Origin of the sequence: Actinomadura sp. DC4, from assembly GCF_030406325.1 — a bacterium.
Classification (GTDB): Bacteria; Actinomycetota; Actinomycetes; order Streptosporangiales; family Streptosporangiaceae; genus Actinoallomurus.
Window position 1 is genome coordinate 115,344 of the sequence record NZ_JAUEQY010000011.1, and the last position, 57,671, is coordinate 173,014.

18 protein-coding genes (2 of these 18 cut by a window edge) are annotated in these 57,671 nt (G+C 72.1%); 16 read left to right on the forward strand and 2 right to left on the reverse strand.

Annotated features, from left to right (window positions below; translation table 11 throughout):
- The 6 genes from QWU11_RS19690 to QWU11_RS19715 all read left to right on the forward strand — a co-directional run.
- A protein-coding gene (locus QWU11_RS19690) for a phospholipase D-like domain-containing protein (protein ID WP_290115243.1) crosses the window boundary here: on the forward strand, positions 1 to 33,957 show its 3' portion. 22,326 nt of this gene lie to the left of the window's left edge; only the last 33,957 of its 56,283 coding nucleotides appear in the window; the start codon falls outside the window, past its left edge; it ends in the stop codon at positions 33,955 to 33,957.
- Between the two features lie 219 nt (positions 33,958 to 34,176).
- Positions 34,177 to 34,965 (forward strand): type VII secretion system-associated protein, encoded by a 789-nt coding sequence (locus QWU11_RS19695; RefSeq protein ID WP_290115245.1) that lies wholly within the window; start codon positions 34,177 to 34,179, stop codon positions 34,963 to 34,965.
- A 278-nt stretch (positions 34,966 to 35,243) separates the two neighbouring features.
- Entirely contained in the window at positions 35,244 to 38,360 is a 3,117-nt protein-coding gene (locus tag QWU11_RS19700) for a hypothetical protein (protein ID WP_290115250.1), read from the forward strand.
- Between the two features lie 83 nt (positions 38,361 to 38,443).
- Complete coding sequence (locus QWU11_RS19705; protein ID WP_290115251.1) at positions 38,444 to 39,439, forward strand: hypothetical protein; 996 nt, start codon at positions 38,444 to 38,446, stop codon at positions 39,437 to 39,439.
- A 42-nt stretch (positions 39,440 to 39,481) separates the two neighbouring features.
- Positions 39,482 to 40,582, forward strand: coding sequence for an RICIN domain-containing protein (locus QWU11_RS19710; protein ID WP_290115254.1), 1,101 nt, complete (start codon positions 39,482 to 39,484; stop codon positions 40,580 to 40,582).
- Positions 40,583 to 40,631: 49 nt separating this feature from the next.
- A complete protein-coding gene (locus tag QWU11_RS19715) occupies positions 40,632 to 41,693 on the forward strand; it encodes an RICIN domain-containing protein (RefSeq protein ID WP_290115256.1) in 1,062 nt (353 codons plus the stop codon).
- A gap of 19 nt (positions 41,694 to 41,712) precedes the next feature.
- On the opposite strand, the gene QWU11_RS19720 is transcribed toward QWU11_RS19715, so the two are convergent.
- Positions 41,713 to 43,926 carry a BTAD domain-containing putative transcriptional regulator gene (locus tag QWU11_RS19720; protein ID WP_290115266.1) on the reverse strand — a complete coding sequence of 738 codons (2,214 nt, stop codon included), beginning with the start codon at positions 43,924 to 43,926 and terminating at the stop codon, positions 41,713 to 41,715.
- 304 nt (positions 43,927 to 44,230) lie between these two features.
- On the opposite strand from QWU11_RS19720, the gene QWU11_RS19725 reads away from it, so the two are divergent.
- The 10 genes from QWU11_RS19725 (at position 44,231) to QWU11_RS19770 (ending at position 56,917) form a co-directional block, all read left to right on the forward strand.
- Complete coding sequence (locus QWU11_RS19725) at positions 44,231 to 46,303, forward strand: ATP-binding protein (protein WP_290115268.1); 2,073 nt, start codon at positions 44,231 to 44,233, stop codon at positions 46,301 to 46,303.
- 25 nt (positions 46,304 to 46,328) lie between these two features.
- Positions 46,329 to 46,883 carry a TetR/AcrR family transcriptional regulator gene (locus tag QWU11_RS19730; protein ID WP_290115270.1) on the forward strand — a complete coding sequence of 185 codons (555 nt, stop codon included), beginning with the start codon at positions 46,329 to 46,331 and terminating at the stop codon, positions 46,881 to 46,883.
- Positions 46,884 to 46,975: 92 nt separating this feature from the next.
- A complete protein-coding gene (locus tag QWU11_RS19735; protein ID WP_290115273.1) occupies positions 46,976 to 49,132 on the forward strand; it encodes an MMPL family transporter in 2,157 nt (718 codons plus the stop codon).
- A gap of 195 nt (positions 49,133 to 49,327) precedes the next feature.
- Complete coding sequence (locus QWU11_RS19740) at positions 49,328 to 50,557, forward strand: ATP-grasp domain-containing protein (protein WP_290115275.1); 1,230 nt, start codon at positions 49,328 to 49,330, stop codon at positions 50,555 to 50,557.
- The gene (locus QWU11_RS19745; protein ID WP_290115277.1) at positions 50,557 to 50,889 is read left to right on the forward strand and encodes a hypothetical protein; all 333 of its coding nucleotides are present in this window, start codon (positions 50,557 to 50,559) and stop codon (positions 50,887 to 50,889) included. The genes QWU11_RS19740 and QWU11_RS19745 overlap by 1 nt, the downstream gene beginning before the upstream one ends.
- Complete coding sequence (locus QWU11_RS19750; protein WP_290115285.1) at positions 50,886 to 52,175, forward strand: ATP-grasp domain-containing protein; 1,290 nt, start codon at positions 50,886 to 50,888, stop codon at positions 52,173 to 52,175. The genes QWU11_RS19745 and QWU11_RS19750 overlap by 4 nt, the downstream gene beginning before the upstream one ends.
- On the forward strand, positions 52,172 to 53,098 hold the full coding sequence (nudC, locus tag QWU11_RS19755; protein ID WP_290115290.1) for an NAD(+) diphosphatase: 927 nt from the start codon (positions 52,172 to 52,174) through the stop codon (positions 53,096 to 53,098). Before QWU11_RS19750 ends, nudC begins: the two co-directional genes overlap by 4 nt.
- Positions 53,095 to 54,351, forward strand: a complete 1,257-nt coding sequence (locus tag QWU11_RS19760; RefSeq protein ID WP_290115292.1) for an ATP-grasp domain-containing protein — start codon at positions 53,095 to 53,097, stop codon at positions 54,349 to 54,351. The genes nudC and QWU11_RS19760 overlap by 4 nt, the downstream gene beginning before the upstream one ends.
- Positions 54,348 to 55,676, forward strand: coding sequence for a hypothetical protein (locus QWU11_RS19765; RefSeq protein ID WP_290115294.1), 1,329 nt, complete (start codon positions 54,348 to 54,350; stop codon positions 55,674 to 55,676). The genes QWU11_RS19760 and QWU11_RS19765 overlap by 4 nt, the downstream gene beginning before the upstream one ends.
- Positions 55,667 to 56,917, forward strand: coding sequence for an MFS transporter (locus QWU11_RS19770; RefSeq protein WP_290115296.1), 1,251 nt, complete (start codon positions 55,667 to 55,669; stop codon positions 56,915 to 56,917). Before QWU11_RS19765 ends, QWU11_RS19770 begins: the two co-directional genes overlap by 10 nt.
- A 1-nt stretch (position 56,918) precedes the next feature.
- On the opposite strand, the gene QWU11_RS19775 is transcribed toward QWU11_RS19770, so the two are convergent.
- Positions 56,919 to 57,671 carry the 3' portion of a diaminobutyrate--2-oxoglutarate transaminase gene (locus tag QWU11_RS19775; RefSeq protein ID WP_290115298.1) on the reverse strand. 540 nt of this gene lie beyond the right edge of the window, so the window shows 753 of its 1,293 coding nt (coding positions 541-1,293); its start codon lies beyond the right edge, outside the window; it ends in the stop codon at positions 56,919 to 56,921.

Consider the following 57,671-nt stretch of genomic DNA (forward strand, 5'->3'; position numbering starts at 1 on the left):
CACTCGAAGATCGTCGCCGCCGACGGGGCGGTCGGCCTGGTCGGCGGGCACAACCTCTGGGCGGAGACGTACGGCGGATATCCGCCGGTCCACGACGTCTCCGTGGAGATGATCGGCGAGGGTGTCAAGCACGCCCACGCCTTCGCGGACTACCTGTGGACGAACGGCGGCGGTGACCTCACGGTCCGGCAGATCGGCGCGGACTACGGGACGAAGACCCTGCCGCCCGGCCCGGCGCGGAACCGGCTCGCCCTGGTCCGGCTGGACGAGGACCTGCCCCGCCCCGATCCGTCGGAACTGGAGAGAGGCGAGGGGGCTCAGTGGCGTCCCGGCCGGGCCCTGTCGCTCGGCCGCGCCGGATTCCTCGGCGACGACGCCAGCGACGTCGCCAAGGAAGCGGTCATCAAGGGCGCACGCCACAGCTTGAAGATCAGCCAGCAGGACCTGGCGTTCACCGGCTTCACCGATGAGAAGGACCACCACGTCATCCGGTGGATCGCCGAGGCGCTGGTGGGGAACCCGGAGCTCGAGGTCAGCATCGTCGTGTCCTCGGCCAACGCGGGCGCGGTGAACGGGGCCTACAGCTGGGGTTTCGGGGCCCCCGGCACGTACGCCATGATCAAGCGGTTCGTCCGCACCGTCGTCGCCGAGTCCCGAGGGCAGGGAGACCACGACGACCTCGTCGACGGCGCCCTGGGGCGGCTGAAGGTCGCGCCCTTCGTCTTCACCGAACTCGACGGCAGTGCGCACGGGTACGCCTGGCCGAACCCGCCGGAGAAGACCATCGCGCGCCGGTACAAGCCCGGCTCCTGGACCGCGACCTCGAAGAAGACCGTTCCGGAGCCGGCGAACCACGCCAAGGTCTACATCGCGGACGAGACCGTCTACTACGTCGGGTCGGACAACCTGTACCCGCACAAGCTCGCGGAGTTCGGCTACCTCATCGAGGGTGAGGCCGTACGGGACCTCGTCAGCGGCTACTGGGACAAGCTGTGGCACTACGCCGAGCCGCACGCCACGGACCTGCAGCGGGACGTCATCGATGACTGGGAGGCGGAGTCGCGCCTGGGCGGGTTCCGGCCTCGCTCGGTGGCCATGGAGGCCATCGACATGGCGATCCGCCGCTGGCAGCAGGGAGGCCGCCCGAACCCGAGCAGGCTCGGCCAGAACGATCAGCAGCTCCAGAACATCCTGACGGCGATCCAGCGGTGGCGGCTGTCCAAACAGGGGCTCCCGAGCGCCAGGAGCGCCGTCGTCGACCGTCTCCAGGAGAGCGTCAAGCGCGAGATCGACCTCGTGGCCGTGCGGCGGCTGTCGGGCACGCCGAGCACGGCGACCCCGCCGGACGCCGAGATCGCCCAGGTGACGGACCTCGCGCAGGACTCCGCCGGGAGCTACGAGCTCGTCCGGAGCTCCGGCCCGGACCCTGAGAACGAGTTCCGTCTCGCCGAGGTGGACGCCTCCGGCAGGACCAACGACTTCGCGCGGTGGATCGTCCACGGCGGGCCCGAACCCACGTCGTCCGGGTCGATGGACTTCCAGCAGGCGATACTGCTCACCGCGTTCCGGGCCGGGGCGGTGAGCCGTACGTGGCTGGCCGGCCTGGACGTCGCGGCGGCCGACGCGGCCCGCGTCGCGTTCGAGGAGGCCACGGCGGCCGAGCTCGACGACGGCGCGCTCGCGGCGGCCAACGACGCCTACGACCGTACGCTCATGGATCTCACCAGCGCGGGTGAGCCGGCCGAGCACCGTCTCTCCGCGGACCTGAGGGTCGAACCGCCGGTGCCACGCGGGCACTGGGTGTCGATCGGCGATGCTCACCACGTCGCCTTCGCCCTGGGCACACGCGATGAGTCCGGCCGGCAGCAGGTGCTCAGCAACACCCCGGACCTGTCGGCGGACGGAGAGGCGTCCGGCACCCTGGGGCGGACCACGCTCGAGGAGTTGCTGGAGGAGTACGGCCCGGAGAACACGGTCCTCTCCCAGGCTCCGGTCTGGGCGACGGCCGGCGGTCAGGGCGGCATCATGTTCGCTCCCGGCTCCGGCGCCGGCACCCCGGCGGTCAAGGCGCCGCCGAGCTGGTCGGGCCCGCCGGGGTCGACGCCCGCGAACCCCGGCTACCGGTTCCCCACGGTGTCGGACTGGCCCGCCTCCCTCCCCGTCGAGGCGGACCGGCTGGCGAGCCTGTCCGCGAGCGCTCGAAGGGACGCGCTGGCCGGCCTGACGCAACCGCAGCGGGAGACGCTGGCCTCGAGCAGTGACTTCGTGGACCGGCTGGCCACCCTGATGAAGGGCAAGGACGAGGAGTTCGCGGAGACGGCGGCCCGGCTGATGCTCCAGGTGCCGCTGGAGACGCAGATGGCGGGGACGAGCCGGGAGCTGGCCGTACGGTTCATGACCCGGATGCTGCGGCACGGCCCGGAGTCGGCGCGGACGATGCTCAACCACGGTGCGCGCATGATGATCACCCCGAGGGGTGAGAGCCTGACGAACCGCGAGCCCTGGACGGCCGACGCCGGCGAGCGTGTCGGCGGCGGGGCCATGGACATCCAGCGCGGCGTGCGGTTCGGTACGGTCGCCGCGTCGCCCGAGGAGAACCTCACCGGCGAGGCGGTCCTCGTCGGGAGCGATCTGGGCCACGGCACCAACGGCGTGGTGCACGAGTTCACCCACCTGTTCCACGCGTACGGGCTGAGCGCGAAGGACCGGGACTGGCTCCAGGCCCACTTCGACGCGCGGTACGGCGAGCCGACGGGCTGGCCGGACGGAAACCTGACCAACCCGGCCCGGCCCGGGCGGCAGAACTACTCCTCCACGGACGTGTACGAGTACTTCGCCCAGGCGGTGTCCACCTTCTTCGAGGTGAACCCCGGCGTCGACCCGGACACCAGGCTGGAGCGTCTCCACGACGCGCAGACCCTGAGGGCGCACGATCCGGAGATCGTGCAGCTCATGGAGAGGTACTTCGGGAAGCCGGAGCGCCTCGCGGGCAACCCGCTGGAGCAGACCCAGGCCGAGAACACCGCGCTTCAGGGGCTCCGGTCGTTCCAGCGGTTCGCCGAAGACGGAGGACAGGTCCGGTTCTCCCACTTCTACGATGACGTGAAGTGGGACGTCGCGATCGATCGCTACCACCGGGCGCTGTCCGCCGCGCTGGCCACCGACCGACGGCTGATCGGCCCCGTCCGCCGGGCCCTCCAGGCGCTGGACCGGAAGCTCCCGAACGGCAGGGCGGGCACGTCCCCGGTCCTGAAGGAGCTCGACTCGTCCGGGACGCTTTCCCCGGACGAGGTACGGCGACGGCTCGACGATGACGCCGGCTGGACGCTCGGCGAGCTCATGTCCGCGTACCGCAGGGTCGTCTCGGCCGACCGCAACCTGCTCGGCTGGTACTCGATCGTCCGTCCGTTCCCCAAGTACGAGGAACGCTGGCTCGACGAGATGATCGAGCGTGGCTACCGGCCCGGCCGCCGCATGTCCGACCAGACGGAGTTCGTCTTCCGGGTCCTCGGCTCCCTCGGGCTCACTCCGGAGGACAACGCCTCCTTCCTGCGCGCCGAGATCGCCACCAGCTCGGTGTCGCTGTACGGGGCCCTGTCCACGTTCCGGTTCGCCGGGCTCGGCGACGAACCCGGCCACGAGGTACCCGAGGAGATCCTCGACGGCGAGGCGGCCGACCTCCACGACTGGGCCGACGAGCGGTTCGCCCCGCGCGGCCTGACGAACGACCCGGCCCTGCTCACCGACCTGATTCCGCCGCACCGTCCGCCGAGCGGTCGTCTCCTCGGCGGTTCACCGGACACCGGGATCGAGCCGCTCGCCGCACACTGGCCGATCGGCCGCGAGCTGACCGTCGGCGAGCCGCGCCAGGGCGAACCGGGCGACGGCGCGCTCATCATGCGCCCCGCCGGCGAGGTGCCCTCCTACACGGGCAAGGCGGCCGAGCGCTGGCTCACGTACACGCGCACGCTCGAGTCGACCTCCGCGCCGCTGCGCTACGAGGTCAGCGAGACCGGCCTGATCATGCTCCCGGACGGCCGGCTGCTGTCCGCGGACGGCTGGGTGCGGTTCGGCGACGACTTCGTGCACACGCCGACCGGCGCGTTCCTGCGCGGCGACAGCGGCTGGATCGGCCAGGTCCGCAACATCGAGACCCTGCGGGAGCTGCTGGATTCGCCGGAGACGGTGCCGTACACGATCACCGCGGGAGAGTCGGGCATCTACCTCCGGCCCGCCTGGGAGGAAGGCGCGGAGGCGGTCCACATCCCGCTGACCGATCCCTTCGCGCCGGACGACGCCGTCGCGGCGGCCCCTCCGGGGCGCGACAAGGGAACCTCGACCTCCTTGGTCCGGCGGACGTGGAGGCATCTGGCGGCCGGATTCCGCAGTGCGGTCTCGGAGTCGCAGCAGGCCGGTGTGACGGCGAGGGAACTGGCGGGATTGTCACCGGAGGACCGGTTCGCGGAGCTGGAGTACCTGTCTCCGGGCCAGCGGGAGACATTGGCGGGCAACCGGAAGTTCGTTCACCAGCTCCGCGGCTCGTTGCCCCCAGAGCAGTTCGCGTCCGTGGTGGCGCAGCTGATGATCCAGGTACCGCCGACGGTGCAGCGGGCCGCGATGGCGCGGTGGGCACTGCACAAGGTCCTCACGCGGATCTTCCGCTACAACCCGGCCATCGCGGAGAAGACGCTCAACGTCGGCGGCAGGGTGGTGATCATCCCGCGCGGTGATCCGCTCACCTCCCTGGACCAGTTCGGGCATCTTCCCGAGCATTCGCCATCCGGCCAGCCGTATGCGAGGAACCGCGGCATCACCGCGTACAGCGTGTCCGCGGTGCCCGAGGAGAACATCCTCGGCGAGGCGGGGCTGGTGAGCTACACCCAGGACAGTGGATACTCCGGCATCACTCACGAGGTCGCCCACCTCATCCATCTCGACGTGCTCGGCCTCGATGACCAGCAGCTCATCTCGCGTCACTTCGCGGCAAAGAAGAAGGCCGGAGCCGGCGTGCAGTGGCCGGACGGTCCGCTGAGCCGTCCGGACAAGCCCGGCCTGACGAACTACTCGTCCACGAACGAGAAGGAGTACTTCGCCCAGCTGACGAACGCCTACCTCGGGGTGAACAAGGGCGTCGACAGCAACACGCTCCTGCCGAGGAACAACACGGTGGAGTGGGTCCGTGCGCACGAGGCGCCGATGGTGCCCCTGCTGGAAAAGATCTACGGGCCGGCCGGAGGGATCGAGGAGGCCAATCCCTTCGCGCAGAACTACGCGGAGGAACTGCGCTACCGGGCCTTGCGGGAGTTCATGGGGGACCCCGGAGAAGAACCGGCCGGGCCGTCTTATCCGCTGGATCCGCCCTTCGTCATCGGGGAGTTCGATCCCGCCACCTCGACGATCTTCTTCGAAGGCCATTCCCGCGACCCGCGGCAGACGGCGCGCTGGATCGGCCGCAACACCCCCCATCGGCCGGGCGATGAGGTGATGCTCATGGTGGCCGGCGCCGGGAAGCCCGGTCCGGCGGGCGAGCGCTCCTTCGCCGACGTTCTCGCCGCGCACCTTGACAGTCCCGTCATCGTGATCGACCCGCTCACGGCGGCCAGAACCGTTCATGAGCCGGCCGGATCCACCGGTCGTCGTTCTGATGAGGCGCCCGCCACGCCGGCCCTCGGCCGCCCGGCCGAGGATCCGGCGCGCCTCCACGGTGCGCCCACCCCGCCGGCGAGGCCGGACGGGGATCCGGCCTTCGTGCCCGAGGACGCGTCGGCCGAGGACATGGTCCGCATCCGGTACCTGGAGGAGTCACTCCGGTACGAGAACCGGCTCGCCGACCACGTGGCGGAGGACGAGCGCGTCAACCGCTACCTCGGCGAGCTCGTCAAGATCCTCTGGGACCGTACGTCGGAGGGCTCGCGGCCGATGTACGGCACGGACGACGTGTGGATCGCCGGCCGGGTCGGGAGGGACCTGGACCAGCTGAGGCGGGTCGTCGAGTCGGGCAACCTGCGTGAGCGGGTGACCTTCCTGTTCAACGGGGTGAGCAGCGGCATGCTCCCCGAGCTCCTGCGGGGTACCAACGACCTCCCCCCGGAGATCCAGGCCGAACGCGATCAGCGCGTGGACACCGCCGCCCGCGCCCATTTCGTGCAACGGCTCGCGGAGATCAACGAGTCGGACCTGTCTCCGGAGGAGAAGGACGCGGCCATCGCGGAGGAGCAGAAGGCCCTCCAGACGACGCAGCCGGCCTCGCAGGTACGGCCACCGCTCAGCGACACCGAACGGGCGTTGATCGGTGACGGCGAGGGCCTGCCGTGGATCCCGGCCACGCACAACAGCGAGCTGCCCCTGGCCACGAGCGCCTTCCAGCAGCAGTCCAAGCTCACCGGCGGCCTGGTCGACACCGGCACGTCGGGCTCGGCCTACCTGTTCGCCTACAACCTCAAGCGGATCACCCGGTGGCAGGGTGTGGAGGAGCTCGACCACGGGCTCCTGCGTGCGGCCCTGTTCGCCACGATGCGGTCGCAGCGGCACCACACCTTCCACGAGGTGATGCGGGGCTACGCCGCCGCCCTGAAGGAGCTGCGGCACGAGGACCCCGCCCTGGACTACGTGGACGACTGGCGCCGGTACTGGCACTTCGCCCCGTTCGGCGAGGACGAGCTGCGCGAGCACGTCGCCTACGGGCACATGTTCCCCGACGAGCACGCGTTCAGCCTTCTCGACCAGTACACGGACGCGCCGACCGGCCTGTTCTCGGCGCCGGACCCGCTCTCCGCGGCGGCGGTGACGTCCGAGCCGGTCCGGGCGAATCTGGAGTACCGGTTCCCGAAGCTGTCGGAGTGGCCGGCGTCCTTCACCGACGAGGCCGACCGGCTGGCCGGGCTGGAGCCTCCGGAGCGGGCGCAGGAGCTGGAGGCGATGTCCCAGCTGCAGCGGGAGACCCTGGCGACGAACCGTGAGTTCGTCTCCCGGCTGCGTCGGTCGGTGCCCCCGGAGGAGTTCACCGACGCCGCGGCGCGGCTGATGCTCCACGTGCCGCCGGAGTCGGAGCAGCCGGCGACGAGCCGGTTCCGTGCGCACGCCGCCATGGCCCGGATGCTGAGGAACGCCCCGGACGCGGCCGAGATGATGCTGAACGCGGACGCGCGAGTGTTCGTCCTCCCGAGGAACGAACTGCTGACGCGCTACGGACCCTGGCAGCACCTGGCCGGCAAGTTCAACAGTGGCGTGCCCGCCGAGCTCGGCCGGGGGCTCCAGGGCGGTCCCGTCGCGGCGGTGAGCGAGGAGGGTCTCATCGGCGAGTGGGCCTACATCGGCTTCACCTCGCCCGACGGGTACGGCACCCTCCCGCACGAGTTCGCGCACCTCATCTGGGCGCACGGGCTGACGGAGCAGGTCCGGACCGACGTCCGGGACATCTTCGACCGCAAGTGGCAGGACCCCACCGCCACGTGGCCGGACGGTGCTCTGTACAACCCGAAGCGGCCGGGACGGACCAACTACTCCTCCACGATGGTGGAGGAGTACTTCCCGCAGGCGGTGGTCGCCTTCTTCAAGGCGAACGCCGGCCTGGACCTGTACACCGGGCTGACGCGCCTCAACGGCGCTGAGGAGCTCCGTACCGGAGATCCGGAGATCTTCGCGGTCATGGAGCGGGTCTTCGGGCCCGCCGGGGATCGGATCGAGTCCAACCCGCTCTATGAGACCGGCCGGGACAACGAGATCCTCAAGCGGTTCCGGGAGTTCGTGAACGCGGCGGAGAACGGGACCTCGGCACGGTACGAGGAGGCGTACGGCAAGCGGACGTGGGAGATCGTCCGGGACGGCTACGAGCGTGCCCTGTCCACGGCGCTCGCCGACGACCCGCGCCTGACCGGCGTCGTCCGCCGCGTGAACCAGAGCCTCTTCACCCGGCTCGGCGGCCGGATGGGCGCCGAGACGGTCGCCAAGAGCTTCAACGGCGGCCGTCCGGCGGACGAGCTGGAACGCCGCCTCGCCGACGACGCGGGCTGGACGCTGCACGAGCTGATGGCCGACTTCCGCTCGGTGACCCAGAAGTTCCGCGACGACCTTGGCTGGCAGCACCACAAGCGCCCGTTCCCGCGCCGTCCGGACGACTGGATCGACCACCGGCTCGACCGCGGCTACAAGGTGGGCCGCCGGCTGTCGGAGAACCACGAGTGGATGTTCCGGGTCTTCCGCCAGCTCGACTTCGGGCCCGGCGAGCGCGCGTTGTTCCTCCGGGCGGCGATCGCCAACGGCAACCGCGGCTCCCTCTATGAGATCCTCACCGCGTGGCGTCACGTCGGGCTCGGTGACGATCCCGCGCACGCGGTGCCCGAGGAGGTGCTGGAGAGCGAGGCGGCGGCCCTGTACGAATGGGCCGACGCGACCTTCGCCCCGCGCACCGGCATCACCGATCCGGACGTGCTCGCCCAGCTGACGCCGCCGCACCTGAGCGAGCGGACGCAGACCTCGCTCGGCGCCGCCTCGACGGACCGGCCGGAGGGAACGGGCGCTCTCATGCGCACACCGCCGACGAGCCCGGTGGCCTCGCCGGGTGCGCCGGCGCAGGCCGGAACCACGGGCGTGAACTCCGGCTACCGGTTCGAGACCGTCACGGGCTGGCCGGCGTCTTTCGAGGTCGAGGCGGACCGGCTGGCAACCCTGTCGCGGAGCGAACGGGCGTCGGAGCTGCAGGCGATGTCCCAGCCGCAGCGCGAGACTCTGGCCTCGAACGCGGGATTCGTGGACCGTCTGGGCACCGGACTGAGAGACAAGGACGAGGAGTTCGCGGAGGCGGCGGCCCGGCTGATGCTGCGGGTCCCCGCGGAGGCGGAGCTGCCGGGGACGAGCCGGGAACTGGCCGTACGGATCATGGCCCGGATGCTGATGTTCGCACCCGACGCGGCGCGGGCGCTGCTCCGCGCGGACGCGCGGATGATGATCATCCCCAGGAACGAGCTGCTGACGAGCTACGAGCCGTGGGGTGCTCTCCGGCACACACTTTCGGATCGCGGCCTGTGGGCGGCCGCCCGTGGGGTGAAGAGCGGCCCGTTCGCGGTGGCGAGCGAGGAGAACCTCCTCGGCGAAGTCGGCGTCGTCGGCGGCACCATGCTGCACGGCTACGGCACCCTGGTGCACGAGTTCGCGCACCTCCTGTTCGCCTACGGGCTCGGCCAGAGCGAGAGGGACGAGATCCTCGCGATCTTCAACGCGAAGAAGGCCGATCCGAACGCGATCTATCCGGACGGGCCCCTGGCGCATCCGCAGGATCCGGGGAAGCAGAACTACTCCTCGACCAACGTCGACGAGTATTTCGCCCAGGCGGTGGCCACCTTCTTCGAGGCGAATCCCGGGGCCGACCACGAGACCGGGCTGGAGCGCCTCCACAGCGCCGCGGAGCTGCGCACGCACGACCCGAGGCTCGTGGCGATCCTGGAGTCGTACTTCGGATCGGCCGAGGAAGGCGTTCTCCCGTCCAACCCGCTCGCCCTGACCGCGGCCGACCACCAGATGTACGGCGCCTTCCGGGAGTTCAACGCGCTCGTCGAAGGCATCAGGCCGGCCCGGTTCGCCGCGCTTTATGAGAAGCCGGCCTGGGAGATCGCCCGTGGCCGGTACGAACGCGCCCTGCGTACGGCGCTGGCCACCGACCAGAGACTCACCGGCTCCTTCCTCCGGGGACTCCACCGGCTGTACACGGTCCTCAAGCAGAGCATCCCGGCCGACACCATCGCCCGGGGCATCATGGTGAAGGGTGCGTTCCTCTCCGCGGCCGAGCTCGAACAACGGCTCACCGACGAGACCGCCTGGTCGCTCTCGGAGGTCGCGTCGACGTTCCACTCGATGCTGAGCACCCATCGTGACCTGCTCGGCTGGCAGGACATGAAACGCCCGTTCCCCCTTCGCGGGAACGCCTGGATCGACGAGAAGATCGAGCTCGGCTTCCAGGTCGGCCGCCGGCCGTCCGCTCAGACGGAGTTCATGCTCCGGGTCTACCGGTATCTCCAGTTCGATCCCGGCGATCGCGCCCTGTTCCTGCGCGCCGCGGTCGCCAGCTCCACCGCGCCGCTGTTCGAGATCCTCGCGGCGTGGTCGTTCGTCGGGCTCGGCGAGGATTCCGCGCACCCGGTGCCCAACGAGGTCCTCGGCGGCGAGGCGGCCGAGCTGTACGACTGGGTCGACGCGACCTTCCGGCCACGTGACCTGACGACCGACCGGGCTCTGCTCTCCGACCTGGTACCTCCCCACCGTGCGATGGCCGAGAGCGAAACCGTCTCAGGCGAGGAAGCGGGCGAGTCCTCGTCGGAGCCGGCGCCGCGTCCGGAGCCCGTCACGGAGGCTCCGCCGCAGACCGGGAGCCTGCCGGGACGCAGCGTCCTCACCTCCGACGGCCGGCCCGTCGGTGAACACTTCTTCGCCCCGCCCTCGTCGTTCGCCCTCGCGCCGTCCGACGACCCGTTCGGCGTACGGGACTGGTCGGACGAACGGCTGCAGAGCACGCCCTTCTCCCTCCCGTCCACCGACCCGAAGCTGACCGCGTACACCGAGACGAACGGGAAGGACGCGCAGAAGGGCCAGGAGAACGGGGCGGACAGGACGGATGGGGTGAAGAACGCGCCGTCGACTCCGATACCCCGGCCGGCCGCCCAGCGCACCGGCAAGGGCTTCGGCGGCGGCAACGCGATGACCATCCACGACCCGTCGACTCCTTCGCGTCCGGTCGTCCGCCCGTTCGACCTGCCGGGCCGCCGGCTCGGCGACGAGGACGGGGGAAGCTGGACCGTCCCCGGAGGAGGCGATGAGCACCGCCCGGGCCAGGAGACGAACGGCGGCCCGCGGACCATCGACGATCCGAGGACACCCGAGCGTCCGCCGGCCCCGAGGCCGTTCGACCGGCAGGGCCGGACGCTCGGCGCGGGCAACGGGAAGGGCGAGGGCATCCGGGGCCTGACCAACAAGGACCGCGACGCCGCCAGGGCGGCACGCGCCAAACTGGGGCCGCCGAAGTCCAAGCCCGTCGTGGCCCGTTCGCAGCCCAGGGTCGTCGTCCTCCGCCAGGTCACCGACGAGTCCAACGGGACCAATGGCACCAACGGGAGCACCCGCTCCTCCGGATCCGGCGGCACGCTGCAGAACCGGTCCGGCGACGGCTCCGCCACCCTCCTCGAACAGCCCGTACGGGACACCGGCGAGTCGGTGACGACCACCGAGCCCACCGGCGTCGAGCCCGAGAGGCCCGCGCCGGTCGAGACGACCACGTCCACCGAGACGCCCGCGCCCGTCGAGACCCCGCCCGAAGCGCCGGTCATCGAGCCGGCCGAGGAGAGGCCGGCGACCGAGTCGCCTCTCGTCGAGACCGAGGGCAAGGAGCCGGTCGACGAGACGGTCTCCGTCTCGCCCGCGACCGAACGGCCCGTCGAGGACGAGAGTGCCGTCACGACTCCCGTCACCAGGCCCACGCCCCCACCGGCGCCCCCGCCGCCGAAGACGATCCGCCAGGCGCGTACGGAGCTGGAGGCGCTGCCGGAGGACCGCCGGACCCAGGCCATGCGCGACGCGGACATCATGCTGGCTCACATCGTCGGCCGCGCGCCGTCCGAGGAGCCGGGCGGGCGGCTCGCCACGCCGCTCGGCCGGGCCCGGGTGCTGGTCGCGGCCGAGACCGCCGCCTCGGGCCGGGCGGCGGGGTACCGGCTGGCGGAACGGCTGGCGCGCGACCCCGCGGTACGGGACCCGGGCAGCGCGCGGTCGCTGCCGGTGCTGCGGCTCCGGCCGGAGACCGTGGCCGGCCGGGTACGGACGACGCTGGACCGGCTGCCGGAGGATCGCCGCGCGAAGGCCATGTCGGACGCGGACGTGCTCCTGGGCGATCTCATCGGGCGGCTGCCGTCCGAGGAGGCGGGCGGACGGCTCGGTTCACCGCTGGGGCGGGCGCGGATGCTGCTGGCGGCCGAACTCGCCTTGGCGGGACGGCCGGCGGGTGAGGCGCTGGCCCGGCGGCTGGCGCGGGACCCGGCCCTGCGGGAGCCGGCTCCGGCCGCGCCCGTACTCCGGCTGGGGCCGGACGCGGCGTTCGATCGGGCGCAGACCACGCTGGGCGGGTTGACGGAGAAACGCCGCGGCGAGGTCTCGGCCGAGGCGGATGGAATCATGGGTGACCTGGTCGGCATGGTGCCCTCGGCCCACGAGAGCGGCCCGCACGGCACTCCGCTGTCCGAGGCCAGGGACCTGGTGGCGGCCGAGATCTCCCGTTCCGGCCGGGCCGCGGGCGAGGCGCTCGCGCGCCGGCTGGCGCCCGACCTGAACACGTCGGCCATTCCGTTCCACCCGGACATGCGCATCCTCACCGACAACAGCCGGCTGGAGCTCGCGCGGTCCACGCTGGAGACGATGCGGAGCGGCGAAGGCGACCACTACCAGCGGATCCTCGACGAGGCCCGGCTGATCATCCACGAACTGACCGGAGCCTTTCCCTCGCCGACCGCCCAGCGGGGGCAGGCCCGGATACTGCGAGCCGCCCTGACGCTGACGGCCGCGGAGATCCCCTGGTCCGGGCACCTGGGCGCCCGGCGGCTCGCCGCCGACATCCTCGGCGTTCCGCGTGCGGTACGGCCCGGTGCCAACACCCGGATCGTGGCCGCGTTCGCGAAGCTCGCCCGGCACGACCCGGACCGGGCCCGCCTCACGCTCAGCCTGCTGTCCGACGTCCGGCGTGAGCAACTCCTCCCGGAGACGGATCGCATCGTCCGGGAGGCCATCACCCACCCGCTCACCGGGCCGCCACGCGAGAAGGCACCGCGCGAGTGGCGGTGGCTCGTCGCCGCCGAGATCGCCCGGTCCGGCACCGCGGCGGGGCAGAAGCTCGCGCGCGGCCTGGTCGCGGACACGCCACCGCCGCCCCCGGCCGACGTGGCCGCGCCGAAGCGAGTGCGCTTCGCCGACGACCTCCCCGCCGACGAGAAGCCCGAGTCCGACATCGTGTCGGAGTCGGACCTCATGTCCGAGTCGGACCTCATGTCAGAGCGCGACCTGGGGTCCGACCTCGGCTTCGAGTCCGACCTGGAGTCCGAGACCGAAACCGTGTCCGAGGCCGGGTCCGAGACCAAGCCGGAGCCCACGCTGGACCCGGCCGGTCATGACGAGACGGCGACGACGGGCCCCCTGTCCCGGATGCCGGTCGAGGAAGTGATCGAGAAGACCGGCGTGGGCGTCGTCGACGGCCGGGTGGTGGCGGTCTGGCTGCCCGGCGCGCTGGAGAGCGGGCCGAAGCTCGACCTCGAGATGCTCCTCCATCTGGACAGGCTGCGCCTCGACGGCACCGTGTTCGTCTTCGCCGCCACGCGGGACGGCCAGGTCACGTACGAGAACCGGGAGATCACGACGGCCACGATGGCCGCGGCCGTCACGAGCAAGGCCCCCGGCCTGTCGCCGTTCCTGTGGATGAAGAACGGCGCGTCGGTCGCCAAGCCGCTGACGAACGCGATGGACGAGCCCGTGGTGGCCTCCCGGCACGAGCCGGTGCTGGACGAGAAGACCGGTGACCTGCGGCCACGCCGCCCCGGCGAAACCGAGACCGGACCGCTCCCCGAGGACGAGTGGTTCCACATGTACGCCCCGGGAGAGGAGGAGGCGCGGCCGTTCACCAACGGGCTGTTCGCTCCCCGCGACACGCCACCGGCCGATGTGGTCAAGTCCGCCTCGGACGGCAAGACGCCACCGGGCGACGTGGTCAAGCCCGTCTCGGGCGACAAGACCACACCACCGGACAACAAGACCACACCACCGGGCGACCAGGCCAAGCCCGTCTCGGACCCCTCGCCGCCCGACGTCGTCTCGGACCCGGCGGCCGAGCACGAGAAACCGCCGTTCCCGCCCGTACCCCCAGAGGTCCCGGAGCCGCCCGCGCAGGCGATGACGCCGATCGCCCTCAACCCGATGATCCGTTCGATCGGGGTGCCGCGCACGGGCCTGCCCCAGATGGCGGCGCTCATGGGCCGGATCCGGCAGGAGCTGGTCCAGGCGGGCGCGCGCTTCACCGAGAGCGACTTCAACCTGCTCCCGCACCGGCTGCTGTCCAACTACCCGTACCTGATCGGCACCGACGCCGAGGACGGCACGCAAGGTCTGCAGATACCGATCGGCAACGGCGAACTGCTCGTCACCCTCGATCCCGTCGACCCGCACACCGTGAACAATCCGGCGGGTTCGACGCTCGCGCCGTCGACCCTGCCGAAGGTCGAGGGCGATCACAAGGCCACGGGCACCGTCAACTCGGTCTTCGCGACCGGCGCGCACGTGCAGGTCCACTCCGGGCAGACGGGGGCGACCCGCGGCGCGGTCGCACTGACCTTCGGCATCGGCGCGACGCCGTTCGTCCTCCAGATGGTGAAGGTCGGCGGGGCTCTGTCCGGCACCACCAACCAGTCGAACCGGTCCAGCGTCCTCATCACCGACGCGGAGGGCGGCCGCGTCGAGGACAACCGGGCCGAGTCGAAGCTGATCTCCTACACCGGGCGCTGGTCGTTCAAGGTCCGCGTCGACCCGGCGCAGGGCTGGGAGACGACGCCGGTCCACAAGATCAAGGCCTCGACCAGCGAACGGCTGCTCCTGTGGATTCCGGACCACTATCTGGAGAACGCGCCGGACCAGATCACCGCGACCGGACCCAGGGTCAAGGACACGAAGCTGCCGGCGTTCTTCTTCGCCTCCGGGATGACCAACCTGCCCCGCCTGTTCGACGAGATCGTCGCGACGCTCCGTAACAACGGGCTGAAGCTGCCGATGGGCAGCCTGACCCGCAGGGAGCTGCTCCAGAAGCTGTGGAACCTGAACATGCATCTGGACGCCGCCGTCAACCAGCGGGCCGGCTACCACTTCGAGCTGCACAACAGGTACGGGCGGCCGGTGGCCATGGTGACGGTGCGCTCCCGGCGGCTCGCCGCCGCGCCGCGGGTCGGCACCACGAGCAACCTGTCGCACATCGAGAACGTACGTACCGCCATCGACGGCATCAGCGGCAGTCACACCCTCACCAACACCAGCACCCTGACGCTCCCCAGTGTGGAGTTCGACCTGATGCCGGTGCCGGGGAACCCCGACCCCGGCCTCGGCGTCATGGGCTCCCTCTCGTACACGTCCACGAACGCCAGCACGACCTCGGCGGGCAGGACCGGCCTCAACGTCGTCGTACCGCGCGACACCTCGAACACCGCCGCGTACGAGATGACGTTCGAGCACCGGGGCACGGTCAGCGTGCGGGGCAACAAGAACTCGACGGCGAGCCGGTCGACCCCCCGGATCAGGGGCAAGGCGCTGGTCCGGACGCCGGAGGCGGCGGCGTACGAGCACGGCCTCCCCGTCGACCGCGCGGCGCTGAAGCAGCCGCCGAAGAAGGGCCGGACCCAGGAGTACGCCGACGACGCGATCCGGACCACCAGCAGGCAGGAGACCGATCCCGCCAAGAGGAAGATGCCGAAGTGGCTCATGGAGGGCAACTTCGTCGGCACGGGCCGGCCGAGCGTGTCTCTGGACACCGTCCAGAACATCGACGACGCGATCAGGCCGACGCTGCGCCAGATGGGCTTCCTGCCGGAGAACGACGACCATCCCTTCGACGGGTACACGTGGTACGGCCACGGCAACAAGACGGACAGCCAGGTCGACAACCTCCGGCTGTTCGACAAGATGGTCTCCAGCCGCGGCATGGACTCTCACTACGACCAGGTCCACCAGGACGGCATGACCTTCACGCTCCGCAAGCGCCGCGGTGGCGTGGGGGTGGACTGGGACGTCGACTCCGTCGAGGTCCGCATCGTCGGGCGGCAGACCGCCGGCCGCACACCGGAGTTCCTCCGGACCACGAAGGACTTCCACACGGTCAACCTCGCGATGGGCATGGACAGCGCCGGCATGTCGGTCAGCCACTCGCGCAAGGTCGCCATCGGCGTCAAGATGAAGGGGCTCTTCCAGGTACTCAAGGCCGCCGTCATGGGCATCGAGTATCAGCGGATCGTCGGTGCCACGGACGCGTTGAACTACCTCACCAACCTTCCCGATCTCCGCGAGACCGGAGAGCGCGTCATCGTGGCCCGGACGCACAGCGACTACACGATCCACCTCTCGTTCCAGCACTCCGGCCGCCAGGGCCGGGTGAGCAAGGGCAAGCGCGACCCGGCGCCGATCCAGGTCAAGAACGGGACCGCCGAGCTGTACGTGCTGCCGCTCGGCACCGAGCCGGGCGACACGAAGCCCGGCCGGGCGCCGGCCACCGTGCTCGACCAGGGCACCGTCTACTTCCTCGACACCACCGGCGTGCACGACGCCGTCCAGGCGCTCGGCCGCCTCGTCGACCCGGCCGGGTCGGCGGCCGCGGACCGGAACACCTTCACGAGCAACATCGAGATGCGGGCGCACGCGAAGGAGATCTTCAACCACGAGTACACGACGGACCGGCCGTTCGAGTCCGGAGTGTTCCGCGACCGGTTCGGCGCGATGGACATCCGCGGTGAGATCAACGACGTCACCTTCGGCGGGATCTCGGCCGACCCGGGCGTCCTGGGCAAGATCACTCTTGGGCTGGCCGAGAGCCGCATCACCGACAGCAGCTCGCACGGCTGGACCTGGGACCAGCTCGACCTCGCCCTGGGCGGCGACGCGGGGCCCGCCCACCTGACCGGAGAGACCGACGTCAACCGGCACTGGCAGCACAACCGGTCCCGTACGAAGGGCACTGTCGGCGGCGACGAGCGTCTGCAGCTCAGCTTCGACCGGTGGGTGATCTTCCTGGCCAAGGCGACCTTCGAGGTCACCAGCCGCATGGAGAAGCACGCCAAGCTGGTGCCCACCGGCAGCCCGGAGCACAGCACGGTGCGCGTCGGGCCCCGGACGATGGCGTTCGTCCTGCCCGAGACCGAGGCCATGGAGCAGTACGCGGACGGCGACCTGCCGCTGTCCGACCGGTACCTCAGGGACGCCATGCGCCGCTGGCAGGCCGGCAGCCTCGTGCTGGAGGGGAACCTCGTCGCGAGGATCCTGACGCGCTGGAACGGAGAGCTCGCCGGGAAGCTCCGGACCACCCGGTTCGCCGACACGCTGTCCCACACGCACCGCACCGGCATGGCCGAGATCCAGGACCAGCGGATCCGGAACGACTTCAACCGGGTCTTCGGGCAGCGGCTCGCCGCCCCGCGCGACCCGTCCGCCTGGCCCGCGGCGCCGGCCGACATCGTCGACTACAACCGGCACCGCGCGTCGCTGACGGACCGGCGGCTGGTCGAGGTGCTGAGGGAGTGGCAGGCCGGCGACCTGCGGCTGCGCGGCGACGTGGTGGCGCGGGTGCTGACGCGCTGGCACGAGGAGGCGCCCACCCTGCCGAAGAACATGCGGGTCTGGCGGGACAGGTTCGTCCGCGCGCTGGCCCGCATGCACGACACCGGTGCGGCACGGGTCCGGACCGGACGGATACGGAACGGCTTCAACGCGGCCTTCGGGGTGCGGCTCGACGCCACGGCCGGCCCGGCCCGGCCCGCGGCGCCGGCGGACATCGTCGCGTACGCCGGCGGCCGCGGCGGAGCGCTGCCGGATCGGCGGCTGGCCCAGGTGCTGGATGAGTGGCGCAAGGGCGACCAGCGGTACAGCGGTGACCTGATAGCGCAGATCCTGGTGCGCCGGCAGGAGCAGGTGCCCGACGTACGGGTACGGCCGGCCAAATTCGCCGAGACGCTCACCCGCATGCACCGCGCCGGCACGACCCAGATCCGCGACGACGGCGTACGGGATCGCTTCAACACCGCGTTCGGCAGGACTCTCGGCGCCCCGCACGACACGTACGCGACGCCCGCGATGCCGGCGGACGTCGTCGCGTACGCCGAGGGCCGTGAGCCGCTCACGGACGAGCGGCTGGGCGAGGTGTTCCGGGCTTGGCTGGACGGCGACCGGCTGCTGAGCGGCGACGTGGCGGCACGGGCCCTCATGCGCTGGCACCGGGACGTCCCCGAGCCGCCGGTGGGGCTGCGGGTGAACCGCGCACCGCTGGTGGGCGTCCTGGCCGAGCGGCACGCCGACGGCGCGGTGCCGATCACCTCCCTTCAGATCCGGGACGAGTTCAACACGGCCTTCCAGCAGAAGCTGTCCCACCCGAGGCTCTCCCCGGACCGGGTGGTGCTGCCGGAGTACCTCACCAGGACGGATCCGGAAGGCCGCCTTCTCGGGCACTCCGGAATCGAGTATCTGGACTGGGACAACGGCCTGAGCACGTACCAGAACATCCGGGCCATGGTCGAGCAGGTGGCACCGGGTCTGCTGGCGGCCGGCGCGGAGATCTGGGACGGCCGGGGCCGGCGGGTCGGCAAGATGCAGGGCAACGTGGACGCGCTGCAGGCGATCATGGCGCGCGGGCGCGACCAGGCGATCTGGAACGACGTGCTCGGCGGGAAGTCCCTGTACCTGGTCGCCCCCGTCGGCTGGCTCCTGACGGGTTACGTCGAGATCAACCTGAAGGCACTGCTGACCTCGCAGCCGAAGGTGCTCTTCCGCCGGCGGAAACGGGGTCTGCTGGTCTACTCACACGGCTACATCGGCACGGCCGAGTCCAGTTCGAAGGACGGGTCGCAGGCGTGGATGTACGCCAAGTTCTCCCCGGGCGGCGACCGGGCCGGCGGTCCGCTCGATCTCAAGGCCGCCGACGGACACCACCGTGGCACGACGCACGCGGAGAACGCGGTCAAAGAGCAGACCGTCTTCCACTTCAAAGAGGTCGACGTCGTGCGGTACCGGCAGAGCCTGGCGGCGAGCGTCCGGTGGGTCAAGACGTCCGGCCGTCCGCTGAACAACCTGCTGCTGTCCGCGACCAAGAGCGTGACGAACCACGGTAAGACCGCCCAGACCACCTTCCACGGCAAGCTGGACGTCCAGATACCGGCCCCGTTGAGCGAGGCGGGCGTGATCCACGGTCCGGAGCAGCTGCCGGACGTCCTCCCGATGCCGAAGCTCCCCTCCAACGTCTACGTCACCGGTGTGCTCGCGGACGACGTGCCGATCGCCGCCAAGGCGGCGATCGCCAAGAAGTTCGGCCCGAAGTGGTACGAGAAGGTGCTAGGTGCCAAGTCCGGCGATCCCGACAGGCTGAGGAGCCTCGCGCTGTCGACGGTGTTCTCGCGAGCGCACCTGGCGAACCACCTGCACGAGGCGACGGGCGGCGACCGGTACGAGCTTCCCCCGGACCTGTTCGGCTTCGGCGACTCCAGCGAGCGCGCGGCGATGGGGCTCGAGATGGAGCTCTTCGACCCGCAGATCATCGGACGGGTGGTCGAGGACACCGGCACCGGCCGCTACATCAAACACCAGAGCGGCACCACCGCGAACAACAGCTCGGACGGGATCCGCACCACCGGCGAGTACGCCATAGCCGGCAACGACCTGATCAACCCGCTTCCCAAGCCCGAGGGGGACAACCCGCCGCCGCAGCGCCCCGACCACACGTGGGAGTTCAAGGACTCCGGCAGCCGCACCACGTCGGCGAACCAGAACAGCGCGGGCACCGAGAACTACCGGCGCGAGCAGGACGCCAAGGAACTCGGTGCGCTGCTGGAGATCCGCGTGCGCACCCTGAGCTGGCTGCACACGCAGAAGATGAACCATCACCTCCTGCGTAAGCCGACGAAGGCCGGTGACCCGGCGCGCGACGCCCCGATTCTCGGCACCACGTACTTCAAGATCTATGAGGCGCAGTACGAGACGTGGCTCAAGGAGCACCGCGAGAACGTGCTGCAGGCCCAGCTGGCGCTGGCGAGCCGGGTGGACCCGCTCGAGTGGACCAGGCTGCGCACCGCGCCCCGGCGCGACCTGGCCCCGCTGCTCGTCCGGGCGGCGGAGCTCGGCTACACCGCCTCCCGCGCCCACCACCATCTCGTCCGCGACCTCCGGGCGCAGGGCGACGCCGGTCGTCCGCTGGTGCTCACCCACGGTGCGAGCGTGCGGGCCGCGAATTACCGGGCGATTCTCAACTGGGCGGCCACGACCATCACCGAGGACCTGAGAGCCGCGGGCATGAGCGCCTCGACTCCCAGGAGCGTCACGACGTACCGGAACCGCGCGGCGCTGCCGGACAGCACACTGTTCGCCGACCTGGGCGGCGTCCCCGTCGACCGCGAGATCACCCAGATCATCAACGAGGTCAACCAGGTGCACGCGCTGCACCCGGACAACGCGGTGGGTGCTCCGGCCGCTCTGCCGCCAGAGGTGGCGCTGCTCGGTCTGGACCCGGTCCACCTCGCCCGCGACATCGCGCGCGAGCTGGTCTCGCACGTACGGGTGGACGTCGAACAGCCGGACGGGACCGTGCGCAGCCACTGGGTCGACCCGAGTGGCCGCATTCACGCCTTCGATCCCACGACCTTCGACGACTCCACGCTGACCGCTCGCGACGCCTCGGCCGCCGGGCTCTGGCCGGACAGTGTGCGCGAGCTCGCCGCCGCTCACGCGTTCAGCGACGCCGACCTGGGCCGGCTGTACCGCACCTCCTGGTCGAACCAGAAGACCTTCGAGCAGGCCGTGCTGGCCGAGGCCGCCGAACGGTCGGGACGGATGGCGACGGCCCACGCGGCGTTGCCCGGCCTGTTCGACCGGGCCGTGGGCGCCGCCGCCGCGTGGCGGGCGGTGATCGCCCGGATCACGCCCGAGCACGCGAGGGTGACCGCGAACACCACCGCGCCGCGGGGGGAGATCAACCGCATCAAGGCCGAGCTGACCACGCTGAAGGGACAGGAGAACCTCCTGAACCAGGCCAAGGAGCCGGACGCGGGCGCGTTGGCCTCGGTGCGCACGCGAATCTCGGCTCTGGAGGAGCGGCGGGTCGCGCAGCGCGCGCTGCTCACGCCGCACGAGCAGGCGCTCCGGCCACTCGACCGGTCCCTGGGCGAGGCGCGCCGGCGGGCCGGTGAGGCGGAGACCCTGCTCACCGAGCTGCGCGCCACGGGGCGGGGCACCCGGCGGGCGCCGTGGACGCGCCGGGAGGTGGAGCGGGCCGATCGGCGCCTGTGGGCCTCGGAGGGCCGCCTGGACCTGCGGCGGACCGACCTCGCGTACCGGCCCCGGGCCGCGCCGACGACACGCCAGGCGATCGACGATCTGCACCGCACGCTCGACACCGCCGGTCAGGGCGCGGTCGCGCTCGTCGTGACCACGGACGGCGCGGGTACCGGCGGGCGCTTCATCGTCGTGAACCACGGGTGGCTGAACCAGTGGTTCGAGTCCGAGACCGGGCTGCCGGTCGCGGCCCCGGAGAACGCCACGGGGTTGAGCTCGCTGGACCTGGGCGCCGACGGCATGCTGCTCCACCCGCCCGCCGAACTGGTCGCGTCGCCCGCGCGGACGCGGTCGTTCCGCGAGGTACGCGACCTGGCGCTCGCCACCGTCGCGCACCACCTGGACCCCGCCCTGGCCAGGCAGGCCGTACGGGACCCGAACGCGCGTGTGCGGTCCACGCTGTACCAGTCCGTGCTCGCGTTCGAGCACCGGATCACCGACCGGGGCCAGGTCGTGGCCGGGCTGACGGGGGCGCCGGCGCGGCGCATCGTGAGCCTGGCGACGGCGGAGCGCGGCGAGGTGCCGGCCGGCGCGCAGGTCTACCGCAACAGCGAGGGGCAGCACGGGATCGGACCGGACGGGCTGACCGTACGGGGCTGGACCAAGCTGGGCGCGCTCTCGGACTTCCGCCCGATGCTCTGGCTCATGGCGGGCGGGCCGAGGCGGGCCACCACCGTCCAGGACGTCGCACGCGACGGCCTCGGCGCGGCGGTGCGTTACCTGACCGGGTCCGCCCGGACACCGGAGGAGCGCGTCCGCGCGGCGTTCGGCGAGAACCCCGGAATGCTGGTCGAGTCGGTCGACCGGCTCCCGGCCGATCTGCCCGCCGACACGTGGATCTGGTTCTCCGGGCCGACCGGCACCGGGACGGCGCTCGCGACCGCTCACGGATACCGCATCTTCCTGTCCAGGGAGGGCGCCACCTTCGGTGTGTCACGCCGGAACCTGGTGGCGGCGCTGGAAGGTGAACACCACACCATCGTCATCGGGCGTACGCCGGTGGGCCGCGACGAACAGGCCCCGGCCTGGGGGCCGATCCGTACCACCAAGATCGTCGGCAGCGGTAAGTCCGCCGGTGTCGGAAAGACGGTCGGGGACACCAAGGGCAAGGGCGCGGAGACGCAGCTCACCAAGGGTAAGGAGGGAACCCTCCCGCCCGTACGGCTACGGAACGTCACCGTGGACAGCTTGTCGCTGGCGGATCCGCACCTGTACGTCAACGCGGCCGGACGGCACCGGATCGCCCGCGCCGACCTGGCCGAGGAGGGCTGGCACGGCCAGGGCGCGCTCGCCTCGTACGCACCCGTCTCGTGGCTGCTCCACACCGGACCGGCGCAGCCCACGACCGCGACCGGCGTCCTGCGGACCGCCCCGGAAGCGGCGATCGCGTTCCTCACCGAGGTCGCGGTGCTGGGAGAGCCGGTGGAGACGGTTCGCTCGATCCTGGCGGCGAACTTCGGGCGTCAGGCCGAGCGGACGGACACGCTTCCCGCGACGCTGCCCGCCGGCACGATGATCTACTTCACCGGCCCCGAGCACACGGGTGCCGCGGTGGTGCTGCGGGGCGGCCGTTACCGCCGGATGGACGCCGACGGCACGATCCGCGTCTCGGAGGACCGGGACGGCCTGGCGGACGTCGACGACGGCCGGCACACCTTCGTCCTCGCCAGGCCGGTCGCGAGTGCGAAGGGCAAGGGCCGGGCGCGGTACCCCGGCGACTCGTCCGTGGAGGACGCGGCGGAGAGGGCCCTGTTCGGGGAGGCGCTGACGTTCGACGAGAACCGCCTGCAGGCGGCCCTCCGCGCCCGCCACCTCGAGGAGATCGACGTTCCCGCGGACCGGAACTGTTTCTACACCAGCATGATCGTCATCGCCGGGCGGTACCTGGAGCGGCACATTCCCGGCGTGCGTCGTGCCGTCACCCGCAGGGAAGCGGTGCAGGCGCTGCGAGAGTGGCTGGCGGACCGGCTGGAGGCCGACTTCGCGGTGGGGGCCGCGGGCCTGCCGTCGCGGTACGCGAACTTCTTCCACGTGGCCGATGACGGGACGACGATCCAGGAACAGCAGGCCCGGCTGGTGGACCAGATCAGGCGGATGGACTCCTGGCGCAACGAGGCGGGTGACCTCGTCGCGCACCTGGCCGGGTACGAACTCGGCCTGCGTCTCACGCTCATCCAGGACCGTTACGTCACCACGCTCGGCCCGGACGGGGGAGCCGAGCTCAGCTTCATCCGCCGGCCCGGCCATTTCCAGGGGACACGGAGCACGCGCCCCGACGCGCCGCTGGTCAGCAGGGCGCGCTCCGTCCCGGTGCCGGAGACGTCCGTCGCCACGGCCCGTGAGCAGTTCGAGCGCCATGTCGGATGGCTGGACCGGCGGCAGGCGCGCGCGGTCGCCGACCTGAACGCGATCGCGCGCGGGCTCGCCCCGCATGCCGCCCGCGATCTCAACATCCAGGTCGGCCAGATCGTCGCCCGCTTCCGCCGTGGGTTCGCGGAGAACGGCCTGCGTGACACGCCGGCGCACGTGCGGGCACAGGAACGGCTCGACATCATGGGCCGCGAGGCCAGGACGCTGGAGAACCTGCTCCGCGCGTACGGCGGGCCGCAGCGACCGGCCTCCTCGGCCCAGCCGGCGCCGGCCCAGGGCGCGCTGCCCGGCACCCCGGTGCCGGACCGCTTCGTCGCGGCCGTCAACGCGCGGCTGCTCGGCTTCGGCGGGCGCTGGCTCGGCGGCGAGGTCGACCGCGGACAGATCGAGGAGGCGCTGCGCGACCTGCCTCAGGACACGAGCCCCCGATACCTGGTCACCGCCGTCGCCCATCTGATGGTCGAGGGCGTGGTCCCCCCGCCGCCGGCCGAGAGCCATGCCGAGGGCGGCGATCACGAGACGGAGAACGGTAACGGAGACGAGCACGAGACCGTCAATGTGACCTCGAGCGTCACGTTGACCACGAGCGCGGGCGGGTCGGGCGCGATCGGCATGTCGTTCGCCGCACCGCCCGGGGAGGTCATCCGGTACCACTGGACCAAGCTGAAGGGCCGGCTGAGGCGGGTCGGTGACCGTGGATCCTCCGCGTGGGGAGCCGTGGGCCGGTCGGTGCGATCCGAACTGTCGACGACCACTCCGGCCGGTCCCACGGCTCCCGAGCCGCCGCCCGTGGTGTCGCCGTCTCCCCGCGCGTCCTCTCCGGTGGAGGAGCTCGGTACCGGGCCGGATTCGGTTCCCTCCCCTGCGGAGGAGTCGGCGCGGCTGGCGGCGATGCCGGCCGAAGCGCGCGAGTCGGAGCTGGCGTTCATGCCGGCGGCGGACCGCGAGCGGCTGGCGTCCGACCCGGACTTCGTCCGCGGCCTCCGCGACGCCCTGTCCCGTACGGAGTTCGCGTCCGCCGTGGCGCAGCTGATGATCCAGATGCCGCCGGAGGTCGAACGGCCGGTGACGGCACGGCATCGGCTGCAGGCGCTGCTCACCCCGATGCTGCACGATCCCAAGGTGGCGGAACAGCTGATCCTCGCCGGCTCGCGAGTGATCGTCCTGCCGAGGGGCGAGCGGCTGACGTCCCTCGCGCCGTGGCGTCACCTGGCCGGCAAGGCGGTCCACGGACCGGCGGTCCGGGTCTGGGACGACGTGCGCGGAGCCGGTGGCAGCGTCCAGAAGACGGTCGCGGTCCCGGAGGAGAACCTCCTCGGGGAGACGGCCCTGATCGGGGACTGGTTCATGGCGGAGGGCTATTCCACCGCCACGCACGAGTTCGCGCACCTCATCCACCACCATGCTTTGACCGCCGAAGATCGGTTGCTCATCACGCAGGCGTTCACCGCGAAGGCACGCGCGGACTCCTTCAACCGTCCCGTGGAGTGGCCGGACGGTCCGCGGACGAACCCGGAGCGCCCCGGCCGGATCAACTATTCGGCCCAGGACGAGGACGAGTACTTCGCGCAGGTGACCAACGCCTACCTCGGCCTGAACGCCGGGCCCGACCCGTTCACCGGGCTGGAGCGTCACAACGGCGCGGCTTGGGCCCGCGTGCAGGAGATCCTCCTGCTGCCCCTGCTGGAGCGCCTCTACGGACAAAACCCCCAGATCACCGAGCGCGCCAACCCCGTCACCGAGACGCAGGCCGAGAACGAGGCATACGACGCTCAACGTGAGTTCTGGGCCGGGCAGGAGATCCCGGCCGTCGACGCCGCGCTGGAGACGCGGTTGCGCAACGATGCCGGTGCGACGCTCCCGCCGGCCCGGCCACGCTGGCACGACGTTCACTCGTCGGACGGACGCGAGGTCGGACAGGCGTTCTTCGACGACGCGGGCTGGCGGCTGCGCTCGCCGTTCTACGGCGACCTGGCGAAGGCGGAGTTCCGCTCCTGGTCGGGCAGACCGGGCCAGGAGGTCAGCGCGCCGCTGGAGGTGCCGCTCGGCGACCGGAGCGGGGTGTACGTGCTCGCCGGGCACGGGTCGGAGCTGCGTGACCTGCCACGTCTCACCACGCTCACCGCAAAGGAGATCGTGCGGCGGGGCTTCACGACCCTCCTGCTCGTCCGCTGCGCCACCGTCACGGCGGAGGCACCGTCGGCGGGGCTGCGGGACGTCGCACGGGACACGGGCCTGACCATCGTCGAGGAGACCGGCGCGGTCGCGGCGACGCCCGGTGTGATCAACCTCCTGCCGGACGCCGACGGGCGGCCCACCCAGGTGCGGGTCCACCGCCCCGACGGGACCGTCGACCACTACGGCGTCACGCCGGAAGACGCGTCCGCGCCTTCCCTGGTGGAGCTGCCGGTCGAGCCGGAGGCGGGCGAACCGCTCGGGCGGGCGCTCGCGCGGGCACTGGACCGCGACCCGTCCCTCCTGCCGGACACCGTCGAGGGCACCGGGAACACGGCCACCCGCTACGACCGGCTCCTCGCGGCGCTGGCGGAGGAGGACCTGCCCGCCGCCGAGTCGTTCGGCGACCTCGCCCGGGAGGTCGATGTCCACGATCTCGAACGCGCCGGCGTGGTCCTGACATCCGTGCAGCGGACCCAGGCGGTCCTGCGAGGAGGCCGGCTGCCGCTCGCGACACTGGAACTCACTCGCGTCCAGTCGCTGCGGCTGGCCCTGGAGACCGAACCCGCCACCGCGCCGCCGCAGGCGGAGCTGGCGGTGGTCCTCACCACCGCCGTCCGGCCGCTGGGCATCAAGATCGTTTTTGGGGACACGCTCGCCGAGCCGCTCCGGACCGAGGAATCCCCGGCCCCGGGCGCCGCCGCGATCACGCCGCACCCGGACGAGACCTACCGGCGTCAGGTCCACACCGGCGACGGGCGGGACGTCGGCGACGCCTACTTCGGCGACGAGAACCGGCCCGTACGGCCGGGGTTCTACGACGGCCTGCCGAAGGCCGCGTTCCGGTCCTGGTCGGACCTGCAGGGCCGGCCGGACGGGGATCCGGGGAAGGCGACGGCCCCCGAGCCGGCCGGCGCCGCGAGTCAGGTCAGGACCAGGGCACGGGAGCTGGCCGGGCGGGACGTCCCGACCCTCCACCTGCAGCGCTCCGCCCCCGAGGCCGAGTCGGACGTCGGCGCCCCGCGTCAGGTGTCCCGTGACCTGAATGGGATCCACCCCCTGCCGGACGCCGACCGGCCCGGCGGCGCCGTCACGCGTACCGAGGAGATCGAGGCCGAGAACGGCCAGGTCGAGGAGCGGAACGGCCACGACGAGGGCCGGGCGCGCCCGGCCGTCCCGCCGCCGCGGGACTCCGCGTGGCACGCCGACATCGTCCTGCACGAGGTCCGTGACGAGCACGGGAGGTTCGGCGGTCTCGCCTCGTACGGCCCGAAGGACATGGAGGCCCGCGCCGGCGCCCTCGCACGTGCCTCCTCGCTGAAGACCTACACGGCCTGGCACGTCGACGCCGAGGGCAAGACCGTGCCGACCACGCGGCCCATGCCGAGCGGTGAGAAGACCTTCCACTGGTTCTCCCACGGCGCCGCCGGCCGGGTCACCGCTGCGACACACGACGGTGGCACCCGACCGATGGACGGTGACGACCTCGTCGACCTGATCGAGAACCGCCTGGGGGACGCCACCGACATCGTGGTGTGGTCCTGCCAGACCGAGACGGCCGTCGACCGCCGCGCCACTCTCGAACTCGCCACCCGCTTGAGCGAGCGGACCCGCCGCCGCGCGCACGTGCCCGAGTGGGAGACCGCGCTCGACCGCGACCCGGAGACGGAGAACGCGAGCGCCCACACGTACGCCGACCCGGCGGGCGGGGAGACCGGCTGGACCTCCGTGTCGCCGCGTCCCGCGACCTCGTCGGAGCCCGGAGGCGTGCTCGTCGAGCTGCCGGTGCTGCCCGGAGAGGGCGAGACGTTCGGCAGCGCGCTGGCGCGGGCCCTGGACCGGAGCGGGACGCCGTTGCCCGAGCCGGGCGGCGCCACCCCGTACGACCGGTTCTTCGCCGCGCTGACCGAGGACGACCTGCCCGAGTCCGCGCCGCTCGCCGAGGAGTCGGCGCTGGTCGGCATCGATGTCCTCCGGCAGGCCGGGATCACGCTGTCCGCCGGGATCCAGGCGCAGGCGATCCTTCAGCAGGGCCGGCTCTCGATCGGGTCGCTGAACCTCGACCGCGTGCAACGGCTCCGGCTCGCGATGGAGATGGAGTCGGCGGCCTCGGCGGAGATGTGGGCGGCGATGACGACCGCTCTGGAGGCCGCCGCCTTCCGCCTGGGCCTGCGGATCGTCCTCGGCGAGCCGGTGAGCGCCGGGAACCACCGGCCCGTCCTGCCCTCGCCGGAACTCCGCAACGCCGCGGTCGCCGGGAGGCGCGTGCGGTGGGCGGACGAGGACGGCGCGGACCTGGCGACCGACCTCGGCCCCGAGGTCGTCCGCGAGACCATCGAGGAGCCGGAGCCCGCCGAGCGGCGGAGCCCGTGGTACCTGGAGTTCGACGCGCTCGGCGAGGCGTCCGTACGCGGGGTGGACCGGTGGCCGGAGGAGGAGGTCCAGCTCTGGGCCCACCACGTCGCGAGCGGCTCCCGGCGCACGGGCGACACCTCGGAGCTGAGCACCGGCATCCAGAGCGGACTGCGGAAGATGCTGCGGACCGCCGACCCGGCCGGATGGGACACGCTGCTCCAGCGCGGGCACCTGTTCGTGGCCGACGGCCGTCTCGTGTGGCTGCGGCCCGTGCTGCGCGACGTGACGGTCGGAACGCAGCCGACGGGGACGGTCCGCGAGTACGACGTGTCCTTCGCCTCGATGGCGGCCGGGGGGAAGAAGGAACGCGAGGTCTGGGCCGGGCTGGACGGCACGCTGCTGACGTTCTTCTCCCTCGGCCTGAAGACGGTCTCGGCGCTCATCCCCGGTGTACCGGCGCTGGGCATGGGCTCCGCGGACAAGCGGGGGGAGGAGTGGGAGGTCCAGGTCATCGCGGGGCGCAAGCTGTTCGTGGGCGGGTTCGCGCGCTTCCGAGCCGGCCTCGCGGTGCGGGTGTTCGTGGACGGGCGGGAGCGCCCGAACGACGCCGTGCTCCCCGCGCGGTTCGACCTCGACCTGCCGAACGAGCTCACCACGCCGGACGCGCCGCGGCCGAAGACGACGGCGCGGACGGTCGGCGAGACGAGGACGGGACGGCGGCCCTCACAGTCCGCGGAGTCGCTCAACGCGGTCGACCTGATCCCGACCGTCGCGGAGCTGCAGAGACGGCTCCTCGACGCCGGGCTGCCGGCCGGGTCGGTGCTGACCGTGATGGGCGAGGCGCTGGAGCACCTGACCGAGAAGTCGGCGCGCAACCGCAGCCGGCTGCTGCTCAGCAGCGGTGTCCCGACGAAGAAGGTCAAGGTGCCGGCGGGCCGTGTGAGCTCCTTCGAGGGGCACTTCCTCATCAGCGCGGACATCGAGACGCTGCAGTACTTCGGCGACGGCGAGGTGAGCGTACGTGAGGACACCGGCAGCGGCCTGACGGACAAGCCGGGGCGGGGCAAGGACAGCGCGGCGTCCCTGGGGTTCGGCTTCAACGCGGCCGGGCTCACCCATCCCGACCACCACGACGACGCCGGCAAGGGGTTCGCGCACGGGCCGGGACTCACGCTCGGCTTCTCACGCGCCGCGGGTCACGGGATGGCCGAGCAGGCCCTCGGCCACACCGTTCTCAACCGGAAGATGACGCAGGCCCGCTACCGGTCCGGGCTGCGGGTGAGCGTCGACATCCGCTCGACCACGCACGACATCCCGCGCGTCTCCGGCGTCGCCGAGTCCGAGGTCGGGGTGCCCAAGGGCGAGGCGGCCGACTTCGAACGCCGGCTGACCGGCTCCGTGCATCCGGCCGGGGGCGCGTTCACGCAGCACCGGGTGCGGACGCTGCTGCGTTCGCCGTACGGGGCCGTGCCCGAGGAGGCGTACCGCCGGCCGCCGCGCCTCGGCCGCGCGATGCCCGTGAACCCCGCCGACGCCGAATCGCTCGCCCTCGCGTCGCGCCGGGGTCTCGGCTTCGGCACGGCCGCCACGCTGCCCGGCGCCGAGCTCGTGCACGAGCAGCTCCGTACGGTCATGGAGCGACGGCACGACACGCTGTCGAAGGGCGCGAAGGCCGATTGGTCCGAGGCGGACCTGCAACTGGCCGCCTGGTTCAGCCGGCCGGCGCTGGAGGCGGACCCGTCGACCACGATCGCCGGGATCGAACGCACCGTACGTGTCGGCGGCCGGGACTACCGCCTGGCCGCCAGGGCGTACGTGATGGAGCGGCTGAAGCGCGCCGGCACCACCTACTCCCTGACCGTCAACCTCCGGGCGCTGGCGGCCGCGTCCTCGAACGGGCACCGCGCGACGGAGCTGGGCATCCGGCTGGGGGCCGGGCTCGGCGCGCGGGTCACGGCGTTCTCGTGGCTGCGGTTCGCGCTCGGCGCGGTCGGCCTGCAGGGCGGCTACTCCTACTCGCCCAAGCGCCAGCTGACCGGAGGCGTGAAGTCCTACCGCCGTACCGAGACGACCGGTGAGGTGGACGAGCACCCGTACAACGTGATCTACGGGCTGTCGGTGCGGTCGCCCGGCGGGCGGACCGACATCTGGTGGATCGACCGGCGCGGCGACGTCACCGGCCGGTTCGTGCTGCCCCGCGAGCACCGCCCGGCGATACCGCCGACGCCGGAGCAGATCGCGGCGGCGCGGCAGACCTCCGAGTCGGGGCTGTGGCCGCAGGGCACGGGCGTCGCCCTCACGCGCGGAGTCTCGGGCCTGTACCCGGCGTTCTTCGTCCTGCCGGAGCTGTGGCGGCTGGCGGCACGCATGTACGCGCGGGCGAACGACCTGCCGGACGCCTGGCTGGAGGATTCGGGCGAATGGCCTGAGGCCATCAAGAACGCGACGCGTCCGGGTGGACTCGCCGCCCACTTCGCGCCCCTGACGAGCCGGACCGGGCGGTACGTCGCGCTGCCGCGGGGCAAGGACGGCCGTAAGCAGGCGCTGCGCATCCGGCTGCGCGGTTACCGGCCGCGTCACCTGTACGCGGGCGACGCCACCGAGATCGAGCAGTACGCCCAGAGCAACGCCGCGTACAAGGACGAGACCAAGCACACCTGGGAGGCCGGGCCGACGTTCTCGGCGGGGCCGCAGTTCCGCCTGGGAGGCGAGGCGGACGCCCCTCACTCGCTGAGCCCGGAGGACGGCGACTTCGGCGGCCACTCGCCGGAGAGCGAGCAGAACACCGGGCCGGGCGGGCGGATCCAGCTCACCGTGCACGGTGAGGCGCGCTGGGAGCACAAGAGCCAGCGCGGCCGGGAGCAGGGCCCGGTGGACATCACCCGCGCGACGTACGGCGGGCGGACGCACACGTACCGGATGGACCCGGTCTTCGAGGTGACCCTCATCCGCTGGAAGGGCGACTCGGTCACCTGGCAGTCGCGTCACCTGCGCGCGACGGACGCGCTCGACGTCGTGGTCCCCGAGCGGCGGATCTTCGACCTCGGGCTGACCGCGCCCGGCGTGACGCCACCGGTTCCGCGCCCCCCGGCGCGTCACGTGCCGCCCGGCCTGCTGCCGGGCATGTCGTACCCGGAGACGATGGACGCCGAGGACGTCCTGCCCCGGATCGAGAGCTGGTTGCGCGACGAGAAGGTGCTGCGTCCGCTGCCCGGCCACGGCGACCGGCCGAACCTGGTGACACGGGAGCTGGAGGGGGCCTACTCCTCCGACGCGTTGCGCAACCAGTTCGTCGCGCTCACCGGCTCGGGGGTGATCCGCTGGATCCCGCTGCCGCGGGCTTTCGGCGCCGTTCGTTACGTGTGGGTCCGGGTCACCGCGCGCGTCGCCGCCGCCGACGAGCAACTGGCGCGGCCCGAGGTGAAGCTGACACTGCGGGACGAGGGGCAGCGGAAGAAGACCGTCACGAAGTCGTCGGGCTCCGGTTACGGGGGCGGTTTCAACCTGCGGACCCGCGCCGGGAAGGAAGGGCACGAGGGCGACCACGGCGGGATCGAGGGGAGCGGCGGGTTCAACCGGTCCTCCGCCCGTGGCGTGGAGAAGACCGGGAAGACGCTGGAGATCTACCGCGCGGGTACGCGGGAAGGCTCGCAGGAGTACCGGCACCGGCTGGCGTTCCGCATCGAGATGGGGCTGAGCGGTGAGCTCCCGGAGATCCTCAACGTGCCGGCGCGCGGCCTCCGGCTCACCGCCGTCGGCCTCGGCCGTCTGACGCGCGCCCGGAGCCTCGGCAGGCTCTGGTACTCCCACGGGATCTTCCTCCGGCACCACGTCGTCGAGCCCGGTCCGGGCGGCGTGACGGGCCGGGTCCGGCTCCTCGTCCCCGACCACGTCGCTCTCCTGGACACGCCACCCGACGGGCTCGAACCCGTGCTCGGGAAGAACCCGGCCTGGGACACCCGCCCGCTCTGGGACGGGCGCGACGCGGCGGCGGTCGCCACGCTCGTGGAGAACCTCCACCCGTGGGGCGTCCCGTTCGCGGACGCGGTGCAGCGGTGGGCCGGGGTGCCCTCCTCGCCGTTCGGCCGGCCGAAGAACCTGAACACACCGGGCGCCTGGCTCGTCCCGGGCCTGGACTTCACCACCTGGCCGGGCCTGCGGTACCTCCACTTCACCGGGCAGAACACCATCCGGCCCGACATCAAGGACGTGCTGCGGAACGCGTACGAGGTGCCGGTCGGCGGCCGGAAGACGATCGTCGGCGCGGAGATCGTGGCCGCGGAGGTGATCGGCCCGGTCGACGGGACGAGCTTCAAGGGCCGCAACTACACCCAGGAGTCGGAGGCGGACAAGGACACCTCCGAGCACTCCGGAGGGTTCCACCTCTCCTTCGGCCCCGAGGCCGGCGGCGAGATGGGCCCGGCCAGGGCGCTGGGCATCGGCGGTTTCGAGTACGCGCGCGAGCACGCCGAGGAGCTGTCCGGCGAGCTGGGCGGGACCGAGGAGAAGAACAAGGAGGCCACCCGCAGGTACCGGCACTACCGGTTCGCCGTCGACCTCCTCATGAGCGGGCACCACGGCACCCTGCGCGTGCGCGCGCCCCGCGGCCTGTACGGGATGCTCCCGCTCGAGGAGAACCCCGTGGGCGTGTACCGCCTGGCCGGCGGCCTGGAGGAGTCACTGCCCGACCTGTTCGCCCGGCCCCGCCGCCACGACGCCGAACACCCCGGCTGGCACGACGACATCGTGCTGCACCAGGTGCGCGACGAGGACGGGCGGTTCCACGGCCTGGCCTCCTACCGGGCGACGGACCTGGCCGCGCGCGGGCCCTCGCTGTCCGGCGCGGGTTCGCTCACCTCCTACACGGCCTGGCGCACCGGTACGGACGGCGCGCCGGCGCCGGTCGCGCGTCCGCTGCCCACCAGGTCCGGCGTCACCGCCTTCCACTGGTTCTCCCACGGCCGGGCGGGCAAGGCCGTCGCGGCCGTGCACGGCGCGGACGGCCGGTCACTGGACGGCGACGAGTTCGTCGATCTGGTCGGAAACTGGCTGGACGGGTTCTCCGACATCGTGGTGTGGCCGTGCCAGAGCGGCCCGGCCGTGAACCGGCCCGCCACGTTGGCGTTCGCCTCTCGTGTCGGCGAGCTGACGGGACGCCGCGTTCATCTGCCCGAGTGGGAGACCGCCCTCGACCGCGACCGGTCGACCGGGGACGTGAGCGCCCATACATTTCCCGATCCGGACGGCGGCGAGACCGGCTGGATCTCCGTGGCACCCCGGTCCCTGCCCCCGGCCGAAGGCAGCGGTGTCCTGGTCGAGGTGCCGGTCCTTCCCGAAGACAACGAGCCGCTCGGCCGGACGCTCGCGCGGGCCCTGGACCGGGGGGCCGCGCTCCTGGCGGACCGGGGCGGTTCGGCGGCGACTCCGTACGAGCGGCTCCTCGCGGGCCTGAAAGAGGAGGACCTTCCCGTCTCCGCTCCGCTCGCCGACGAGGCGGCACAGGTGCGCCTCGACGACCTCGAACGCGCGGGGATCACTGTGCCGGAGGACCGGAGCGCGCGGACGGTCGGTTCGCTGGGGCTCGATCGCCTGCAGCGGTTCCGGCTGGCGCTGGAGACCACGCGGGCGACCGCGGAATCGATGGCGGAGGTCGTCGGGCTGCTGGACGCCGCCGCCGGGCGGCTGGGCGTACGGCTCGTCCCCGGCCGTGCCGTCGACGCCGGAAGCGCCCGGCAGGTCCGGCCCGGCCCGGACCTGCGCAACGCGGCGACGGGCGGGCTTGTCGAGGCCGGTCTGCGGAGGCTCTTCTTCGGGGATCCGGCCTGGACGACGCCCGGTCTCCTCACGGGCTCACCGTACGGTTCCGGCCTGCTCGCCGGCGGCTTGCCGGGGCTGCTGCGCGGCAGGAATCCGATCTTCGTCCGGCCGGCGGCCGTGGCACACGAGCACCGCGTTAGCGGTACATGACATGGCCATGACAATCAAGATAAATGGACTCACGCAGGGTCGACAGTGCATATCCCCATTGGTAGCTTCAAAAGTGATCTTCATTGACGAAAGCGAAGGTCAGCCGCTATGCGGCGGACCGCGACTGGACCGTTGTACTCATCAGAGCGTCTAGCCGCCCAGCCGCCGCGTCGGGCGGGCATGGATCGAGGGAAAGTGACTGCCGAACAGGGCGATGCGTTGCGACGATCGCCGGTCGCGGCCGGTGACGAGCCGATCGAGGGCACGGACGAGCGGATCGAGAGCGCCGGCGAGCCGGCCGGGCGTACCGGCGAGCCGATCGATGACGTGGACGGGACGACCCCCCTTACGCCTTCTGTACCGGACTCGATCCGGGAGGCCGGACGCCTCGCGCCCGACCACTGGCTCGGCATGGTCGACCCCGCCTGGGCCGGCGACGGCACCCCGCCGAACTGGGCGCTGGTCGGACAGTGGCGGTCGAGCCCGGAGGGCGAGATCGTCGAGTGGCGCGACAACGAGGAGTACCGGCCGTCGCCCTCGGCGCTCGGCTGGCCCGAGCCGGCCGATGACGTCGACGCCGCGGTCCAGCTCGCGGCCTCCGGCTACGGCCCCGGCGAGGCCGTGACCGACGCTCTGGCCACCCTCCCGGAGGCGGCGGTCTTCGTCACGCCCGAAGGCGAGCTGCTGCCCGCCACCGCGCCGGACGGCGCGACGCGCGTGATCCCGGTCTTCACCTCGCCCGGCTATCTCTACGCCGCGGGCCGGCTGGCGTTCGTGCTGATGACCGTGCGCGAACTCGCCGAGCGGATCCCCGCCGAGCACGTCGTCTACCTCAACCCCTCGGCCCCGGTGAGCATGACTGTGGATACGGACATGCTCCGCGAGGCCCTGGAGCGCGTGCCGCAGGTCGTCCCCGGAGACGACATCGCCGCCGCGCCGCGTCCGGCGACGGTCAGCGGGGACTTCGCGGCGGCTCCCGCGGACGGCGTGACGGCCGAAGACGGCTAGGACGGCCGGCGGCTGATCTCACCAACATCGGCGAAACCCACCGAAAAGGCTGCGGAACCCACCAAAAGAAAGATAATCGGAAAAGACGCCGCCAGGCGTTGAACCCGAACGCCACGGGATGCGTATGCCTGACTGTGGCCACCTCTCGCCGGGTCACCCCGTACCGGCCGAGGAGTGGTTCGAACCGCCGTGCGGTCGCGCGAAGGGGTGCACCGGTGCCGGATCCGGCGACCGGCCACTCTCTCGCCGGGGCCGAAGCCGTCACCGGAGGTTAGATCGTGTGGAAAAGGGCGCAGTACCGTCGGCCGGGGCGGAACGGGTCGGACGCGTCCGCCTCGATCGGCGCCGGAACCCGCGGCGACGGCAGAGCCGCGGTCGTGGTCGATGAGTACGACGGCCTGACTCTGCTGCGCTCCTCGCCGGACGCGCCGCCGAAGCCGGACGGCGTCGCCGAGCTGGCACGCTTTCTCGGCGGCGACAAGGCGAACGACGTGTTCACCGTGGTGGTCGGCGCGGACGGCGCGACCGCCGAACTCTGGGCCAGGCTCGGCACCGTGCTCGACTCCGCACGTGAGCAGGGCGCGACCGCCGTACGCCTCGCGCTGTCGGGCGCGGGCCGCCCGCGCCAGGACCGGCCCGCCCTGGCACAGCGGATCGCCGATGCCTGGGGCATCGAGGTGATCGCGCCGGACGCGGGCGTGGTGATCGTGCCCGGCGGCTCGATGTTCGCCATCGGCGCCGGCGCGCCCGTCCGTGGCTGGCGGTCCTTCACCCCCGGCGCGGAACCCCTGCCGCTCGGCCGGCGCAGCCCCGAGCCGCACTGGCAGTCCGCCCTCGCCCGGCTCCCCGCAGGCACCGTCGGCGGATGCGTGGTGGAGCAGGTCCCCGCCGGGATCCTGGTGCGGTCCGCGCAGGCACCGAGGTCGCGCGCCGCGAACCTCTGCTACGCGGTGCCGGTCGACGACGACCACCTGACCATTCTCGTCGGCGCCACCGAAGGCGACGGCGGCGCGGGCATCCCGGCCGAGGACCTCGCCGCCCTGCTCGCCGCGCTGCCGGAGACGATCCGTACGGCGGCGCGCCTCGCCCCCTGCGGCCCCACCGACCTGCTGGCGGTCGGTCAGGACACCGCCGAGATCCTGGGGGCGGAGGTGGAGGTGCTCACCGGGCTCCCGCTCGTCGTCGGCACCGACGACGAGCCCGTCGTACGGCCCGTCCTGATCGACGCCGACGCGGAACCGACCTGGGTGCCCTTCGTCGAGGCCGTCGTCTGCCGGCCGTACGGCGCCGACGGGACGGACCGTGTCCCGGCGCCCCAGCTCGTCCGCTGGCGCTCGCCCGTGGCCGGCGCCGATCATCCGGAGCCGGGCGCCATCGCGCTGTCGGACCGGTGGCAGGTCTCGGTGACGAGGGCCGGGCTGGCAGTGGGGCCGCGCGGGGAGGCTCCCGCCTTCGCGGGGCGGCCCGTGTCGCCGGAGCAACTGGCCATCGAGGTGAACCTCCGTGGTGCGGCGGCCGACGACGCGCTCTTCGCCGACCTGTCCCGCCTGCTCGCCGAGCTCGGCTCCGGCGTACGCGGCTTCGTCACCCTCCACCGGGTCCTGCCGGCGCACGCGTCCGGCGAGGAGGACTTCCGCCTGCTCCGGCTGGCGATCGAACACGGCGTGTCCCTGGTCGAGCCGCAGCCCGCCGAGGCGCCTCCCGCTTCTTCCGCGCCGACCGTACGGACCGTCGCGATCCCGCGGACCGGGCGTCCGCAGAGCGCGACCGCGGAGTCGTCCGCGCGCCCGGCGGCGGCGAGAGCCGACGAGCCCGCGGTGTCGCAGACGGCCGGCCCCGCGTCCCGGCCGTGGCCGGGTGAGGCACCGGTTTCGCCGGCGGCCAGGACCGGCGAGCCCGCCGCGGCGCCGCCGGGCTCCGCACAGTGGTCGTGGTCCGGTGAGGTACCGGCGTCCCCGGCGCCCAGGACCGGCGAGCCTGCGGGATCGCAGCCTGGTCCCGGGTCTCGGCCGTACCCGGGCGCCCCGGCCTTCCCGGCGTCTGGGGCGGGTGAGCCGGCGGGGTCTCAGCCGGCGGGCCCTGGGTCTCGGCCGTGGTCGGGTGAGGTACCGGCCTCCTCGGCGTCTGCGGCGGACGAGCCTGCGGGATCGCAGCCGGGTGCCGGGTCGCGGCCGTATCCGGGCGGCGCGCCGGCCTCCTCGGCGTCCGGGGCCGACGAGCCCGCCGCGGCACAGCCGGCCGGTCCCGCGCCCCGGCCGTTTCCCGCCGAGCCGCCGGCCGCCCCGGGCACGCCTCCGGACCGTACGCACGAGGCCGGCCCGTCCGCGCCGCCCCGCGGCCGAGACGATGCGGAACCCCTCCCGCCGGGCCTGGGGAAGACTCCGCCGACCCCCGTCTCGGGGAGGCCTCCGGAGCCCTCTCCGTCGCTCAGTACGGCCGCGGAGCACGCGCTCCGTCCGTCGTCCCCGTCCGCGGCGCCCGCAGAGCCCGCAGGGCCCGCCACGCCCGCGCACGCGGCTTCGTCCGCAGCCCCGGCCGCCGGGCCCGATCCCGCCGGACCGCCGCCGGCGCCTCCCGCCACGCCTCCCGCTCCGGCCCGGCCGGAGCCGGTCGCCGCGTCCCCGGCGCGCCCTCGGACCAGGCCCGTGGCACCCGCCCGGCGCAGTTCGGAGAAGGAGCGCGCCGAGTTCCGGTCGCTCGCCCAGCCGGTCTGGGAGCGGCACAGCGCCACGGTCAACCGGGCGATGACGAGGATGCCCGCACTGCGCGGCCCGCAGATGGACGCCACACGTACCGACCTGGTCGCGGTGCACCTCTACCTGTCGGACTCCCACTCCGAGCTGACCCCGCCGGGAGAGAAGACGCCGGACGACGCCGACCTCCCCGGCTGCTACACCGCCTGCCTGGCCTCCGGACTGTGCCGGCTGCCCTCGTACCGGGGGGTCGCCGTACGCGGCGGGCTTCCCGCCGACGGAGCACTCGGGCGCTTCGTGCCGGGCAGCGTGCTGCGCGAGCCGGGATCGGTCAGCGCGCTCCCGCTCGCGGCCGCCGCCGGCCTGTCCGCCGCGGCGGGCGGCTTCGTCATCTGGTCCTCCACGGGCCGGCGGGTGCGCCCGCTGCTGGGGTCCGTACCCGGTCTGGCCGCCGATGAGGTGGTCTTCCCACCCGGCACCGGTCTTCGCGTCCTGGACGTACGGTCCGCGGGCCCCGCGCCGATCATCCTGCTGAGCGAGGTGCTCGGCGCGGCCGCCGACGACCGGTCCGGCGATCTGGACGACGCCGACCGGGCCACTCTGGAACGACTCGATGAAGCGCTGAATCGGCAGGTGCCCTCCTCAGGAGGGACTTCTCCCACCGCCTGGCCGACGCGCTGCGCCAAGCCGCTGGGCGGCTAGATGGAGCGATACGCCGCCGCCCCGGCACCCGGAGGATCACCGGCGCCATCAGCGCTTCGATACGGACCTCAAAGGAGGAAGGTTTGCCTTCCAAATCAGAGCCCGGCGACCGTATGAAGTCGCTCGGCGTACGCCGTTCGGTCGAGTTGCCGGACTCGGACGTCGACACGGCCGGAGACCTGGCCCCGGCGGAAGAGCCGGGGCAGAAGGACGAACGGCCCGCGTCCTCCGGTCAGGAGACCGGCGGCGCGAGCCCCGTCGCGGCCGGCGGCACCTCGGCGGACCGGACGCCGGCGAAAGAGGAAGAGCGGAAGACCGTCACGGTCTCCGAGGTCGCCGTGACGCCGCCGTCGGTGAACAGCACCGCCGACGCCGGCGACGAGCTGCCGCCGGACCGGCCGAAGAAGACCGTGCTGGCCGGCGTGGCGATCGGCGGCGCCGTGGTGCTCGCCATCCCGATCCTGCTGATCGGGAGGGGCTCGCACGACCACAAGAAGGAGCCGGCCGCCGCCGCGGCGGCCACGGTCCTGCCCGGTGACGGTCAGCAGCCCGGTGCGTTCACCTCGGCCTCACCGACCGTCACCCCGACACCGACGGTCTCGAAGAAGAAGAAGGACAAGCCGAAGGCCTCGAAGAGCGCCACACCCAAGACCTCTCCCAAGGCGTCCTCCAAGGCGGCGGGCGACCACAAGGTACGGGTGCAGAGTGTGTCGAACCAGAAGCCGCTGGCGGGCGGCCCGCCGTGGAAGAGTCTCCGGCTGCACTCCCCGCGCGACATCTATCCCGGCAAGACCGTACGGACGAACCGCATCGCGCTGACCATGCAGGCCGGCGGCAACCTCGTGCTGCGCGACAAGAGCAACAAGGTCATCTGGTCCACCGGGACCCACACGGCCGGCGTCTACGCCGAGCTCCAGACCGACGGCAACCTGGTCCTCTACGCAGGGGACCGGCACGCGGTCTGGGCGGCCGGCTGCTTCGGCCACAACAACCCGACGATGGTGCTCCAGAGCGACGGCAACGTCGTGATCCTCGACAGCGGCGGCCACCCGATCTGGGCGACCGGCACCAACAGATGACTCAGTGACCGAGCGTGCCGGTCGGAGGGCAAGGAGAAGGCCGTGGCCCCCAGCAACGAATCCGGCGGAAACGCCGAACCCCTCGGTGTACGTCGCCAGGTCGAGCTCCCCGAGGTGAGCACCGACGCCCCGGACGATCTCGCGCCGACCCCGGATGCGGGGGCCAAGGCGGTGACCGGCGGCGGCGAGACCGGATCGGCCGCGGCGGGCACCGAGGACGCGCGGCCCGAGGGCGCCACGGCGTCGAAGGAGAAGGAAGAACAGCAGGCGCTCACCGCGGGCATCGCCGCCCCGGTGCCGCCGGGCGGCGTCCAGAGTGACGGGATGCCGCCGGACCGGCCGAAGAAGCCGGTCCTGGCCGCCGTCGCCATCGGCGGCGCCGTGGTGCTCGCCATCCCGATCCTGCTGATCGGAAGGGGCTCGCACGACCACGAGAAGCAGCGGACCGCCGCCGCGGCGGCCACGGTCCTGCCCGATGACGCGGCACCGCCGGGCGCCTTCACGTCCGCCTCGCCGGCGGTGACCCCGACACCGTCGGTCTCCAAGAGCCCTGAGGCGAAGAAGTCCAAGAAGAAGGAAGAGAAGCCCAAGAAGAAGGACGCGAAAGCCGCTGCGCCGGCCTCGAAACGGCACGTCGCCGTGGCGGCGGGGCCACCGACGGGCCCGCGGTTCGCGACCACTACCCGTCTTCTTCTGAAGAACGTCATGACCGGCCTGTGCGCGGACATCCCCGGGAACGGCGACGGAGACCCGCAGGACCCGCTGCAGCAGTTCACCTGCAACGGCTCGAGCCGTGCCAACGAGCAGTGGGACCTCGTGGTGAATGACAAGGGCGGGGGCCCGCACGGGGCGGATCTCTTCACGATCCGCAACAGCAAGGACGACTACTGCGCGGACCTGCCCGGCAACGGAGCGGTGGACCACGGCACCCACGTGATCGAGTGGGCGTGCTCCCCAGGCCGTACGGACAACCAGATGTGGTACCTCGTCAAGAAATCCAAGAAGAACTTCTGGATTCGCAATTACGCCAGTCACAAGGACTGCCTGGACGTGCTCGGGACCGCTGGTTCCGGAGGCAAGAAGGCGGCGCTCACCCTATGGCCGTGCGACTCCGAGGACGACCATCTCTGGTCCTTCCACTGAGCGCCCGGTGCCATCCGCGGTGTGACATCTACGTCTAAGGAGAATCGTCGTGTCTTCCCAGTCAGAGTCCGGCGACCGTATGGAGTCGCTCGGCATCCGCCGGTCGGTCGAGCTGCCGGAGTCGGACGTCGACGCGGCCGGAGACCTGGCGCCCGCGGCGGAGAGCGACGGTCCCGCCGAAGAGGCCGCCGGTTCCTCCGCCGCCGACGAGGCCGGGCGGACCGGCACGTCCGAGAAGTCGTCGGCGGACACGACGGCGCCGCCGGAGAAGGACACGAAGGCGATCGCGGCCCCTGAGATGGCCGTGCCGCCGGCGGCGGGCGATACCGCCGCCGGGGATGACGAGATGCCGCCGGACCGGCCGAAGAAGACCGTTCTGGCGGGGGTGGCGATCGGCGGGGCCGTGGTGCTCGCGATCCCGATCCTGCTGATCGGGACGGGGAACCATCACGGGAAGAAGCATCCGACCGCCGCCGCGGCGGCGACGGTTCTGCCCGGAGACGGGGTGCCGCCGGGCGCGTTCACCTCCACCTCGCCGACCCCCACCCCGTCGCCGTCCACCTCGGCGAAGAAGAAGGTCAAGCCCAAGGAGAGCAAGAAGCCCGCGAAGAAGAAGGTCGTCGCGGCGGCGAAGAAGTCCGGCTTCGCGGGCGTCTCCAACGTGTTGCTGAAGAATTCCGCGAGCGGGCTGTGCGCCGATGTGCCGGGCTACGGCAGGGGGTCGACCGACGGCCCGGTCGCGCAGTACTACTGCGCCCTCGGCGACGCCGACAACCAGGTCTGGTCGCTCGGCGTGATGCGCGACATGAAGGGCCCGGGCGGCACCGCCCTCTTCACGATCCGCAATACCACGGACGACTACTGCATGGACCTTCCAGGCTACAGCGGCGTGTCGGCCGGCACGAAGGTGACGGAGTACTACTGCCGGCCCAAGAACGACAACCAGCTCTGGTACCGGTCGCACACCCGCGGCCACCTCTACCGCATCCGCAACTACTCCAGCCACGGACTGTGCCTCGGCCCGACCGGGCGCTCGCACGCCAGGGACAAGCAGCTCGAGATCCACGCGTGTGGAAGCGGAGACGAGTGGTCGTGGCCGAGCGGTGAATGACCACGGGCGGCGCGCGGCGTCAGCTGACCCGGGGCTCGGAGTCCTCCGGCCAGGTGTCGTCGTCGGGCAGGCCGGCGGGGTCGCACGGATGCCCGGTCCACTGCTGGAGCCGGTCGAGCTGTGCCAGCTGGCGCCGGGCCGCGTCCGCCGCGTGCCGGGCCTCCGCGCGTACGCCGGGGTCGTCCGCCATCGCGGACGCGTGGTCGAACCAGAGCGCCGCCTCGGCGTGCTGGTCGTCCTCGGCGCAGCGGTTGCCGGCCCGGAGCGCCGCGTCGATCAGTTCGTCGCGCGCGACCAGGGGCCCCGCGGCCATCAGGTGGCGGGCGATGTGCACGGGGTGGCGCTTCCGCAACTCGCCCAGGCCGTGCGCCGCCGCGGCGTGCAGGACCTGGCGGCGGGCGGGGGTGAGATCGTGCAACACCAGCTCGCGGGTCAGGTCGGGCATGAGGTAACGCCCCGGCCGGCCGGGTGCGGTGTCGTCCTCCCAGTTCAACGCGCGGGCGATGACGGACGCGTCCAGGATGGACAGCAGTTCCTCGCGCGTGATCGTGCGCATCTGCAGGAGGAGTTCGACGTCGAGCTCTCCGCCGGTGACCGCGACCGCCTCCAGCATCTTGCGCACCCGGTCGTCCAGCAGGTCCATCCGCGCGCGCAGCACCCTGCTGACGGAGGCGGGGAGCTGCGCGTCGGGACCGGTGCGCCGGTCGCTGGGCAGCTCCAGGATCTCGGTGATCAGGAACGGGTTGCCCTCGCCGCGCCGGTGCAGCGCCGCCGCCTCGCGCTGGTGGAGGTCGGTGCCCGGGAGCCCCGGGGTGAACGGGGTGGAGTGACGTTTCAGCAGCTCGTGGACGTCGGCGACGGTGAGCGGTCCGAGCGGCAGCAGGGTGGCGCGGCTCTGCCGTACGAGAACCGCCAGAAGCTCGCGCAGGCCCACGTCATCGGCGTCCTGCGTCGTGCAGACCACGACCATCGGCACGTCGCGCAGCAGCCTGGCGTACATGCCGAGCGAGCGCCGGAAACGGGGGCCGGCGCGGTGCAGGTCCTCGATCAGGCAGATGGTGGGCTGCTCGGTCAGCCGTTCCGCCAGGTCGCGGGCGACCGCCTCGGGCCCTCCCTCGATGCGGATCTGCGGGTAGAGCGCCGACAACAGCCGGCTGAGCGGATGGACCCGTACGTCGCCCTCTTCTTCTTCCTCCTCCACCGCGATGTCGAGGCCGCAGCGGACCCACACGACACGGAACGCGGCGTCCGCGGAGCGCGACGCGAACTCCTCGGCGAGGCGGGTCTTGCCGATGCCGGCCTCTCCGGAGAGCAGGACCCAGCGGGTGTTCCCCTGGGCCGCGTCGCTCAGGAGCTCGTCGAAGCGGGCCAGCTCGTCCGCCCGGCCGACGAGCGGACCGGCCGCGCCGGCGGGCTGCGGAGCCGGAGCGGCGGGCGCGGCGTGGGAGCGGAAGTAGGCCGGGGCGGGCAGGTCCTGGCGAAGAACCCCCATGTGGACGCCGCTCAGCTCGGGACCGGGTACGGCGCCCAGCTCCTCGGAGAGCAGCATGCGGATCGTCTCGAAGCTCCGCAGCGCCTCCGCGGACCGGCCCGCCAGGTAGAGGGCTCGCATCAGCAGGGCCCAGGCGGCCTCGCGCAGCGGAGCCCGCGTCGCGAGGTCCTCGGCGACGAGCACGGCCTTCTCCGGCTCGCCCTGCTGGAGGAGGACGGTGGCCTTGAGCTCGCCGGCGGCCATCCGGATCTCTTCGAGCCGCGCGATCTCGCGAGCCGCGAACGCGTGGTCCGCGGCGTCGGTCAACGGGGTCCCGCGCCACAGGCTCAGACCGCGCTCGACCTCGGACTGGGCGTCCACGAGCCGCCCGCGGGCCAGCAGCCCGCGGGAACGGTTGACCGCCTCTTCGAAGCGGTTCGAGTCGCGGGTGTCGGGCGGCGCCGCGAGCGTGTACCCGGCGGGCCCGCTGACGAGCACGGTGCCCTGCCCGCGCAGCGCGCGCTCCGGTTCGAGCACGTCGCGCAGCCGGCTGATGTGGGAGTGGATCGAGGAGACGGCGCCGGCGGGCGGATGCCCTTCCCAGAGGTCGTCGCACAGGCGGTCGGCCGAGACCGGATGGCCGTTCTCGACCAGGAGACGCAGGAGCAGCACCCGGCGTTTGGGCGGCCCGAGGTTCAGCCGGACGTTTCCGGACCATGCCTCAAGCGGGCCCAGCAGCCCGAACCTGACATGGTCGCTCAACCGTTCGCCTTCCGCAGGGTGGATGTGACGACGTCGCGAGTCTCGTTTCCGCCGGCGGCTGAAGGGGGGTCCACGATGTTCTTCGACCCCCGAGGACATCGTGCACCTCCTGACTATCCATCTGACAGGTCGATAGCTGTTCATTCTGCGGAGGTGCCGACGGCCGGGAGGCGCTGAACAGGGATAAGCCAAAGGCGACTATTCACCCGATTGTTCACAAGGGACGCAAGGTTGCCATAACGTTACGGATGATCAAGGAGGGGAGGGGCGAAGCGGGGGAAGACCCGCCTCGATCGATGCCGACATGAAGCCTGAGATCCGCCGATTCACCAGCCTGGGCGAGCGACTGAGGGCCGCGCGACACCGGACCTTTGTCGGGCGTGCCGCGGAGCTGGAACTGTTCCGCGCGGCGCTGAACGGCGCCCCCGAGTCCTTCGCGGTGCAGTTCCTGACCGGGCTGGGAGGGATCGGCAAGTCGACGCTGCTGCGTCGTTTCGCCGAGGAGGCCGCCGCGGCCGGGCGGACCGTCGTCGAGATCGACGGACACCAGGGCCCGCACACTCCGGAGGCGTTCGAGGCGGACGCGGCGAAGATGTTCACCGACGACCGCGCGGTGCTGCTGGTGGATGACTTCGAGGCGTACCGGCCGCTCGAAGGCTGGCTGAGAGAGCGGTTCCTGCCCCGGCTGCCCGCCGGCGCTCTCGTGGTCCTCGCGGGAAAACGGCCGCCGGACGCGATGTGGTTATCAGATCCCGGCTGGGAGGACGTGCTGCGGGTCATCCCCGTGGACGACCTCCCGCGTGACGACGCGGTCGCGCTGCTGACCGCGCGCGGGGTGCCGTCCGCCCTGCACCCGGCGCTGCTCGCCTTCGCGGGCGGCCATCCGCTGGCCCTCTCGCTGGCCGCGGCGGCGGAGCGGAACGGCGGGGGTGAGGCGGCCGGGTGGACGCCGCCCCAGGAGGTGATCGCCGCGCTGCTGACGCGGTTGGTCGGCCAGGTGCCGTCGCCGGTCCACCGGCAGGCCCTGGACATCAGCGCGCACGTCCGTACGACCACCGAGGGGCTGCTGCGCGACGTGCTGCCGGAGGCCGACGCGGGTGCCCTGTTCGCCTGGCTGCGGCAGTTGTCGTTCATGGAGCCGGCCTCCTCCGGGATCCGTCCGCACGCCGTGATCCGGGAGGTCCTCGACACCGATCTGTCATGGCGCGATCCGCAGCGGTACGAGGACATGCACCGCGGGCTCATCCGCCGTTTCGTCGCCGAGGTACGGGCCGGCTCGGGCCCGATGGGGTTCGCCCAGATGGAGGCGCTGCTCTACCTCCTGTGGGACGGCTCGGGCCCGTCCGGCGAGCGCGAGGGCCGCCACGTGCACGAAGACGTGCTCCGGTCGGGCGACCGGGACGCGATCCTGGAGATCGCGGCCGAGAAGACCAACGAGGAGACGGCCGCCATCGTCGGTTTCTGGCTGGAGCGGCGGCCCGACGCGTTCGCGGTCTTCCGCGACTCGGCCACCGAGGAGCCGGTGGGGTACATGGTCTCGCTCCGGCTCACCGAGCCCGACGACGAGGAGAACGCCGCCGACCCGGTCGTCGCGGAGGCGTGGTCCTACGTCCGCCGGATGAGCCCGCTGCGCGAGGGAGAGCATCTCGCGATCGTCCGGTGCATGCTGTCACGCGAGCCCTTTCCCTCCCGCGTCGGCGATCTCATCGCCGCGCGGATCGCGACCATGGCGATCAGGTCCGAAGGCGTGGCCTGGATCTGCCTCGTGCTGTCGGACCCGGACAAGTGGAAGCGGTTCACCGTCTTCGGCGAACAGGACGCCCTGCGCGTCTCCGTCGGCGACCAGACGTTCGGCCTGCTCTGCCGGAACTGGCAGGAGGCGAGCCCGGAGGTCTGGCTCGAACAGCTCAAACCGCGCCGGACCTCCCCGCAGGGAGCGACGCCGTACCACCGCTCCGTACGCAGGTACGCGGTCCTCTCGCGCGCCGAGTTCGACGCGGCGGTCCGCAGCGCGCTGCGCTCGTGGAACCGGCCGGACGTCCTCGCGAACAGCCCGCTGGTGCCGACGCGTGTGGTCGCCGAGGCGGGTCCCGAACCGGTCGACGCGCTGCGGAAGGTGCTGGGGGAGACGGTCGAGCGGCTCGGCGCCGACCCGCGCGAGGTGAAGCTGCACCGGGCGATCACGATGACGTTCATGCACAACACCCCGACCCAGCAGGCGGCGGCGGACCGGCTGGGCCTGCCGTTCAGCACCTACCGCCGGCACCTGACCCGTGGCCTCCAGCGCGTCTGTGACCTGCTGTGGCAGCGCGAACTGCTGGGTGCGGGCGACGCCGAGACCGGTGACAAAGGACACATACCGATCAGTCATATCTGACCGATCGGACAGTTAAGGTGGGCTCATGGCCCGCTCGCCCACCGACCTGAAGGAACGGCTCCTCGTCGCCGCGCTGCGGTTGTTCGTCCAGCACGGCTTCCGCGGGACGTCGCTGGCGGACATCGCCGCCGACGTCGGCTGCTCGAAGGCGTCGCTGCTCTACCACTTCAGTAACAAGGAGGCGATCCTGGCCGAGCTGCTGGTGCCGGTCGGCAAGGAGGTCGCCGTGCTGGAGGCGCGTTCGGCGATGCTGGACGGTCAGGCGGCGGCCGTCGCCACGGTCACCGGATTCGTCGACCTGACCCTGCGCTTCCGGCGGGAGATGAAGCTGCTGTTCGAGACCGATGCCACCTCGCTGTCCGACCTGCCCGACCTGGGCGTCGAGGACATGGACGGCATCGAGCACCGCCTGGTCGACGCGATGGCGGGCCGCTCGCCGGAGCCGCAGGACCGCGTGGCCGCGGTCATGGCCCTGAGCGGCCTGTTCGTCACCAGCGCCGCCGACCTGCCCTTCGACGACGAGACCCTGCGCGCGGCGATGATCGCGAGCGCGCTGCGGACGCTGGGCCGCACTCCCTGACTTCTCCCCGGTTCCTCGCCGCCGTGCGCGGCCGGACCGGGCTGCCCCCTGCTCCACCCGGGCTGTCTTTTCCGACGAAAGGTCTTTCCCTGATGGCGACCGTCCTTTACCGGCTGGGCCGATGGTGCTTCGCGCACCGTGGTCCGGTCGTGCTGATCTGGCTGCTGCTGCTCGGTGTCATGGGCGGGGCGGCGGCCGCGTTCAGCGGCTCGACCTCGAGTGAGTTCCGCATGCCGGGAACCGAGTCCCAGCAGGCGATGGACGCCCTGGCGAAGGAGTTCCCCCAGGCGGGCGGCGCCACCGGCACCATCGTCATCGCCGCTCCGCAGCGGCTGACCGAGGCGCAGGTCGCGCCGGTCGTCGCGCAGGCGGCCGCGGTGCCCGGCGTGATCGCGGCACCCGACCCCCTCCAGGCAAGGTCGGTCTCGCCCGACGGGCGCTACGCCCTGGTCCAGGTCCAGTTCGCCAAGAAGATCGCGGACATCACCGACGCCCAGCGCGCCGCGTACACGAAGATCACTCGGAACGGCCAGGGGCTCCGGATCGCGGCCGGCGGTGAGGTCGCCAAGGCCAAGGGCGGCGGCGAGGCCACCGAGGGGATCGGCGTGCTGGTCGCCGCCGTCGTCCTCATCATCACCTTCTCCTCCTTGGTGGCCGCCGGGATGACGCTGGTCAACGCCCTGGCCGGGGTCGGCGTGGGCGTCGCCGGGCTGTACGCGCTGACCGGCGTGGTGGAGCTCAACTCCACCAGCCCGGTGCTGGCGCTGATGCTGGGCCTGGCCGTCGGTATCGACTACTCGCTGTTCATCTCCTCCCGCTACCGGCAGAACCTGCTGGATGGCATGGAGGCGCGGGAGGCGGCCGGACGTGCGCTCGGCACCGCCGGGTCGGCGGTCGTGTTCGCCGGGGCCACCGTGGTCATCGCGCTGGCCGGGCTGTCGGTGGTGGGCATCCCGTTCCTGACCGCCATGGGCCTGGCCGCCGCCGCGACCGTCGCCGTCGCCGTGGTCGTCGCCCTCACGCTGCTGCCGGCCGTGCTGGCGTTCGCCGGCGCCCGGGTCCTGCCCCGCCGCCATCGCACTCACAAGGACGGCCGCCACGAGTCGAGGGAGGGGTTCGGGTTCCGGTGGGGCCGCCTCGTCACCCGGCTGCGCCTGCCGGTCCTGCTGGCCGGGGTCCTGGTGCTCGGCGCGCTCGCCCTGCCGGTGAACCACATGCGCCTGGCGCTGCCCGACGCCGGCACCGCGGCCAAGGGCTCGGACGAGCGCCAGGCGTACGACCTGGTCAGTGAGGGGTTCGGCGAGGGCTTCAACGGCCGCCTGGTCGCCGTCGTGACCGGCGGCGACGCCGCGGCCACCCGCGCCGCCGCCCAGCGGACCGTCGCGCTCGTCGGAGGACTCCCGGGCGTACGGACCGTCGCGCCCGCCAAGTACAACCAGGCCGGCACCACCGCGCTGGTGGCCGTCGTCCCCACGACCGCTCCCGCCGACGCCGCCACCGAGGACACCGTCCACGCCATCCGCGCCAAGGTCGCCGGCGTCCAGGGCGCGCGGGTCGCGCTGACCGGCACCACCGCGGTCGGCATCGACATCTCCGAGAAGCTCTCCGGCGCCCTGCCGGTCTACCTGCTGCTGGTGGTGGGCCTGTCGATCCTGCTGCTGATGCTGGTCTTCCGCTCGCTGCTCGTGCCGCTCAAGGCCGCGGCGGGGTTCCTGCTGACCGTCGGCTCCACCTTCGGCATCACCACCGCCGTCTTCCAGGACGGCCATCTTGCCTCCCTGATCGGCGTCGACACCCCCGGACCGCTGATCAGCTTCCTGCCCATCATCCTGATCGGCATCCTGTTCGGCCTGGCCATGGACTACGAGGTGTTCCTGGTCTCGAAGATGCGCGAGGACTTCGTCCACGGCGACCCGCCCCGCCAGGCCACCGTCAACGGCCTGGGCGCCAACGCCCGCGTGGTCACCGCCGCGGCCCTCATCATGATCTCGGTGTTCGCCGGCTTCGTGCTCACGCCCGACCCGATCATCAAGTCCATCGGGTTCGCCCTGGCGATCGGGGTGTTCATCGACGCCTTCGTCGTCCGCATGACCCTGGTCCCCGCCGTGATGTCGCTGCTGGGCCGCGCCGCCTGGTGGCTGCCCCGATGGCTCGACCGGGCGCTGCCGAACCTCGACATCGAGGGGGAGCGGCTCCGCCGTGAACTAGACGAGCCCGCGCCCCGGCAGTTGGAGATGAGCATCGATTGAAAAGCCGTCTCCGCAACTGTAGTGTCCCGTAGCGATCAACCTCGTTTTGGGCAAAGACGCCGAGAGGACTTGATTCCTTGTATCGCCGTAGCGTGGGGCAGTGCATGCATTCCGTGACCGTCTACGGAATCCCTGTCGCCGGGCAAAGTCGCCTTTCAAGGCCAGTCCGATTCCGCAGTCCATGCAATTAGCGGAATGCGCATGAATGACGCGTTGCTCGTCATCGGCGGTCGGCCTCAGGCGCTTTCGAAGGCGAAAGAGCTGGGGTTACGAGTCGTATGGCTCCAGCAGAAAAAGCCGCTGCTGCGCGGGCAGGCCGATCCCGCCGACGCGGTGATCATGCTGAACTACCGCGACTGGGACGCGGCGCTGCCACTGGTCCGCGCCGCGCACGAGACGTTCGGCTTCACCCGCGTCGTGTCCCTGGTGGACCAGGCGATGGAGCTGGTCGGGCGGATCAACGACGAGCTCGGCCTGCCCGGCACGTCCGAGGCGGTGGCGCACCGGTTCAACGACAAGTCGGCCATGCGCGCGTGGCTGCGCGCGACCGGTTTCGAGGACGTCGCCGCCGAGCCCGTCGGCGACGCGGACGCCCTGCGCCGGTTCGGCGCGCGGCACGGCTTCCCGCTCGTGCTCAAGCCGGCCGACGGCACCGCCAGCCGTGGCGTCGTCCGGATCGACTCCGCCGATGACGTCGAACCGGCCTGGCGGGCCGCCGCCGCGTTACGCGACCGCGCCGACCTGCCGTTCGCCGCGTACTACCCGGTCAGCGAGTTCGTCGCCGAGGAGTACCTCGACGGCGCCGAGTACAGCGTCGAGGCGTTCTCCTTCGACGGACGCCACAGCGTCATCGCCATCACCGGGAAGTCCCAGGACGGGTTCATCGAGATGGGCCACGCGCAGCCCGCGATGGTCACCGCCGAGGACGACCGGGCCATCGTCGCGTACGTCACCGGCTTCCTGGACGCGATGGGGCTGCGCGACGGGGTCAGCCACACCGAGCTGAGGATGACCTCACGCGGGCCGCGCGTCATCGAGGGCCACAACCGGGTCGCCGGCGGCCGGGTCATGGACCTGGTCGAGGCGGTGTACGGCATCGACCTGGAACGTTACACAGTGGGCTGGCCGTTCCGCCTGGTCCCCGAGCTCCCCGCCCGGCCGTCCGCGCGCGGCGCCGGCGCCGTACGTTTCCTGACCGCCGAGCCCGGGACCGTGGCGGCGATCGAGGGGGCAGAGGAGGTGCGGACCCACCCGGGCGTGCTGGACCTGGAGATCGACGTCGCACCGGGCGACGTGGTGCCCGCGGTCACGGACAACTTCTGCCGGTCCGGCGAGGTTCTGGTCACCGCCGGGGACACGGCCGCCGCGGTCGGACTCGCCGAGAGTCTCGCGCGCGAGGTGCGCATCGTGACGAAGGAGGCGTGATGATCGGTACGAGGAACCGCGCCGGGCGCCCGGACATGAGCCGCGTACGCGACGCCGTACGCGCGCTGGTCGAGGCCGACCGGTCCGACCTGTGGCTCACGGAGGTCCCCGGCGAGGCGCTGATGCAGCTCGCCGCCCCGCTGGAGATGCTGACCTTCCAGTACTACCTCGACCCTCCGAGCGACCGGCACCTGCTGCGAGCCGCCCGGGTCGCCTGCGACGGCATGGAAGACCACCTGGACGCGTGCCCGGCCGACCTGGCCGCGGCGTTCCGTCGCCTGCGTGCCGCGATGGCGCCGGAGAGCGGCCCGACGTTGAAGGAGCCTGCATGACATCGACGTTCGTGCTCTTCGAGATGCAGGGCCAGCAGGTCCTCGTCGCCGAAGAGGCCAAGGGCCGCGGCTTCCGCACGGTCGCACTCAACCACGACGCGCTGCGGACGACGGGCCCGTTCGCCGTACGCGACGGCATCATCGACGAGTACGTCCACGTCGCGTCGTGGTCGGACGAGGACGCGGTACGCCGCCTGGTCAGGGACGTGGAACGCGACAATGACATCGCCGGGGTGCACGCGGCGTTCGAGCCGACCCAGCGGTACGCCATCGAGCTGCGCGAACGGCTGGGCCTGCCGCACAACACCGTCGAGGACACCCTCCACGTGCTGGACAAGGGGTGGGTGCGCCGGCGCCTCCACGCCGAGGGGCTGACCCGGCTGGGCCACGCGACCCTGAGCGAGGCGCTGACCTGGGGCGCGTGGCCGTTCGCCGGACCGGCCGTGCTCAAGCCGGCCAACGGCACGGCCAGCGTGCTGTGCTTCATCGTCGGATCCCTGGAGGAGTTGCGCGAGGCCGCGGCGACCGCGCGGGCCGCGACGATCCCCAACGCGCTCATGCACGACTACGTCATGGCGCGCGGCGAGTTCGTGCTCGAGGAGCTCGCGCGCGGAGATCTCCTGTCGGTCGAGTCCCTGGTCAGCGGGGGAGACGTCCAGCACGTCGGCCTCACCGGCCGCTACCTGCTCGCCGCCGACCCGGTGGTCGAGCAGGGCCTGTTCTTCCCGTACGAGCACCCGCGCGCGGCGGAGATCATCGAGGTGTGCGCGCGATTCCACCGGTGCCTGGACATCGGCGAGGGCGCCACCCACATCGAGGTCATGGTCCCCGAGACCGGCCCGATCGAGCTGATCGACTTCAACCTGCGGTTCGCCGGTATCGGCGCGATCGCCTTGGCGAGTGACGCGTTCGGCGTTCCGTTCGGGGGTTTCCTGGCCGACCTCGCCTGTGGCCGGCGGCCCGACCTGTCGGGGCTCGTACGGCGCGGTTTCGCCGTCGACGTGGCCGTCATGCCGCCGGCCGGGGTGACCGAGTTCCGCGACCTCACCTTCGCGCCGGGCACGACCCGGCACCGGGTGAACAAGAAGATCGGCGGGCCGCTCAGCGGCCGCAACGACCAGATCGACTCGGTCGCGTGGTTCTCCGTCACCGGGGTGACCGCCGCGGAGGCGCACCGCAAGGCCCTGTCCGCACGGGCCGAGACGATCTTCAATGGTGCGCCGATGGGCGACGCCCCGCCCCTGACCTGCCCGCCGAGCCTGACCGCCGAACCGGCGGTGTCATGATCACCGCTCCCGGCCTCGCGCCGGTGGGCTACACCGGGCTGGGGCTGGACCGCGGGGGCGACCAGCGGGCCGACCCGTCCTGGGTGGCCGGGCTCGCGGCCGACCCCCGCGCGGTCGTACGCCCGCTGTGGCGCGACCAGTGCCTGACCGCAGGGGAGCCGCCCGTTCCGCTGGTGGTGCCCGCGGAACGCGTCGACCCGGAGGACCTGGTGTTCCTCGGGTCGGGCGACGGCGTCCCCACCTTCGCGGCCGACCTCTCGGACCTCTCGCGGGACGAGGCGCTGGAGCGCGTGGGCGCGGACGGCACGGCCGACATCCGCGCCCTGTTCGCCGGCCTGCCGGCCGGGGAGGCGGCGACCCTCGCCTACGCCCGCGGCCTGCTGTTCTGGCACCGGCGGCAGCGGTTCTGCGGCTGCTGCGGCTCCGCCGCCGAGAGGAGGAACGCGGGCCACCTGCGGGTCTGCACGAACCCCGACTGCGGCACGCTGCTGTTCCCCCGCATCGAGCCGGCGGTCATCACACTCGTCGAGACGGCCACCGAGCCGCGCCGGTGCCTGCTCGCCCGGCACCGCGCCTCGAAGCTCGGCGGCTACTCGATGCTCGCCGGCTTCGTTGAGATCGGCGAGTCGCTGGAGGACGCCGTACACCGGGAGATCCTGGAGGAGGTGGGGGTCCCGCTGCGTACGGTCGGCTACGTCGGCTCGCAGCCCTGGCCCTTCCCCGCCGGGATCATGATCGGTTTCCGCGCGACCGCCGCGGACGAGTCCGTGTCCGTCGACGGCACCGAGATCCTCGAGGCGCGCTGGTTCACCCGCGGCGAACTGCGGGACTACGCCGAGTCCACCGGCCGGCTCGGCCGTCCCGACTCGATCGACCGGGCCATGCTCACCGCGTGGCTGGCAGAGGGTGAGGAGACGCCTTGAAAACGATCATCGTCATCTCCACGCGGGGGTTCGCGGCGTTCCGGCACGATCTGGTGGTCGATCCGGGGCAGGTGCGGTTCGTCGGCCTGTTCTCCGAGCACGACGAGAAGAACGTCACCGCCGCGCTGCGGGAGTTCATCGACGAGGTGCACATCCTGCCCTGCGGCAAGGCCGGCGCGACGGTCGCCGAGTCCTCCTACGTCGACCCGGAGCGTGCGCGCGAGCTGATCGCCGGAGTCCTGGACGACCCGGGTGCGGGGGAGGTCACGCTCCACAGCTTCGACGAGCGGAACCTCCTGCTCGCGGCCGACCTGCGCGCCGAGTTCGGCCTCCCCGGCCTGCGCCGCGAGGACGTCCTCCCGTTCCGCGACAAGTGTCTGATGAAGGAACGGCTGGTCGCCAAGGGCATCCGCGTGCCCAGGTTCGGCCGGTACGACACCGCCGCCGCGGCCGACCGCGCCGCCTACTTCCGGGCGATCGCCGACGAGGTCGGCCTGCCGTTCATCCTCAAGCCGGTCGACGGCAACTCGGCCGACGGCGTCTATGAGATCGGCTCGTTCGACGACTACGCCGCGGTGCCCGCCGACCTCGGCCGGCCGTACGAGTACGAGGAGTTCGTCGACGGGACGATCTACAGCGTCAACATCATCTCTCAGCATCGCTCCAGCCTGACCGCCGGCGTCACCGAGTACCTCGTCAACTCCAGCGCCGTACGCGAGGGCCGGGTCAACGCCGACATCAACCTGATCGACACCGACCCGCGCGTGCCCCGCATGATCGCCTTCGCGGAGGACGTGCTCGACGCGCTCGGCCGGCCCGACGGCGCCTCGCACCTGGAGCTCTTCCTCACCGCCGACGACGAGCTGGTCTTCCTCGAGGTGGCGGCGCGCTTCAAGGGCCTGGCGGGCGTCGCGGCGATGCAGCGCAACTACGGCGTCGCCCTGGTCAACCTCGCCTTCGAGGTCGAGGCCGGGCTCGCCTCCCGCCCGTACGACGAGGAGCAGGTCTACTGCTTCGACGCGGTGATCCCCAAACAGCGCGGCGTCATCGAGCGACTGCTCGACCCGGACATCGACAGCGAGTTCGGCATCACCTGGAAGGTGCACGAGGGCCAGGTCCTCGGTCAGGGCGAGTCGCTCGGCGACAACGGCGGTGTCTTCCTCGTGTGGAACAAGGACTACGACGTGCTGTACCGCGACTTCGAGCGGCTCGCCGGCTACCAGCCGATCACCTACCGGCAGGAGGCCCGGTGACCACGCGGGAGCGGTCCAGTCTCCTGATGCTGGGCACGGACCGGTACGCGATGCGGGCATGCCTGGAGCACGACATCGACGCGGTGGTGGTCTGGGGGCCGGGCGGGCGCGACAACGGCTTCGTGGACGTACCGGACGGCCTGCGCGTCCTTCCGGTCGACGACCACAGCAGCGCCGAGGCGATCATGATGGCGCTGCACCGCGCCGGCCTCGTCGGCCACCGGTTCGACGGCATCCAGACCACCGACGAGTACTCCCTCGTGACCGCCGGTCTGCTGGCCGCCCACCTCGGCTGCGACTTCCTCGACCCCGGCACGGCGGCCCACTTCCGCGACAAGTCGCTGCAGAAGAAACGGGTACGCGCGGCCGGGCTGAAGGCCGCGCGGGTCACGGTGATCGACGACGTGCACGACGTCAGCGGCCTCACCGAGCTCCCGTACGCCAAGGCGGTGCTCAAACCCATCGCCGGCGCGGGCACCACCCGTACGTCGGTGGTCGAGAGCGTGGACGAGCTGCGGGCCCGCAGCGAGGCGTACCGGAAGGCACGGACCAAACAGCGCACCTTCGCGCTGGAGGAGTTCGTCACCGGGGACGAGTGGACCGCCGACGGCGTCCTGTTCGACGGCGAGCTGCTGTTCTGCTCCCTCGCGACGTACGGGGAGCCGTGCGTCACCCAGGTGAGCGCGGGGCGCCCGCTGTCGCTCCGCCGATTCGATCCCGACCGCGACAAGGCGACCTTCGACCAGGGCGTGCCGTTCGTCCGCGCGGCGCTCGAAGCGCTGGGCCTGCGTAACGGCGTCTTCCACATGGAACTGTTCCACGACGCCGGCACCGGCGAGCTGGCGTTCAGCGAGTGCGCCGCCCGGCGCGGCGGCGTCTTGGTGCACGAGGAGCTGCAGGCGAAGTTCCAGGTGAACCTCGCCGAGAGCGCCGTGCTGTGCGCGGTCGGGCGGCGGCCGGAGCTGCGGGTCAAGACCGACCCCCGGGTGATCGGCGGCGGCTTCCTGATGGGCCGGCCCGGCACTCTGGTGAAGTGCCCGAGCCCGGCCGAGGTCAACGTCCGGCCGGGCGTGCTGTTCACCCGGGTCGAGCGCGCCTTCGGCACGCACGTGGACAGCGAGCTGGCCAACACCAACCAGCGGATCGCCCAGTGCCTGGTCGCCGCGGACTCTGAGGCGGAGTTCGCGAGTCTGCTGGATGAGGTCCGCGCCTGGTTCGACGAGCAGGTCGTGGTCATCCCGGACGTGGTGACCACCCGCGAGCTACGGGAGTGGCGGCGCGACACCTGGCCGGAGGCCGACTACGGCGACATGTCATGGGCCTGACCGAGCAGCCCACCCGCCGCCGTCCGCTCCCCGCGGCGGGGTCCTGGGTGCGGAGCCTCGTCCCCGCGACCGGCCCCCAGCGCGCCATCTCGCTGGCCACGTTCGTGAACACCTTCGGCAGCGGGATGTTCATGACGAGCAGCGCGCTGTTCTTCACCCAGATCGTCGGCCTGTCCATGTCGGGCTACACCACCGGGCTCCTCGTGGGTTCGATGGCGGGCCTGGTCGTCGGGCTCTTCGCCGGCCGGCTCGCCGACCAGGCGGGCGCGCGCGAGACGCAGATCGCGGTGAAGCTCTCCGGGGCCGTCGCGATGGTCGCGTGCCTGTTCGTCGGCGACTTCTGGCAGTGGGTGCTCGTCTCCTCGCTGATCGGTGTGACGACCAACGCGCACGGTCCGTGCCAGGCGCCCCTCATCCGGGCGTACGGCGGTGAGAACCCGGTGCGGTTCCGCGCCTACCAGCGGTCGTTGACCAACCTGTCCCTCGCGCTGGGCGCGCTGGTGGCCGGTGTCGCCATCGGGATCGGCACCAGGTCCGCATACGACGCGCTGCTGTGGATCAGGGCGGCGCTCTACGTCGGCTGTGCCCTCGCGCTGCTCCGCGTCCCGCGCCTGGTCCCGGCTCGCGGGTCGGGACCGGCCCGGCGGTGGCAGGCCCTGCGCGACCGGCAGTACCTCACGGCGACCGCGTTCAACAGCCTGATGTCGGTACACTTCGCGGTGCCGACGGTGCTGCTGCCGCTGTGGATCGCCGACCGTACGCACGCCCCGCGCTCGATCGTCTCGGGCGCGTTCATCCTGAACACGGTGCTGATCGTCCTTCTCCAGGTGCGCGCCAGCAAGGGAGTGGATGACAACCGCTCGGCCGCGCAGCGCATGCTGTGGGCCGGGATCGCCATCGCCGGCGGGCTGACCCTGGTCGCGCTGGCGGCCGGCATGCCGTCGGGCGTCGCCGTGGCGCTGGTGCTCGGCGGGGTCGTCGTCTACACGCTCGGCGAGCTGTGGCACGCCGCGGCGTCGATGGAGTACCAGTTCGGGCTGGCGCCCGCCGAGGCCCAGGGCCAGTACAGCGGCGTGTTCGGCCTCGGCCAGGGCCTGGCGACGTCGCTGGCGCCGGCCATCGTCGGGGTCGGCCTGAGCATCGGCGTGGGAGGCGTGATCGGACTGGGGCTCGCGTTCCTGGTCGTGGGCGCGCTGACCCGGCCCCTGATCGCACTCACCCTGCGCGACGCGCCGGCCTGACTCAGCGGAGGGTCTCCTCGGCGGCGTCGGCGATGATCTCCAGCCCGGTCATGAGGGCGTCGGGTTCGATGGTCAGGGGAGGCAGGAGCTTCAGCACGCCGCGCCCGCGCCCGCAGGTCTCGACGATGAGTCCGCGCTCGAAGCACAGTCGCGAGGTCGCGGCCGCGGCCTCATTCAGCTCGACGCCCCACATCAGGCCCTTTCCGCGCACCGGCCGGCGCACGCGCCGGCGCAGGAACCCGCCCACGGCCACGTCGTGCTCGCGCACGCGTGCCGCCAGGGCGTCGTCGGCCCAGTAGTGCCGCAGCGCGGCCGCGCCCGCGGTGAAGGCGAGCTGGTTCCCGCGGAACGTGCCGCTGTGCTGGCCGGGCTTCCAGACGTCGAGCTCGGGCGCGATGAGGAGAAGGGCCATCGGCAGCCCGGAGCCGCCGATCGACTTGGCGAGGGTCACCAGGTCGGGCCGGATCCCGGCCGGCTCGAAGGAGAAGAAGTGTCCCGTACGGCCGCAGCCGGCCTGGATGTCGTCGACGATGAGCAGGATCTCGTGCCGGTCGCAGAAGGCGCGCAGGTCCCGGAGGAAGGAATCCGGCGCGGAGTAGACGCCGCCCTCGCCCTGGACCGTCTCGAGGAGGACCGCCGCCGGCGTCTCGACGCCGGAGCCCGGGTCCTCCACGAGCCTGCGGAGCAGGTCCATGGTGTCGAACGCGCCCAGCGGGGAGTCCGGATAGGGCAGGTGGGTGACGGCGGGGAGCCG

Coding starts and splice junctions, on each gene's coding strand:
- QWU11_RS19750 (WP_290115285.1), top strand. CDS start 50,886: ATGACATCGACGTTCGTGCTCTTCGAGATGCAGGGCCAGCAGGTCCTC.
- QWU11_RS19735 (WP_290115273.1), top strand. CDS start 46,976: ATGGCGACCGTCCTTTACCGGCTGGGCCGATGGTGCTTCGCGCACCGT.
- QWU11_RS19730 (WP_290115270.1), top strand. CDS start 46,329: ATGGCCCGCTCGCCCACCGACCTGAAGGAACGGCTCCTCGTCGCCGCG.
- QWU11_RS19740 (WP_290115275.1), top strand. CDS start 49,328: ATGCGCATGAATGACGCGTTGCTCGTCATCGGCGGTCGGCCTCAGGCG.
- nudC (WP_290115290.1), top strand. CDS start 52,172: ATGATCACCGCTCCCGGCCTCGCGCCGGTGGGCTACACCGGGCTGGGG.
- QWU11_RS19745 (WP_290115277.1), top strand. CDS start 50,557: ATGATCGGTACGAGGAACCGCGCCGGGCGCCCGGACATGAGCCGCGTA.
- QWU11_RS19770 (WP_290115296.1), top strand. CDS start 55,667: ATGGGCCTGACCGAGCAGCCCACCCGCCGCCGTCCGCTCCCCGCGGCG.
- QWU11_RS19725 (WP_290115268.1), top strand. CDS start 44,231: ATGAAGCCTGAGATCCGCCGATTCACCAGCCTGGGCGAGCGACTGAGG.